The sequence below is a fragment of the Eggerthella sp. BIOML-A4 genome, from assembly GCF_009875575.1.
Taxonomy (GTDB): domain Bacteria; phylum Actinomycetota; class Coriobacteriia; order Coriobacteriales; family Eggerthellaceae; genus Eggerthella; species Eggerthella lenta.
Map to the genome: position 1 here is coordinate 1 of NZ_WWRX01000015.1, position 55,247 is coordinate 55,247.

The 55,247-nt window shown below is 66.7% G+C and carries 55 protein-coding genes and 2 tRNA genes; 45 read left to right on the plus strand and 12 right to left on the minus strand.

The features are described from left to right. The first annotated feature begins 6 nt into the window (after positions 1-6). Entirely contained in the window at positions 7-906 is a 900-nt protein-coding gene (locus tag GT613_RS13060) for a DmsC/YnfH family molybdoenzyme membrane anchor subunit (protein WP_009607960.1), read from the plus strand. A 450-nt stretch (positions 907-1,356) separates the two neighbouring features. Here the strand turns inward: GT613_RS13060 and GT613_RS13065 are convergent, their stop codons facing one another. Next, entirely contained in the window at positions 1,357-2,838 is a 1,482-nt protein-coding gene (locus GT613_RS13065) for a LuxR C-terminal-related transcriptional regulator (protein ID WP_021410105.1), read from the minus strand. A gap of 268 nt (positions 2,839-3,106) precedes the next feature. Here GT613_RS13065 and GT613_RS13070 point away from each other — a divergent pair, with 268 nt between their 5' ends. Both GT613_RS13070 and GT613_RS13075 read left to right on the plus strand, forming a co-directional pair. After that, complete coding sequence (locus GT613_RS13070) at positions 3,107-4,930, plus strand: FAD-binding protein (protein WP_021410108.1); 1,824 nt, start codon at positions 3,107-3,109, stop codon at positions 4,928-4,930. A 515-nt stretch (positions 4,931-5,445) separates the two neighbouring features. Continuing rightward, positions 5,446-6,423 (plus strand): hypothetical protein, encoded by a 978-nt coding sequence (locus tag GT613_RS13075; protein WP_021410111.1) that lies wholly within the window; start codon positions 5,446-5,448, stop codon positions 6,421-6,423. 11 nt (positions 6,424-6,434) lie between these two features. Here GT613_RS13075 and GT613_RS13080 read toward each other — a convergent pair whose 3' ends face one another. The 3 genes from GT613_RS13080 to GT613_RS13090 form a co-directional block, all read right to left on the minus strand. Then, entirely contained in the window at positions 6,435-7,217 is a 783-nt protein-coding gene (locus tag GT613_RS13080) for a 4Fe-4S-binding domain protein (RefSeq protein WP_021410110.1), read from the minus strand. Positions 7,218-7,367: 150 nt separating this feature from the next. Further along, positions 7,368-8,045 (minus strand): cytochrome c3 family protein, encoded by a 678-nt coding sequence (locus GT613_RS13085; protein WP_021410109.1) that lies wholly within the window; start codon positions 8,043-8,045, stop codon positions 7,368-7,370. 10 nt (positions 8,046-8,055) lie between these two features. Then, a complete protein-coding gene (locus GT613_RS13090) occupies positions 8,056-9,708 on the minus strand; it encodes an FAD-binding protein (RefSeq protein WP_009306139.1) in 1,653 nt (550 codons plus the stop codon). Positions 9,709-9,969: 261 nt separating this feature from the next. Here GT613_RS13090 and GT613_RS13095 point away from each other — a divergent pair, with 261 nt between their 5' ends. Together GT613_RS13095 and GT613_RS13100 are read left to right on the plus strand one after the other, a co-directional pair. Beyond that, positions 9,970-11,493: a helix-turn-helix transcriptional regulator gene (locus GT613_RS13095; protein ID WP_009306140.1), complete on the plus strand. Its 1,524-nt coding sequence runs from the start codon at positions 9,970-9,972 to the stop codon at positions 11,491-11,493. A 96-nt stretch (positions 11,494-11,589) separates the two neighbouring features. Then, the gene (locus tag GT613_RS13100; protein WP_021410112.1) at positions 11,590-12,285 is read left to right on the plus strand and encodes a peptidylprolyl isomerase; all 696 of its coding nucleotides are present in this window, start codon (positions 11,590-11,592) and stop codon (positions 12,283-12,285) included. Between the two features lie 36 nt (positions 12,286-12,321). Here the strand turns inward: GT613_RS13100 and GT613_RS13105 are convergent, their stop codons facing one another. Further along, complete coding sequence (locus tag GT613_RS13105; RefSeq protein WP_021410107.1) at positions 12,322-13,929, minus strand: LuxR C-terminal-related transcriptional regulator; 1,608 nt, start codon at positions 13,927-13,929, stop codon at positions 12,322-12,324. 367 nt (positions 13,930-14,296) lie between these two features. On the opposite strand from GT613_RS13105, the gene GT613_RS13110 reads away from it, so the two are divergent. The 3 genes from GT613_RS13110 to GT613_RS13120 all read left to right on the plus strand — a co-directional run bounded on the left by GT613_RS13110 (position 14,297) and on the right by GT613_RS13120 (position 17,715). Beyond that, positions 14,297-15,958, plus strand: a complete 1,662-nt coding sequence (locus tag GT613_RS13110) for an FAD-binding protein (protein ID WP_021410106.1) — start codon at positions 14,297-14,299, stop codon at positions 15,956-15,958. Between the two features lie 144 nt (positions 15,959-16,102). Continuing rightward, positions 16,103-16,771, plus strand: coding sequence for a cytochrome c3 family protein (locus tag GT613_RS13115; protein ID WP_139912573.1), 669 nt, complete (start codon positions 16,103-16,105; stop codon positions 16,769-16,771). A gap of 284 nt (positions 16,772-17,055) precedes the next feature. Continuing rightward, complete coding sequence (locus GT613_RS13120; protein WP_161172665.1) at positions 17,056-17,715, plus strand: DNA-3-methyladenine glycosylase; 660 nt, start codon at positions 17,056-17,058, stop codon at positions 17,713-17,715. A 142-nt stretch (positions 17,716-17,857) separates the two neighbouring features. On the opposite strand, the gene GT613_RS13125 is transcribed toward GT613_RS13120, so the two are convergent. Beyond that, positions 17,858-17,932, minus strand: a tRNA-Val gene (locus tag GT613_RS13125). A 287-nt stretch (positions 17,933-18,219) separates the two neighbouring features. Between GT613_RS13125 and cpaB (GT613_RS13130) the strand changes: the two genes are divergently transcribed. From cpaB (GT613_RS13130) to GT613_RS13255, 26 genes are all read left to right on the plus strand, one after another. Beyond that, positions 18,220-18,867 (plus strand): Flp pilus assembly protein CpaB, encoded by a 648-nt coding sequence (gene cpaB / locus GT613_RS13130; protein ID WP_009608013.1) that lies wholly within the window; start codon positions 18,220-18,222, stop codon positions 18,865-18,867. Next, positions 18,864-20,174: a P-loop NTPase gene (locus tag GT613_RS13135; protein ID WP_009306148.1), complete on the plus strand. Its 1,311-nt coding sequence runs from the start codon at positions 18,864-18,866 to the stop codon at positions 20,172-20,174. Before cpaB (GT613_RS13130) ends, GT613_RS13135 begins: the two co-directional genes overlap by 4 nt. Then, positions 20,165-21,487: a CpaF family protein gene (locus GT613_RS13140; RefSeq protein ID WP_009306149.1), complete on the plus strand. Its 1,323-nt coding sequence runs from the start codon at positions 20,165-20,167 to the stop codon at positions 21,485-21,487. Before GT613_RS13135 ends, GT613_RS13140 begins: the two co-directional genes overlap by 10 nt. After that, the gene (locus GT613_RS13145; RefSeq protein WP_161172666.1) at positions 21,457-22,425 is read left to right on the plus strand and encodes a type II secretion system F family protein; all 969 of its coding nucleotides are present in this window, start codon (positions 21,457-21,459) and stop codon (positions 22,423-22,425) included. Before GT613_RS13140 ends, GT613_RS13145 begins: the two co-directional genes overlap by 31 nt. Then, on the plus strand, positions 22,425-23,363 hold the full coding sequence (locus tag GT613_RS13150) for a type II secretion system F family protein (RefSeq protein ID WP_009607990.1): 939 nt from the start codon (positions 22,425-22,427) through the stop codon (positions 23,361-23,363). Before GT613_RS13145 ends, GT613_RS13150 begins: the two co-directional genes overlap by 1 nt. A gap of 18 nt (positions 23,364-23,381) precedes the next feature. Beyond that, positions 23,382-23,582, plus strand: coding sequence for a Flp family type IVb pilin (locus tag GT613_RS13155; protein WP_009608195.1), 201 nt, complete (start codon positions 23,382-23,384; stop codon positions 23,580-23,582). A gap of 17 nt (positions 23,583-23,599) precedes the next feature. Beyond that, positions 23,600-23,809, plus strand: coding sequence for a hypothetical protein (locus GT613_RS13160; RefSeq protein ID WP_009608145.1), 210 nt, complete (start codon positions 23,600-23,602; stop codon positions 23,807-23,809). 25 nt (positions 23,810-23,834) lie between these two features. Then, on the plus strand, positions 23,835-24,341 hold the full coding sequence (locus GT613_RS13165; protein ID WP_086414956.1) for a TadE/TadG family type IV pilus assembly protein: 507 nt from the start codon (positions 23,835-23,837) through the stop codon (positions 24,339-24,341). Beyond that, positions 24,338-26,458 (plus strand): pilus assembly protein TadG-related protein, encoded by a 2,121-nt coding sequence (locus GT613_RS13170; RefSeq protein ID WP_227110448.1) that lies wholly within the window; start codon positions 24,338-24,340, stop codon positions 26,456-26,458. The genes GT613_RS13165 and GT613_RS13170 overlap by 4 nt, the downstream gene beginning before the upstream one ends. Positions 26,459-26,484: 26 nt before the next feature. Further along, positions 26,485-26,886 (plus strand): hypothetical protein, encoded by a 402-nt coding sequence (locus tag GT613_RS13175; RefSeq protein ID WP_009607926.1) that lies wholly within the window; start codon positions 26,485-26,487, stop codon positions 26,884-26,886. Beyond that, positions 26,883-27,338 carry a hypothetical protein gene (locus GT613_RS13180; protein WP_227101177.1) on the plus strand — a complete coding sequence of 152 codons (456 nt, stop codon included), beginning with the start codon at positions 26,883-26,885 and terminating at the stop codon, positions 27,336-27,338. Before GT613_RS13175 ends, GT613_RS13180 begins: the two co-directional genes overlap by 4 nt. Before the next feature lie 4 nt (positions 27,339-27,342). Further along, positions 27,343-27,717 (plus strand): DUF192 domain-containing protein, encoded by a 375-nt coding sequence (locus GT613_RS13185; RefSeq protein WP_009608011.1) that lies wholly within the window; start codon positions 27,343-27,345, stop codon positions 27,715-27,717. Beyond that, positions 27,714-28,133 carry a hypothetical protein gene (locus tag GT613_RS13190; protein ID WP_009608056.1) on the plus strand — a complete coding sequence of 140 codons (420 nt, stop codon included), beginning with the start codon at positions 27,714-27,716 and terminating at the stop codon, positions 28,131-28,133. The genes GT613_RS13185 and GT613_RS13190 overlap by 4 nt, the downstream gene beginning before the upstream one ends. After that, entirely contained in the window at positions 28,130-29,032 is a 903-nt protein-coding gene (locus GT613_RS13195) for a prepilin peptidase (protein WP_009608153.1), read from the plus strand. The genes GT613_RS13190 and GT613_RS13195 overlap by 4 nt, the downstream gene beginning before the upstream one ends. A 21-nt stretch (positions 29,033-29,053) precedes the next feature. Then, positions 29,054-29,287 (plus strand): hypothetical protein, encoded by a 234-nt coding sequence (locus GT613_RS13200; RefSeq protein WP_009306161.1) that lies wholly within the window; start codon positions 29,054-29,056, stop codon positions 29,285-29,287. Between the two features lie 28 nt (positions 29,288-29,315). Then, the gene (locus GT613_RS13205; protein ID WP_009608061.1) at positions 29,316-29,789 is read left to right on the plus strand and encodes a TadE/TadG family type IV pilus assembly protein; all 474 of its coding nucleotides are present in this window, start codon (positions 29,316-29,318) and stop codon (positions 29,787-29,789) included. After that, positions 29,789-30,262, plus strand: a complete 474-nt coding sequence (locus GT613_RS13210; RefSeq protein ID WP_009608007.1) for a TadE/TadG family type IV pilus assembly protein — start codon at positions 29,789-29,791, stop codon at positions 30,260-30,262. Before GT613_RS13205 ends, GT613_RS13210 begins: the two co-directional genes overlap by 1 nt. Then, positions 30,259-30,864, plus strand: coding sequence for a hypothetical protein (locus tag GT613_RS13215; protein WP_009608064.1), 606 nt, complete (start codon positions 30,259-30,261; stop codon positions 30,862-30,864). Before GT613_RS13210 ends, GT613_RS13215 begins: the two co-directional genes overlap by 4 nt. A 166-nt stretch (positions 30,865-31,030) precedes the next feature. Then, positions 31,031-31,825 carry a Flp pilus assembly protein CpaB gene (gene cpaB / locus GT613_RS13220; RefSeq protein WP_227101181.1) on the plus strand — a complete coding sequence of 265 codons (795 nt, stop codon included), beginning with the start codon at positions 31,031-31,033 and terminating at the stop codon, positions 31,823-31,825. Continuing rightward, positions 31,809-33,128: a CpaF family protein gene (locus GT613_RS13225; RefSeq protein ID WP_009608003.1), complete on the plus strand. Its 1,320-nt coding sequence runs from the start codon at positions 31,809-31,811 to the stop codon at positions 33,126-33,128. Before cpaB (GT613_RS13220) ends, GT613_RS13225 begins: the two co-directional genes overlap by 17 nt. A gap of 13 nt (positions 33,129-33,141) precedes the next feature. Continuing rightward, positions 33,142-34,062, plus strand: a complete 921-nt coding sequence (locus GT613_RS13230; RefSeq protein WP_009306167.1) for a type II secretion system F family protein — start codon at positions 33,142-33,144, stop codon at positions 34,060-34,062. Beyond that, on the plus strand, positions 34,059-35,000 hold the full coding sequence (locus GT613_RS13235) for a type II secretion system F family protein (RefSeq protein ID WP_009608092.1): 942 nt from the start codon (positions 34,059-34,061) through the stop codon (positions 34,998-35,000). Before GT613_RS13230 ends, GT613_RS13235 begins: the two co-directional genes overlap by 4 nt. 10 nt (positions 35,001-35,010) lie before the next feature. After that, a complete protein-coding gene (locus GT613_RS13240; protein ID WP_226844565.1) occupies positions 35,011-35,586 on the plus strand; it encodes a hypothetical protein in 576 nt (191 codons plus the stop codon). After that, positions 35,576-37,456, plus strand: coding sequence for an InlB B-repeat-containing protein (locus GT613_RS13245; RefSeq protein ID WP_009608183.1), 1,881 nt, complete (start codon positions 35,576-35,578; stop codon positions 37,454-37,456). The genes GT613_RS13240 and GT613_RS13245 overlap by 11 nt, the downstream gene beginning before the upstream one ends. Before the next feature lie 56 nt (positions 37,457-37,512). After that, complete coding sequence (locus GT613_RS13250) at positions 37,513-37,698, plus strand: type II toxin-antitoxin system HicA family toxin (protein WP_009306170.1); 186 nt, start codon at positions 37,513-37,515, stop codon at positions 37,696-37,698. Between the two features lie 30 nt (positions 37,699-37,728). Further along, positions 37,729-38,193, plus strand: a complete 465-nt coding sequence (locus tag GT613_RS13255) for a helix-turn-helix domain-containing protein (protein ID WP_009306171.1) — start codon at positions 37,729-37,731, stop codon at positions 38,191-38,193. A gap of 106 nt (positions 38,194-38,299) precedes the next feature. On the opposite strand, the gene GT613_RS13260 is transcribed toward GT613_RS13255, so the two are convergent. Genes GT613_RS13260 through GT613_RS13270 form a run of 3 tightly spaced genes read right to left on the minus strand, consistent with a single transcriptional unit; the run spans position 38,300 to position 41,690 of the window. Then, positions 38,300-39,535: an ABC transporter permease gene (locus GT613_RS13260; protein WP_009306172.1), complete on the minus strand. Its 1,236-nt coding sequence runs from the start codon at positions 39,533-39,535 to the stop codon at positions 38,300-38,302. Then, positions 39,522-40,742, minus strand: a complete 1,221-nt coding sequence (locus GT613_RS13265; protein ID WP_009306173.1) for an ABC transporter permease — start codon at positions 40,740-40,742, stop codon at positions 39,522-39,524. The genes GT613_RS13260 and GT613_RS13265 overlap by 14 nt, the downstream gene beginning before the upstream one ends. A 12-nt stretch (positions 40,743-40,754) precedes the next feature. Further along, the gene (locus GT613_RS13270) at positions 40,755-41,690 is read right to left on the minus strand and encodes an ABC transporter ATP-binding protein (protein ID WP_009306174.1); all 936 of its coding nucleotides are present in this window, start codon (positions 41,688-41,690) and stop codon (positions 40,755-40,757) included. A gap of 195 nt (positions 41,691-41,885) precedes the next feature. Here GT613_RS13270 and GT613_RS13275 point away from each other — a divergent pair, with 195 nt between their 5' ends. Beyond that, complete coding sequence (locus GT613_RS13275) at positions 41,886-42,986, plus strand: sensor histidine kinase (RefSeq protein WP_009608067.1); 1,101 nt, start codon at positions 41,886-41,888, stop codon at positions 42,984-42,986. Then, positions 42,983-43,624, plus strand: a complete 642-nt coding sequence (locus tag GT613_RS13280; protein WP_009306176.1) for a response regulator transcription factor — start codon at positions 42,983-42,985, stop codon at positions 43,622-43,624. The genes GT613_RS13275 and GT613_RS13280 overlap by 4 nt, the downstream gene beginning before the upstream one ends. 33 nt (positions 43,625-43,657) lie before the next feature. On the opposite strand, the gene GT613_RS13285 is transcribed toward GT613_RS13280, so the two are convergent. Then, complete coding sequence (locus tag GT613_RS13285) at positions 43,658-44,002, minus strand: winged helix-turn-helix domain-containing protein (protein ID WP_009306177.1); 345 nt, start codon at positions 44,000-44,002, stop codon at positions 43,658-43,660. A 41-nt stretch (positions 44,003-44,043) separates the two neighbouring features. After that, a complete protein-coding gene (thrC, locus tag GT613_RS13290; RefSeq protein WP_240132893.1) occupies positions 44,044-45,597 on the minus strand; it encodes a threonine synthase in 1,554 nt (517 codons plus the stop codon). A 222-nt stretch (positions 45,598-45,819) separates the two neighbouring features. Here thrC and GT613_RS13295 point away from each other — a divergent pair, with 222 nt between their 5' ends. The 9 genes from GT613_RS13295 (at position 45,820) to GT613_RS13335 (ending at position 54,886) form a co-directional block, all read left to right on the plus strand. Continuing rightward, positions 45,820-47,907, plus strand: coding sequence for a heavy metal translocating P-type ATPase (locus GT613_RS13295; RefSeq protein WP_161172668.1), 2,088 nt, complete (start codon positions 45,820-45,822; stop codon positions 47,905-47,907). A 137-nt stretch (positions 47,908-48,044) separates the two neighbouring features. Then, entirely contained in the window at positions 48,045-48,350 is a 306-nt protein-coding gene (locus GT613_RS13300; protein WP_226844574.1) for a FeoA family protein, read from the plus strand. 124 nt (positions 48,351-48,474) lie between these two features. After that, positions 48,475-48,711: a FeoA family protein gene (locus tag GT613_RS13305; RefSeq protein ID WP_009306180.1), complete on the plus strand. Its 237-nt coding sequence runs from the start codon at positions 48,475-48,477 to the stop codon at positions 48,709-48,711. Positions 48,712-48,859: 148 nt separating this feature from the next. Next, positions 48,860-51,397, plus strand: a complete 2,538-nt coding sequence (locus GT613_RS13310) for a FeoB small GTPase domain-containing protein (protein WP_009306181.1) — start codon at positions 48,860-48,862, stop codon at positions 51,395-51,397. Between the two features lie 69 nt (positions 51,398-51,466). Next, entirely contained in the window at positions 51,467-51,697 is a 231-nt protein-coding gene (locus GT613_RS13315) for a FeoB-associated Cys-rich membrane protein (RefSeq protein ID WP_009306182.1), read from the plus strand. A 451-nt stretch (positions 51,698-52,148) separates the two neighbouring features. Beyond that, positions 52,149-52,529: a metal-dependent transcriptional regulator gene (locus tag GT613_RS13320; protein ID WP_009306183.1), complete on the plus strand. Its 381-nt coding sequence runs from the start codon at positions 52,149-52,151 to the stop codon at positions 52,527-52,529. Positions 52,530-52,713: 184 nt separating this feature from the next. Then, on the plus strand, positions 52,714-53,733 hold the full coding sequence (locus tag GT613_RS13325) for a septum formation initiator family protein (RefSeq protein ID WP_015760043.1): 1,020 nt from the start codon (positions 52,714-52,716) through the stop codon (positions 53,731-53,733). Between the two features lie 19 nt (positions 53,734-53,752). Beyond that, positions 53,753-54,736, plus strand: a complete 984-nt coding sequence (locus GT613_RS13330; RefSeq protein ID WP_009306185.1) for a Ppx/GppA phosphatase family protein — start codon at positions 53,753-53,755, stop codon at positions 54,734-54,736. Between the two features lie 65 nt (positions 54,737-54,801). Then, positions 54,802-54,886 (plus strand) — tRNA-Leu (locus GT613_RS13335). A gap of 116 nt (positions 54,887-55,002) precedes the next feature. On the opposite strand, the gene GT613_RS13340 is transcribed toward GT613_RS13335, so the two are convergent. Further along, the coding region (locus GT613_RS13340) for an SH3 domain-containing protein (RefSeq protein ID WP_161172669.1) at positions 55,003-55,247 on the minus strand (245 nt) is incomplete at its 5' end.

Below are 55,247 nucleotides of genomic sequence, written 5' to 3' on the forward strand. Positions count from 1 at the left end.
TGAATAATGGAGCTCCAGTGGCCTTTGATCGTGTTCACCACGCTGGTGGCGTGGAGCGCGGGGCTGTTCGGGACGCAGGCGCTGATGGCCGCGTTCGGCGTCGGGAAGAAGGCGCAGGTCCCGGCCTGGATCGCGAGCGCCGTCCTTCTGGCCGTCGGCGGGATCGCGGTGTTCTTCCACCTCGAGCACTGGGAGCGCATCTTCAACGGCTTCGGCCACCTGACGAGCGGCATCACCCAGGAGCTGATCGCCATCGTCGTGCTGGCGGCCGTCGCCGTGGCCTACCTGGTCATGCTGCGCAAGTCCGACGACGGCGCGAGCGTGCCGAAGTGGCTGGCGTGGCTGTCGGTCGCGCTGTCGGTCGCGCTGGTGGCCGTGATGGCGCACTCGTACACGATGGCCGCGAGGCCGGCGTGGGATAGCGTGCTGTGGATCCTCTACGTCCTGGGCAACGCCTGCGTGCTGGGACCGGCGACGTTCGCGTTCCTCATGGCCGCAGCGCCGCCCGCAGGTCAGCCCGCCGGGCGCGCGGCCGACGCCGGGGCTCCCGCAGGCCTCGCTGCCCTCGTAGGCGCCGCCGCGAACGCCCTGGCCGCCCTCGCCTTCGCGATCTTCCTCCAGCTCTCCGCCGGCTCCTTCGCCGACGTCGGCTACTACTTCGACCCGACGCATCCGACCGAGGCCATGGCCGACGCCGCGGCGACGGTCGGCGCGCAAGCGCCCCTGCTGTGGCTCGGCGCGGTCGCCGTCGGCGCTATCGTCCCGCTCGCGGCGGCCTTCATGGGCAGGCGCTCCGGCAACTGGAGGCTCTGGGCCCCGGTGGCTATCATCGCCGCCCTGGCGGGCGCCGTCTGCATGCGCGTGGCCTTCTACAACCTCGGCCTCAGCGTGTTCATGTTCTACTAGGATGGCTCCGCCGCGCCGCCGGTCCGGGCGGCGCGGCCTCCGGCCCGCCCCCCCGGGCGAATTGTTCCGCGTGAAACATCGGCAGCAAAAGAACGGATGTTTCACGTGAAGCATCCGGGTTCCGCCCCTTCCGCACCCCTCCGACCCCGAAGCCCCCTCCGAGCGCGGTTCGTCTCCCCAAACCCCCTTGCAAACGACGGATCGCCCTCGAAGGGGGCTTCGAGGTCCCGGGGTTCTTCGGCATAGGCGCAAATCGATACCCTATGACAATCCTCGCATCGTTCGAGATCGCACGTTGCCGAAGGTTCGAGACGCAACCAGGCCTAATGCGGGCGATCTGGCTTAGAAGCGCGTTCCAAGCGTGCGCAAGTTGTCATGGCTGCCCATTTGCGCCCACGTGGCGGAGGAGGAGCGGAGGCGAGCCGTCACACCGCCTCTTCGCCACGTCGATCAGCCCCGTCCCCTCGGCTCGTCCGCGCTGCTCTCGCGTTCCAGCAGATCGATCAGCTCTTGCTGCGAGTGGACGTCGGCCTTGCGGTAGATGCTCTTGATGTGGCTCTTCACTGTCTCGTCGCCGATGACCAGCTCCTCGCGGATGTAGGCGCGGTTGCGGCCCTTCGCCAGCAGGAAGAACACCTCGATCTCGCGCGGCGACAAGCGGCAGCGGCGGGCCAGGCGCGTGCCGGCCTTCTCGAAATCGGACGCGGCGTCGGCTTCCTCCATGGGCTTCACGAAGCCCCAGCCCGTGTTCGCCGAGCCGCTTCCCATGGCGAACAGCGCGATGATCAGGATCGCGAAGATCACCCCGGCCGACACCATGGCCAGCCCCAGGTCGCTCTGGACGAACGTGAGCGCGATGGCGGCGGCTACCGATCCCACGAACTGGCCCAGCTGGATGCACAGCAGCCCCCAGCCCACCACCCATCCCGTAGGCACGCTGCCGCGCGAAGCCAGCACGGGCCACAGCGCCCACAGCACGATGTAGAAGTACTGGTAGCCGAACTGGTGCACGGCGGTGCCGATGACGTTCCAAGGCTCGTGCATCGGCAGGAACAGGAACCCTGCCGCCATGAGCGGCAACGCGATCTGGTACGTCAGGTGGTCGAAGTCCATCTTGTACACGCTCATCGCGACGAACGCGGCCAGCGCCCCGCCCGCGATGGCGATGATGTTCAGCTGGTCGCGCACGCCGATCCATTCGTCGCCCACGGGTGCGATAAGCCCCTTCATGACGCCGAACGACACGCCGAAGAACACGGCGATCACCATCATGCGCATGGGTGGCACCGCGCGCACGCGCACGTTTCTCATGGCGCGCGGCGGCCGCGGCACGCTGCGCTTGAAGTGGACGAAGCACCCCATGCTGATCAGGGGGAGCAAGGCTACGATCATCTGCGCCGCGTCGATGGGCAGCAGGCTGATGACCAGGTACGCCACGGCTGCGAGCAGCAGCGCCGCCACGCTGTAGTTCACCGTGCGCTGCGACCCCAGCGAGGCCAAAAGCTCGGCCCACAGCACCACGACGATGCCGCTGCCCACGCCGGTGAGCAGCGAGCCGGCCAGGTAGACGGTCGAGGCACCGCCGCCCGTCATCACGAGCGACGGATGGGAGATGGCCAGCGTGCCCAGCGCGGTGAGCGCAGCGGCGAGCGCGGGGAGGCATCTTACGTCGGAAAGCGGGTTCCTCAAATACGAGAGCAGCAGCAGGAACGCGATGGTCACCACGTTCGCCAGCAGCGAGGTCACCCACAGCGGCTCCAACGCGATGGTCGAAAGCCCTGCGGCCGCGCCGGCAGATCCCGACGAGTTGAGCAGCGTCCCCTCGGCGTAGAACAGCGAACTCCAGAACACGCACCAGATCCAAGTCCAGTGCGCCGCAAACCCCAGCAAATCGGGCGTGCGCCACAGCTCTTTGCGCAACGATGGTGTCATCCGCATCCTCCCCTGCATGCATCGGCCGCCTCTGCCGCGCGATGCGCGGGCGGGCGGTTTCGGCAGCTTTCCCCGCCAGAGATTATACGCGCAGGCGTCACCCTTTCAGCATCGCTTGCGCGAAAAGGCATCCCCCAGGTAGGGGGAAATCGGGCGGGGGAGGCGAAGTTCCCCCGGCCAACGGGATGATGACCTGCAAGGTCGGGCGTACAGTCGGGGCAACGCGGCGACAAGGGGCCGCGGGTAGGCAACGGAGGAGGGAATACTCATGGAGGAAGAGAAGAAGCAGGGTCTTTCGCGTCGTGCGTTCTTGGGTCTGGGCGGCACCGCGCTCGCGGGCGCGGCGGTTGCCGGGCTGGCGGGGTGCGCTCCGCAAAGCGGCGGCGATGCGGCCAAGGCGACGACGGAGGGTGCGTCGGGCGGAACGACGGGCGGCATGCCGGTCGCCGAAAGCGGCGCCTCGGCCGGCCCCGACGTGGCCGGCATGCACAGCTGGGAGATCGCGCCCGAAGCCATCTCCGCCGACAAGATCGCGAACACCGAGGACTGCGACGTGCTCGTCATCGGCGCGGGTCTGGGCGGCTGCTGCGCCACCATCGCCGCGTTGGAAGAAGGCGCGAAGAAGGTCATCACCATCGACAAGAACCCCGAGACGGTGGTCGCGCGCGGCGTGCACATCGCCGGTTTCCACACCAAGGTGCAGCAGGGCCTGGTGGACCAGGGTCTGCTGGAGGAGCCGAACTACAACAACGTCGTGCGACGTTGGATCAACTGGGCGCAGGGCCGCGTGAAGGAGCCGCTGCTGTGGGAGTTCGCGCGCAAGAGCGGTGCGTGCTTCGACTGGCTGTACGACCTGGCCACCAAGAAAAACCTCGAAGCGCTTCTGTGGGACGGCTACTACAAGGGCCCCGATTACACCGAGTACCCGGTCACGCACATCTTCTACCAGGCCGACAAGTACGAGGAAACCATCAACTTCACGTTCTACCAGGGCTCGGGCGTGGGCGACGTGTACGGCAACGCGGTGCTCGTGCCGGCGCTGTACGAGACGATCGCCGATATGGGCGGCGAGATCCGCTGGAGCACGAAGAGCGAGCGTTTGGTTCGCGACGGCAACGGCCCGGTGACCGGCGCCATCGTTTCCACTGGCAAGGACGAGTACATGCAGATCAACGCGAAATCGGTTGTCATTGCTTCGGGCGACTACGCAGCCGACGACGAGATGTTCCAGTACTACTCGCCCATGACCGCCTACGCCATGGACGGGCGCTTCTACAATCCGCCCGACTGCGACACCGGCGACATGCACAAGCAGGCCATCTGGGCGGGTGCCGCCATGCAGAAGTCCGAGCCGCACGCGGCCGTCATGCACCTCGACTTCGGCGCGGCCAGCTACGGTTTCCTGCACGTGAACTGGGAAGGCAAGCGCTTCAAGAACGAGGACGTGAACACCCAGTCGAAGAGCGTCACGAAGGCGCTGCAGACGCAGAAGGACGCCTGGACCATCTACGACTCGCACGGCTTGGAGCAGGTGAAGACGCAGATGGACGCCGGCCTCGGCGGCGGCTTGCAGTGGGGCCAGCTCACGCAGCCCGTGGGCGGCGAGTACAACCTGGAAGCCCAGCAGATCGTGCTCGAAGGCGAGATCGAGAAGGGCCAGACCGTGAAGGCCGACTCGCTGAAAGAGCTCGCGCAGAAGATGGACGTGCCTCCCGAGAACCTCGAAGCCACGGTCGCCCGCTACAACGAGCTGTGCGATCTGGGCAAGGATCTCGACTTCGGCAAGCGCCCCGAAGTCATGGGCAAGGTGCAGGACCCGCCGTTTTACGCCGGCAAGCTGGTGGCCAGCCTGCTCACCATGTGCGGCGGCTTGCGCACCAACGTGGATGCCCAGGTGCTCGACGCCGAGGACCAGCCGATCGAGGGCCTGTACGTGTGCGGCTCGGCTGCCGGCGAGTTCTTCGGCGCGGGCGACTATCCCACGTACGTGCCGGGCATCGGCCACGGCCGCTGCGTGACCTTCGGCCGCATCGCCGGCATCAACGCTGCCGGTGGTGACGCCGAGGCCAAGATCCCCAGCCTCGACATCTAAGCGTTCCCCTCGCAGGTGCCGCCATCCCGCGGCGCCTGCATCCCCTGAAGCCGCCGCCCCTCCCTCCCGGAGCGGCGGCTTTTTCGCGTTCTGAGCTCTGGCGCGCGTTCTTCGACCCCCCCCCTCGCTCTTCGAAAGCGGAATCGGAAGGTGTTTCTGCATTTTTTTCGACTTCGTGGCAAGAGTGGTCTTGCGAGAGGCCTTCTCATCAGGTCTTTTGCTGCTGTCAGAAAGCGCGTTCGTGAAGGGCGATAGGCGGATGCGGCAAAGCCCCTGGTGGCGCTACGTCTGTTTTGCCACGAAGTCGAAAAAAATGCAGAAGCGCATGCAAGTTCTGCTCCGGAGGCCTTCTCCCTAAAACCGGTTTCTAGGTCGCAACGGTTGCGCAACGCGCGCGCGATGCGTGGTGCGCGCACGGCGGCATGGGCGACAATGCGCTGGTAGTGAACATTCCGCCGAAGCGCTTCGGCCGCCTCGGGCGCGCCGACGTTCGGCTTGCGTCGAAAGGAACCTCCATGTCCGCATCCATCCATCCTCCCGTGCAACTGCATATCGTCCTCGACGAGGACAGCTACCAGGGCGGCGACAGCGTCGAGATGGCGCGCCGCTTCACGGCCGTCGCTCCCACCGAGGTGGTGCGCGCCGCGAAGGGCTCGCAGCGCGCGAACGTGCTGCGGTTCGATTTGGGCGACGACACGGTCACCGCCGAGGCCGACGACGATCCGCTGTGGCGCGATGCGCTGGCCACGTGGCTCGACGAGGAGTTCGCCGAGACGTCTGCCCTGGTGGCGCGCGAGAACGATGCCAGGCAGAACAATGGCGAGCAGCCGGTGCCGTTCACCTGGGCCGAGGTGAAGTTCGGCGCGGGGCCGGTCATCGCCATCCGCATGAAGGATTCCTCCATCCCGCCCGAGGCTGCCGGCTTCGTCGCCCGTGCGCGCCAGCTGCTTGCGGGGGGTGCGTTCGGCGCGGATGCCATCGCCGCCATCCGCATTCCCGCGTGCGCGAGCATCGAGGCGCAGGTAGCCGACGCGCATCGTACCAACTATCTGGAATCGCAGCTGTACGAGGCGGCGCACCGTCCCGAAACGCAGGAAGTCGACCGATATTCCGAAGAGGTGGACCTTGCGACGGGCGAGGGGTGGACCGACGAGCTGCAGGGCTCGCAGTCGAAGCGCGATGCGCCCACGGACAGCGAGCTTGCCGAAGCCGTGGCCGAAGCGGAGGCTGCGCTGCGCCAGGGCGTTGATCCCTCGGACATCGCCGCCGAGGAGCGCGCGGCGGACGCCGATGCCGGCGATGTCGCAGCGAGCGTGACGGAGGTCGAGGCCGTTGGTCGTGCGAAGGGCGATGTCGATACGTCGGGCGAATCCTGCGCGCTCGAAGCGGGCGGCGTACCCGAGCATCTCGACTACCGCGTGTGGAACGTAGCCTACGCCGACGGTACGTCGGTGCGCTTCGACTCGGTTTTGGGCGAAGCGCTGCTGGACTAGCGCGGCGCGCCCTACCAGAACAGCTCCGGCTCCTTCCGCTCGAGGCATTTCGATTCCAGCATGGCTATCACCGCGTCGGTGGATTCGCTCGAGAAGTATTTCGCGTCTTCGGGGCAGCTTTTCACGCAGGCGCAGCAGTGGAGGCAGCCCTCGCCGATGAGCGCGGGATCGTCTTCGTCGATGATGCCGAGCGGGCAGCGCGCCGCGCAGATGCCGCAGCTCGTGCACGCGTCGGTGGTGATGGGGCGCACGTCGGCGCCGGGCTTGAGCTCTTTGTAGGGGCGGTTTCCCTTGATGGCGGGTTGGGGCAGACGGCTTCCGCGCGCCAGGCGCTCGCCCAGCTCTCGGCCGAAGCGCTGCGCTGCGGCTACGTCCGCGTCGTCGGGGCGGCCGGTTCCCACGCGGGCCGTCAACGAGTGCTCGCCGATGAACGCGCCCGCCGCCACCACGTCGAACCCGCGCTCGCCTAGCAGGTCGGCGGCTTCCAGCAGCGCGTCGTCGAAGTCGCGGTTGCCGTACAGCCCCACGATCACGGCGGGCGTATCTTGGCCGATCAGGTGTGCGAACTCGTCGCGCAGCAGCGCGGGCACGCGCCCGGCGTACACCGGGAAGCCGAACACCAGCACGTCGTCGGCGCCGCACGAGACGTCGGCCGGACGATGCCCCGGCAACGTGAGATCGACGATCTCGACGGAAGCGCCAAGCGGCGCAGCCAGCGCGCCGGCTACCTCTTCCGCGACGGTTTTGGTGGTATGCGTGGGGCTGAAATACGCGACGCGAACGATCGACGGCATAACGGTTCCTCTCTTCTCCGACAACCCCACGATGATACTCCTTTTCATGCCCGGGTGGCGTTCGCCGAACGACGAAGAGCCCGGCGGGAGGGGGTGCCGGGCTCTTCAAAGTGGGGGGGCGGGAGAAAGCCGCCCTGTGAACGGGATGTCCTACGTTGTCGCGCGTTCGCGAAGCTCGTGACAGGTGCCGCATTCGAAGGTTCCCCGATGATGGCACTGGGCGCAGTAGCGCATCGAGTCTTTGGGGAGATCCTTGGAGTGGTTGTTGTGGCAGTCGGTGCACGTGGCGGGGTTCTCCTCGTGCTTCTCGTTCGAGGGGACGTCGTGGGGGTTCACCGTGGTGCCCTTGTCGTCGGTGAGCGCCGTGGAGTCCGCGGTCTTGGCGGCCATCTCCTCCATCGTGCCGTGGCACGAGATGCAGGTCTCGGGGTCCACCGTGACCACGGTCGCCTTGGTGGCGGCCTTGTCGCCGAACTTCACGTCGGCGTGCTCGGTCGAGAGCGCGGCCTCGTCGGTGTGGCACTGGACGCAGGTCACGCCCTCGGCCTCGTGGGCCGAGGCCTGCGGGCAGGACGCGTCGGTCGCCGACGCGGCCTCGACGGTGTGGCACATCGAGCAGTCGGAGTCCATCGTCCAGTTCACCGGCTGGCCGTCCATGGCCGAAGAGCCGCCGTTCCCGTCCTTCTGCTCGGACGCCGCCGGAGCCGAGGGCTCCGCCTTCGGCGCGCAGCCCGCGAGCGTCCACATCGCGGCCGTGAGCGCGAGGACGACGCCGAGGACGGCGAGCACGACGAGGCGCCGGTCGGCGGTGTGTGCTTGCACGGTCATGCGCTTCTCCTTACTTCTTCTCGTCCCACGCGTCGAGCGACGCCGCGTGACGGGCGGATATGCGTCCCCAGATCATGTTCTCGGCCACGTTGCCGCCGGTGATGCCGTACGTATGCGAGTGGATGTTGCCGAAGCTGCCGGCGCCGTACAAACGCGGGATGGGTCGTTCTGCGAACACGTCCAGCACCTGGCCGTGTTCGTTCTTCATTGCGCCGCCGAGCGTGGAGCACGAGCCGGGATACACCGTGTAGGCGTAGAACGGCGGGTTGTTCAGCGGGTTCAGTGTGGCGGGCGAGCGGTGAAACTCGGGATCCTCGCCGTTTTCGCAGACCTGGTTCCAAGTGTCGATGGTGGCCTTGAGCGTGCCGACGTCCATCCACTTGTCGATCTCCTTCATCTTGGCGGCGAGCTCCTCGATGGTGTCGGCCTTGATGATCCAACCCTTGTCCACTTCGGCCTGGTTGTCGTCGGACCAGCCTTCCCAGTCGCGCAGTTCGTCGGGGAGCATGGTGGTGAAGTTGCCGCACTCGAACCAGTCGCCTTGGCGCGTGGACATCGGGCCGGCTTCGAACAGCGTCTGGTCGAACACGCACCAGCTGGGGCAGTGATCGTAGTCGCAGATCTCGTCGTTGAAGTGCGTGAACGCGTGCCATCCGTTGTGCGGGGAGCCGATGCGCATCTCGTCGACCCAGCGCTTCCCCAGGCGATCGGTGTAGATGAATGTCTGATCCGGCGGCATGATGAGGATGAGGAAGTCGTTCTCGGGATCGCGCGTCCACATGCCGTACATAGCGCCGGCCATGCCCATATGCCACAGCTTGCCGCCTACCTCCTCGACCATCTTGATGCCGTCTCCTGTGTTGTACTTCCAGCCCTCGAATTTGAAGGGGTAGCATTTGAGGTACTTGCGCTTCATATCCTCGTTGAACTCGAAACCGCCCGTGCAGAGGATGACGCCCTTGCGAGCCTTGACCGTCTTCTCCTCGGAGCCGATCATCGTGGTGCAGCCGACGATCTCCTTAGTGTCGGGGTTCTGGATAAGATGCTCGTCATGGCAGTCGAACAGCACCTCGATGCCTAGATCCTTGCGCTTCTGGTCGAGGATCTCGAACGAGGCCATGCCGAATCCCGGAGGGTCGGCGATGGACTGGCAGCCCGCACCGCCCGGCAGGAAGGAGTACTCGGGAATGGTGCCTGCGATGGCCTGCTCGTTGATGTCGTATTCAAGTTCGTACTTGTCGGCGTATTCGCAGTTTCGCAGGCCTTCTTCGATCCAGGCGTCGATGACGGCCGAGGGCGTGTCCACGTCTTGCGTCATCTCGTGCCAGTACTGGCGCATGCCCTCAGCGTCCTTGATGACGGCGAACTCGCCGTTGTTGATGGAGCTGTTGCCACCGCCGCGCACCGGAGCCTTCTCCAGCACGAGCACCTGCTGTCCGCACTCGTCGGCGCCGATGAGAGACGCCCACATGCCCGCGCCTCCGTAGCCGATGACCAAGAGGTCGCACTCGTAGTCCCAGCTCTTCGGCAGCCACTCCTGCGACGCGCCTGCGTCCGACGAGCAGCCGGCCAGCGCGGCGGAACCTGCCACAGCGGCGGCAGCGACGCCCGCTCCCTTCAGAAACGAGCGGCGCGACAGCCCTCCCTGTTCTTTCGTGCTCATTGCCTCTCCTTCTCCTTGCATTGTTTTGGTTTCGCCTTGAACGGTCGGCGACTTCGTTTACCGTACGCGGGATGCGTTCGCTTGCCATCGAGTTCGACGCCCTATTTTTTCCTTGTCGGGAGATCGGCAGGTGGGAAGCATCGGGGCGGAGCCATTAGGGCGCTCCATCCGATATGCGATGAAGAGGAGATTGCTATACTGGGCACAGGGGACGGTGCCGCACCGCGCAAGGGAAGCGGGATTCGATGAAAGAGGGGAGCAATGGGGACGTGTCTGCGGAACAAGCTCACGGCATTTTGCCCTGACTGGAAATCGTTGGATTTCTATATCGTGCTGCTCGGTCTTGCGTTCTGCCGAGCATGGATTGTATTGTGCCTTTCCGCAGCTGCAGTGACGACGCTCGTGACGAACTCGAACTGGGCGTTCCTGCTTGCCGGCTCCACCGCTGCCGCTGGCGTTGCCGTTGCAGCGCGACGCGCTGCAACGCAGGATCGATTCGAGGCGCGAATGCGCGGTCTGACGGGGGCGCTTACCGTGTCATGCGCTGTTGCGACACCGATAGCCCTGGCGTGCGGTCAGCCGATCGCCTTGGCGGCGCTCGTGGTCGTCGGAGGCGCTGCCTCGAGCTTCTTGCAGGTGCTGTGGGGAAACGAGTACGCTCGCCGCCCCGTGCCGTTCGCGCTTGCGTGCTATCCTGCCACGGCCGTCGTCATCGCGCTGCTCATTGCCCTCGTCATAGGCGAGCGAGGGTTTCTTGCGTTCTTCGTGTTTCCGATCATGTCGTTCGTGCTGTTGCTGGTGGAGACTTCGCGCATCGACAAAGAGCAGTCGCTCGACGGGGTCTCGGTCGAGCCGGCAAGGCAGCCCGAACGGGATCGGCCCGCCTTGTCGCGCAAATCCATCGCCCAGCTGATGGTGAGCATCGGGGTGTTCAGTTTCCTATGCCGCGTATTCGACTCGCTTCCCGGCGAAGGGGTGGTCGATCCTTTCGTCGTGTTCGGCGGCAGCTCGGTATTCGCTTTGGCGGTGGTGGGCGTCCTGTTTCTGCTGTTCGCGTTCTTGTGCGGGGATCGCTTCGAGCCCGTGTTTGCGTATCGCCTGTCGCTTCCGCTCATGGCGCTGGGCATGGCCATTGTCTCGCTGTTCTTCTATGACCATTGGGCGCTGTCCGTGCTGCTCATAGGCATCGGCTACGAGCTGTTCGATATCGTAACGTGGATACTGTTCGTCGATCTGGCGAAGCGGCGCGTGGATGCTTGCGGACGCTATCGGGTGTTCGGGTGGGGGGTGGCCGCAACATTGTGCGGCATGGGCTTGGGCTATCTCGCGGGAAGCGAGATTCACGCGCGTCTGCTGGTCGGAGACGTGCAGATGTCCACGGTTGGCATTCTATGCGTCACCGTGTTGGTGGTGACGGCGTTCCTCGTTATACCGGAAGGGACGATCGCTCAAGTAGTTGGCCGGCGAGGGCGCCTTCGAGGTGGCGAGCGCAACGAGGGCGCTACGGGGGAGCGCGCGGAGTCCTCATCGAAGATCTCGCCTGCTTCTTCATTGGAAAGGCGTTGCGAGGCGATAGCGGTCGAGCGGCGTCTGACGCCTCGCGAGAGTGAGGTACTCGTGCTGCTGGCGCGCGGGCGTACGTTGGCTATCGTCATGCGCGACTTGCAGATAGCTAAGGGCACGGCGCAGACGCACATCGAGAACGTATACGCGAAGCTTGGCGTGCACAAGCAACAGGAGCTCATCGATCTCGTCGAGGGCTTCGCTATCTCGGATGACGCCTGATCGGAGCAAAAATACGATGCTCCATCTGATGCAAGGGATCGGGGCGCGGGTATCATGGGGGATGCACAAGGTTCGACATACACAAGGAGGCATTTCATGGGACGCATCGTTCTGCCCGTATACACCCCGTACTATATTCCCAACGGCAACGAGGTTGCCGTCATCGAGACGTCGCGCGGCACGATCCGCGTACAACTGGCCGGCAAGGACGCGCCCGTGACCGCGGGCAACTTCATCGAGCTCGCCGCACGCGGGTTTTACGACAAGTTGAAGTTCCACGCGCACAAGCCGGGCTCCGTGGTGCTGGGCGGCTGTCCCACCACGCGCACGCTGGGGCCTGCGCAGGTGGACGCGGCGGCGCGCGGCATGATCCGCGGCATCCATCCCGGCACAGGCGACGCGCGCTACACCATCGTGGACGAGTGGGAGGCCAACCCGAACAACAAGCACGTGCTGGGAAGCCTCTGCATGGCGCACAAGTCCGAGCCGAACTCGGGTAGCTGCCAGTTCTACTTCTCGCTGTCCGAGCAGCCTGAGTTCGACGAGAAGTTCACCGTGTTCGGCCAGGTGATCGAAGGTATCGATACGGTGCAGGAGCTGGGGGTGGGCGACGCGATCAAAAGCATCGTCATCGAAGGCGCCGACGAGGAGGCGCTGGCCGAGGCGATCTCCCACGAGCTGCCGCGTCCGAAGTCGCCGAAGGAAGTGCTCGAGGATCTGGAGCGCGAGAAGGCCGAGCGCGAAGCGGCGGCCGAAGCCGAAGCGGCCGCGGCGGAAACGGCGGCCGAGTAGCTGGTTCCTATCGGGCGAGGGCGGCGTCGCCCTCGCCTATTCGTACGTCTCAACCAGATCGATCAGCTCTTGCTGCTTATGCACGTCGAGCTTGCGGTAGATGTTCTCGATGTGCGTGCGGGCGGTACCCTTTGCAATCTGCAAGTCGCGGGCGATGATGGACAGGGTGCGACCGTACGCCAGAAGCACGATGACCTCGCTCTCGCGCGGCGTCAGGCCGTAATCTCTCGCCACGCTCGCGCAGTGCTGCTCGAGCCGCCCCGCGCCCGCATCGGCAACCGCGACGGCGGGTGCTTCTTCGACGTCCTTTTCCTTGCGGCTTGTGCGCATGGTTTGCGACAGCTGCGCCACCACGCCTTCGGGCAGCACCATGAACGCCACCACCACCAGGCACAGCGTGGCCAACATGGCCACGGCGGAGATCTGCATGTCCCCGCTGGCGATCATCGCGTCGCACGCCCTGCCCGCCATGGTTCCCGCTCCCATTCCCGCGAACATGAAGGCCACGCCCAGCCCGAAGATATGCAGCGCGTTCTCGTTGCGTCGACGCGATACGTCTACGAACAGCACCCAGGTGAGGATGTCGAAGAACTCGTAGCCTGCGTTGATCAGCAGGATGGACATGGCGGCGTGCGTGTCGAAGAACAGCGCGATGGCGACGAATCCCGCCACCATGATGGGCAACGACAGCCGGTAGGTGAGTGCGGCGTTGAAGCGCTCGCGCAGCTTCGCCACGATGACGAGGAACACCACGCCCACTACGATGAGTCCGAATATTGCGCTTCCGCCGACAAACGCGAACGGGTCGTCGTAGGCGGGTATGGCATCGAACAAGCGGCACAGGAACGAAAACGTCATGATAGAGAACATGAGCTTGCCCACGCCGAACTTCGCACCCGGTTCTTCCTCGGCGTCCCTTTGAGACGTCGAGCGGGCCGAGGGGTCGTCGGCATTCGCGTTCTCGACCGCGAGTTCCTCTTTGGGCTTCTGCGTGAGGTCGCTCCACGACAGGCCGGTGCGGTTCGCTTCGAACAGCAGCAAGCCGAACGATAACAGGGGTATCACCGCGAAGCCGATGAAGCTCGTATGATCGTTCGACATGCCGGCGACGAGCGCGGTGACGATGGCCGCCGCGGGGGAAGCGACGGCGGCGAACAACGTGGCGTGGCGGGCGAAGCGGTCGCCCCACAGCACCTGCAAGGGCCCCGCTCCCAAGCCGCCGGCTACGAACCCGACGATCATGAGCGCCTCGCTGTTCAGGGCTAGCGCCACGGGGATGATGATGCCGCTTGCAGCAAGGGCTACCGGAGTTGCGCGGAACAGCGCGACGCGCACGACGCCCTCGCGCTTGCCGCTTCGATTTGCAACGAACGACACGGTCAGCGCGCTGAGCGCGCCGAACAAGAGGTAGGCCCAGGTGAAAGATGATGCTGCGCCTGCGATGAGCGGCGCGCCCAGGCAGAACACGATCCATGCGCGGCACAAGCCGAACCCTATGACGGTTATCAGGTAGTCGAGCGTGCGCGAGTCGCGTTCCGCGGAGGTCGTATCCGCCGCCGCCTCCGCCGCCTGGCCGCCCTCTCCTCCGTTCGGAAGGCCGCCGGTAGCGCCGTCCCGGCCTTCGCCCTTGGTTCCGTATTGCATGTGCATCTCTCTCCCCAGCGTTCATGCCACGGGCCGCGCCGAGCGACGCGGCTCCCTCCCGTTTGCAACAAAACTCATAAGTAGCATCATACGCAATTTCATACGTCGATCAAATCGGATGGAGCATCCGATAGGGGTCTGATCTGGAAAATCCTATTCAACGTCAGATGTCCTGCGAAAAATCCGACCGCCCATCAGATGTGCCGGAAACGTGCCGAGCGTAAGGTTCGAAAGGCAAGAACGGATGCTTCCAAGGAGGGGCATCTCTGCTGGGAGAGAGGCAGGGGCCGATGTTCGATGCTCGCGAGCTCGATAGCTGCGCGGTGCGGGAATCGGTTCGTTCATTCAAGTAGGAGGAAGGAACACTATGAGCAAAGGCATGGAAGGCGGAGTTTCCCGTCGTTCGTTCCTGAAGGGCGCGGGCGTCGCTGCCGCAGCCGTGGCGGGTTCCGCCGCGCTGGCCGGCTGCGCGTCGGGTTCGACGGGCGCGGCTTCGGGCGATTGGCTGCCGAAGAGCTGGGACTACGAGTGCGACCTCTTGGTCATCGGCTATGGCGGCGCGGGCATGTGGGCGTCGCTCATCGGCGCCGACGAGTGCGGCCAGGAAGTCATCGTGCTGGAGAAGGCTCCCCTCGAGGGCGGCGGCAACAGCCGCATCAACAACGGCGAGTGGACCATCGTCGAGGAAAGCGACAAAGAGCGCTTCAAGAAGTACATCAAGGCGTTCACGCACGGCAAGACCCCCGAGCCGATGATCGACGCCTGGGTCAACGAGTGCGTTCGCAACACCGAGTACGCCGACAAGTACGGTATGACCTACGAGGTGTCCGAGGTCGCGCTGGCCGGCGCCATCCCCGAGTACTACTTCCTGGACGACAACGCCTACGAGGGCTCCTGCAAGCTGTCCTCCGTCGACGGCTTCGGCATGCTGTCGTTCCGCGAGCTCGACGCGCAGCGCGAGAAGCTGGGCGTGCAGGTTCTGTTCGACTGCCACGACGAGCGTCTCATCCAGAACCCCGAGACCAAGGAGATCGTCGGCGCGTATACGATGATCGGCTCCGAGGAGAAGACGGTCAAGGCTCGCAAGGGCGTCATCATGACCACGGGCGGCTTCGAGTTCAACGAGGATCTCAAGAACGCCTACCTCAAGTGCTACCCCTTCAAGTTCGAGGGTTGGCAGTTCAACACGGGCGACGGCATCAAGATGGTCGAGGACGTGGGAGCGAAGCTGTGGCACATGGACATGGCGATCTCCATGTACTCCATGTGGACGCGCGATCCTGAGAACGACTTCTCCATCCTGTACTTCATGCCCGCCAACAGCTACTTCAACGTGAACCGTCTGGGCAAGCGCTACGTCAACGAGAACAACATGGGCTCGCCGCACAACGGCTGGCACACGCTGCTGTCGTTCGACGACTCCATCGACGACTTCGACCGCATCCCGTCGTGGGGCATCTTCGACCAGACCTGCTTCGACGCCGGCAAGCTGTCCACCAGCCAGGGCGATTTCTTCGAGTGCGGCAACTTCGCCAGCGACCTGCCCGACGAGATCCGCGCATGGAACGGCTGGAGCCAGGACAACAAGGCTGAGCTGGATAAGGGCTGGATCCTCAAGGGCGACACCATCGAGGAGCTTGGCAAGAAGATCAAGGAGTTCGACCACTGGATGGACGTCGACGCCTTGAAAGCCACGTTCGACGAGTACCAGGCATTCTGCGAGGCAAAGAAGGACGCGCGTTTCGACCGCTCCGAGAAGACGCTCGAGAAGCTGGACGACGGCCCGTACTACGCCATCTCCATCTACCCCGGCTCCTGCTCCACCTTGGGCGGCCCGATGAAGAACGAGCACGGCCAGGTGCTGGATCCCGCCGAGAACCCCATCCCGCGTCTGTACGCGGCGGGCTGCTTCGGCAACTTCCAGAGCCACAGCTACGGCATCACCGGCGGCAACAACGCCGAGAACCAGGTGTGGGGCCGCATTTCCGCCCGTCACGCCGCGGGTCTCGAGCCTTGGGACGCCAAGTAGCATCCTCCCTTCGCTGATCGGTTCGGCGCTGCGCTCCCCAGCGGCGCCGGATGCGACTCAACCCCCGCGCCCGCCGCTCCCTCGGCGGGCGCATCTGGCGGGAAACCGCCTTCCGAACTGCAATACGACTGATAGGAGAAGCGCATGACCGTGCAAGCACACACCGCCGACCGGCGCCTCGTCGTGCTCGCCGTCCTCGGCGTCGTCCTCGCGCTCACGGCCGCGATGTGGACGCTCGCGGGCTGCGCGCCGAAGGCGGAGCCCTCGGCTCCGGCGGCGTCCGAGCAGAAGGACGGGAACGGCGGCTCTTCGGCCATGGACGGCCAGCCGGTGAACTGGACGATGGACTCCGACTGCTCGATGTGCCACACCGTCGAGGCCGCGTCGGCGACCGACGCGTCCTGCCCGCAGGCCTCGGCCCACGAGGCCGAGGGCGTGACCTGCGTCCAGTGCCACACCGACGAGGCCGTGCTCTCGACCGAGCACGCCGACGTGAAGTTCGGCGACAAGGCCGCCACCAAGGCGACCGTGGTCACGGTGGACCCCGAGACCTGCATCTCGTGCCACGGCACGATGGAGGAGATGGCCGCCAAGACCGCGGACTCCACGGCGCTCACCGACGACAAGGGCACCACGGTGAACCCCCACGACGTCCCCTCGAACGAGAAGCACGACGCCAACCCGGCGACGTGCACGAGCTGCCACAACAACCACTCGAAGGACCAGGCCAAGGACGCGATGAAGTACTGCGCCCAGTGCCACCACCGCGGAACCTTCGAATGTGGCACCTGCCACGAGCTCCGCGAGCGCTAAGAAGCAACGAACAAGCATATCCGCCCGAGACGGAATCCCCTCCCTCCCTTTCCGTTTCGGGGTCATCGAAGACCCGGCCCCTCCCTCGGCCGGGTCTTTCGCGTTGGGATCTTCGCGACCTGGCCTTATGTCGGGCACCTGACAGCGTCAGCTCCTGACATTCGTTGGCGTTGTCGCCCGAAAGCCTCGTTTTCGAGCGCGATTCCGCGTTTTTCGGGCGACAACGTTCCCTGTGAGGCCTCTGCGTCTTCGCTATACTGGGTCGAACGACGGAAGGGGACGGCATGGAGCGGGAACCGCGCTACTTCGAATACGGCGAAGCGGAGGTCGCGTACCTTGCGGCGCGCGATCCGAGGCTGGGCGAGGCGATGGCGGTTATCGGACGCATCGAGCGCGAGGTGCACCCCGACTTGTTCGCTGCACTCGTGAACTGCATCGTGGGTCAGCAGATAGCGACGAAGGCGCAGACCACCATTTGGAACCGCATGCTGGAGCGGTTCGGCGAAGTGACGCCCGAGGCGATGGCGGCGTGCTCCGACGACGAGCTGCAGCAGGTGGGCATCTCGTTTCGCAAGGTGGGCTACATCAAGGGGGCAGCCGCGCGCGTGCTGTCCGGCGAGGTGGACCTCGAGGGGCTGGCCGAGCTATCCGATGACGAGGTGTGCCGCACGCTGTCGGCGCTGCCGGGTATCGGCGTGTGGACGGCCGAGATGCTCATGACGTTCTCGATGCAGCGACCCAATATTATGAGCTGGGGCGATCTGGCCATCCATCGCGGCTTGCGCATGGTGCACCACCACCGGCGCATCACGCCCGAGCTGTTCGCGAAGTACCGCCGCTGCTACACGCCTTACGGCTCGGTGGCCAGCCTCTATCTATGGGAGGTGGCCGGCGGCGCCATACCCGGCATGAAGGACTGGGCTCCGAAAAGCGAGAAGAGGTAGGGAGGGGCGCCGAACGCGGTGCGCGCGTTTCGCCGTATGTTTCACGTGAAACATCGGTTCGTCCGAGTTTTGCTTTCCGCAGTCGTTGTCAGCAATGAAAAAGAGACCCGTCGGATCATCCGACGGGTCTCTTCGTATCCCGTGGTGGGCGATGAGGGATTTGAACCCCCGACCTTGTCCTTGTAAGGGACCTGCGCTCCCGCTGCGCCAATCGCCCGGTTTTCGTCGCCTTGCGGCGAGCACCTATTCTCGCATAGAAGGCGCGTTCGCGCAACGAATCCCCAGGAAAGCCGCATCTAATCTGCCGCACGTTGGAGCGGCGTGGGATTTTGCGGTGCGGCGCATGGAATTCGCGCTGGAAACGGAGGTGCGAAATGTGTAATCGGCGTTGGAACGACGTCGCAAACGGGTAAGGTCCAGGCGGCTTTTCATGGTGAACTGTGCCATGAAAACGTGAGATGAGCTGGTCATACTGAAAGGAGGGAAAACGGCGGAGAGGACGAAATGAAACGGAGCAGAACAACCATCATCGGCATTGCCTGCGGGCTGGCATGCGCGGCATGCGTGTTCGCCTACGCCCAGGGCGTGCGGGGAGAGGCCGACGCGGCGCGCGCGGAAGCTCTGGCGCGCTACGGGGGCGAGCAGCTGGAAGTGTGCGTGGCTAAGCGCGACATCGCAGCGGGGGAGTCGGTGGACGCGAGCGCGGTGGAGACGCGGTTGTGGGTGGCCGACTTGCTGCCCGCGGAAGCATTCCGATCGTCCGACGACGTGGTGGGCAAGAAGGCGTCGTCGACGATCCTTGCGGGCGAGGTGCTGTCGGAGCGCCGCTTCCGCGATGCGGGCAGCCGCCTGGACGTGCCCGAGGGCCTGACGGCGCTCAGCGTGCCGGCGAAGGACGTGCAAGCGGTGGGCGGCGCCGTGGCGGCCGGCTCGCGGGTGGACGTTTACGCCACCGGCGGCACGTCGACCGATGTGCTGGCGAGCGGCGTGCTGGTGTTGGCGACCAGCGCAAGCGCGCAGGAGTCGACAACCGACGCGAAGGTGTCGTGGATCACTGTGGCCGTCGCGCCCGAGTCGGTGCAGGAGATCGTCGCGGCGGCGCAGAAGACGGAGCTGTACTTCACGTTGCCGGGAAGCGAGGGAGAGCGATGAGCGGATCTTTGGTGGCGCTGTGCGCCGATACGACGAGTTTGCAGCATCCGGAGTCTATAGGGTTGGCGGGAGAGAATCTGGCTGCACAGGATTGGCTGCGCATTTTCTCCTCGGCAGAGGAGGCGCGCAGGTTCCTGCGCACGGATCGCCTGGTTGACGAGGTGTGGGTGGCGTCGAGCGACGACGTCGCTCCCATCAACCTGGCGGCCACGCTCAAGCGCGACCGCAGCGATCGCTGCGTGTGCATGCTGTCGTTCGAAGACACGGGTTCGCTGAAGAGCCGCATGAGCGCCACGGGCATTGACGCCTCGCTCACGCGCCAAGCCTTGGCCGAGCGCTACGCGCGTCGCAAGCAGGCCTTCGCCTGCCCGTGGCCCATGGCGGCGCCTGCTGCCCCGCGGCAAGCGCCGATGCCGGCGGCGATGCCCGTCTCGGTTGCTCCGGCGACCGCGCCCCAGCCGGCGCGGTGCGACGAGCGCCGCCCGGGCGCGCGGGCCGGGTTCCTTTTCCCAGTGGTCAGCGGAAGCGGCGGCGCGGGCAAGAGCACGGTGTCCGTACTGTCGGCGCTCATCGCGCAGAGGATGGGCTACAACACCTTGCTGCTGGATTTCGACCTGCAGTTCGGCGACGCCCCGGCGCTCATGGGCGTGCAGAACCCGTTGGCCGTCGATGACGTGCTGGCGGTGCCGTCGCGCCTCGATCAGCTGCGGTCGGACGGTCGGATGCCGGCGCTGCTGGCCGCACCGCGCCATCTCGAAGACAGCGAAGCGGTGGTGGAGCGGGCGCCCCAGCTGCTCGACCAGCTGACGGCCCGGTTCGACGTCGTGGTGGCGAACACGGGAGCCGCCTGGGCCGAGCAGCATGCCCTGCTGCTGGAGCGCAGCTCGAAGGCGCTGTTCCTGATCGATCAGCGGCCGTCGTCGCTGCGCGCCTGCCAGCATGCGCTCGACCTGTGTGCGCGGTGCGGCATCGCGACCGGCCCTTTCCTGTACGCCGTCAACCGATGCTCCAAGAACGCCCTGTTCACGTCCATCGACGTGTCATGCTCGCTGCGCGGGGCTCACGTGTTCGAGCTCAAGGACGGCGGCGGCGAGGTGGAGGAGCTGCTGGGCGCGGGGCTTCCGTTCGATCTGCTGGCGTCGAGGAACGATTTGTGCGCGAGCCTCGAGCGCGTGCTGTCGGGCGTGCTGCCGGGCGATAGGCGCGCGGCAGCCCCGCCCGAGGAAGGCGCCTCTCGGGGACCCGGTTTCCGCTTGCCCGTCGGCAAGAAGCCGCGCCGTCGCCGGAAGGAGGCCCCATGTCTCTGATGAGCCGCGTGCGCGACATCGACGACGTGCCGACGCTCGCCGCGAGTGCGGACGACAACGCGCTGGAACGGCTCAAGGAGCACATCCAGCGGTTCGTGTCCACGGACGATATCGCCGCCATCATGGCCGAACAGCCCAGCCGCGCCCGCAACGAGTTGAAAAGCGCGTGCCGTCAGGCGTTCGAGGACGCTTCCTGGGCGGGCGTCTCCCAGCGCGAGCAGCAGCGGCTGACCGACGGGCTCATCGACATGGTGTTCGGGTTCGGGCCGCTCGAATCGCTGCTGGCCGACGATTCGGTCACCGAGATCATGGTGAACGGCCCTTCCGACGTGTTCTTCGAGCGCGACGGCCGGCTGCATCGCAGCGAGCAGCGGTTCGCCGACGAAGGCCAGCTGCGCGCGCTCATCGATCGCGTGCTGGGGCCGTTGGGGCGCCGCATCGACGAGGCGTCGCCCATGGTGAACGCGCGGCTTCCCGAAGGGCACCGCGTGCACGTGATCATCCCGCCGCTTGCGCTGGACGGGCCGGTGATGACCGTGCGCAAGTTCGCGAAGCGGGTCATGACGTTGGACGACATGGTGGCCACGGGGTCGTTCGACGAGGCGATGCGGACGTTTCTGGTGTGGGCGGTGCGCGCTCGCAAGAGCATCGCGGTGTCGGGCGGCACGGGAAGCGGCAAGACCACGCTGCTCAACGCGCTGTCGTGCGAGCTGCCGCCCTCGGAGCGCATCATCACCATCGAGGATTCGGCCGAGCTGAGGTTCTTGGAGCATCCGCACGTCGTGCGCCTGGAGGCGCGTCCCCGCAACGCGGAGGGCACGGGCGAGGTGACCATCCGCGACCTCGTGATCAACGCGTTGCGCATGCGCCCCGACCGCATCGTGGTGGGCGAATGCCGCGGCGCCGAGGCGCTGGACATGCTGCAGGCCATGAACACCGGCCACGACGGGTCGCTGACCACGCTACACGCGAACTCGCCCGCCGACGTGGTGTCGCGCCTCGCGACGATGGTGCGCTACGCGGTGGACCTGCCGGTTGACGTCATCGAGTCGAACGTGGCAAGCGCCTTCGAGGTGGTGGTGCAGACGGCTCGCGCGCTGGACGGGTCGCGGTTCGTGTCGGACGTGGCCGAGCTCGTGTACGACGGAGGAAAGCGCTGCTGCAGGGTGCGCCCGCTGTTCATGCGGGGGCTGGCTGAGCGTGTGGGACGCTGGGTGGCCCTTCCGGCCTGGATCGACGAGGTGGCGGACATCGGCGTTGCCGAGAGAGAGGAGGTGGAGCGATGGAAGCGCACGTCGTGCTTGGCGGCGTAGGCGTGCTCGCCGCGTTCGGATGCGGAGCGGCGGCAAGCGCGTCGGTGGCGGGTCGCGCTCGGCGTCGGACGGCCTCCCTGGTTGGCGAGGGGGACGTCGGATCGTCGCGCGTCGCCTGGCTGCTGCGCAACGGGGGCGGCTGGACGCGGCCGGTGACGCGTGCCCTGCTGGGCAATCGCGCGCTCGCGGCGCTCATGCGCGAGGCTGTCGGCGTGGTCGATGCGCGCGGGTTGATGACGACCGAGGAATCGCTCTTGTCGGTATGGATTGCGGCGATGGTTGGGGCGGGGATGTGCGCGGGCGCAGCGGCAGGCTCGGTCGTGTGCGGCATCGCCGTAGCCGTGTGCGCGTGCGCTTGCGCGGTCGTGTGGCTGCGCACGGTGCAGGACAAGCGCCGCGACGCCCTGCGCGAGGGCATCCCCGACGCCCTGCGCTCCATGGCCGTGTGCTTCCAGGCAGGCTTGTCGCTGCTGCAAACGTTCCAGCAGGTGGCAAGCGAGGTGCAAGGCCCGCTGGGCACGCTGTTCGCCCGCGCGGCCCACCAGCTGGAAACAGGGGAGGGCGCCGGGCGCGCCTTGGAGGTGCTGCGCAGGGGCTCGTCGGTGGCCGAGCTGGCGTTCGTCGCGGTGGCGCTGGACGTGCAGCATCAGGCGGGCGGCAGCATGAAGCAGGTGCTGGACGCGGCTCGCGACACGGTTCAGAGCGAGATCGAGCTGCGACGCGCGCTGCGCGTGCAAACGGCGCAGGCGAAGCTGTCGGCGCGCGTGGTGAGCGTCCTGCCCTTCGTGCTGATAGCGGTGTTCTCGCTGGTGAGCGAAGGCTTTCTGGATCCGTTCTTCGCCAGCCCGATGGGCATGGCGCTGCTGGCGATCGCGCTGGGCATGCAGGCCGCCGGCATCGTGGCGGTGCGCCGCATGCTGGCCGTGGAGGTGGGCTGATGGAGGCCGTGCAGGCGCCTTTCCTGATGGCTGCGGCTGTGGCCGCCGCCGGGATCGCCGGAGGGCTGGCGGGCTCAACGCTTCTTCGGAGGCGCGACGCGACGGCGCGACGCGAGCGGCTGCGCAAAGCCGCCGACGTGCGCGACGCGCAGGAGGGTTTCGACGCGGGCTCGCGGCTCGTGCGGTACGCGACGGCGCTCAGCCAGCGGATCGCCCTCGGAGCGACCGAGGCGCTTTCCCGTCGGCTGCGGCTTTCGCGGGCGCGAGCGTGGTTCTGCGCGCGGGCGAAGCGGGCGGGCTTGGAGCAGGCCGTGTCCCCGGAAGGGTTCTGCGAGGCCTCGATGAGGCTCGCATGCGCCGGAGGGCTGGCGGGCGCGCTCGTCGGCTCGGTGCTCTCCACGGAGCTTGCCGTACTCGGCGCCGTCGCAGGGGTTGCGGGCGGCGCGGCGGCGATGCCGCGAGCCGTCAAGCGGGCGCAGCGCGAGCGCGCCGACGGCTTGGAAAGCGACCTCTCGGAGATGCTCGAGGTGGTGGCGCTCGGTCTTCGCAGCGGGCTTTCGTTCGACCGCGGGTTCGCGCTGTACGGGTCTCACTTCGATTCGGACTTGGCGCGTGCGTGCGTCGGCGCCCAGCATGCCTGGTCGCTGGGCTTGACGAATCGCGAAGACGCGTTGCGCGACCTGGCGGCCTCGTACGACTCGCCGCTGTTCGCGCGCGTCGTGGAGAACATGGTGCGCTCGCTGCGCTTCGGCTCGTCGCTGGCCGAGGGGCTCGAATCGGCTGCGGCGGAGGCGCGCGCGGTGCATCGGGCGCAGGTGGAGGAGCGGGTGGCGAAGGCTCCGGTGAAGATGATGGTGCCCACGGGCACGCTCATCCTGCCGGCCATGCTGCTGCTCGTGCTGGGGCCGGTGCTGCTCGAACTGATGGAAGGAATGTAGGAATGAGGAGGTTCGCCCATGGAGACGTACTGGAGATGGATGGCGAAGGCGACGTGCCGGGTTCGGAGAGTGCTTGCTCGAGAGGATGGACAGGGCACGACGGAGTACGCCATCCTCGTCGGAGTGCTGGTGGTGATCGCCATCATCGCGATCACCGTGTTCCGACCGAAGCTGCAAGAGCTGTGGGACAGCATCGCCGACGGGATCAACGCGCTGTAGAGGAGAAGGGCGGCGCGGTGATCCGTGCGGGCTCGTTCAACGAATGCGGTCAGGGCACGGTCGAGTTCGCGCTGGTGACGGCCGCGTTCTTGGCAGCAGTCATCGCGCTGGGCGCCCTGTGGCGCGGTTTGGAGGCCGGCATGTTCGTCGATCATGCGCTGATGTCGGCTTCGCACCATATCCAGATGACGATGCCGGGATCGGTCGCCGATGTGTTTTTGTACTGACGGGTTCGGAAAGGAGGGAGCGGGTATGCGACGGACGTGCGAATCGGGCCAGGCCACGGTGGAGGCGGCGTTTCTGCTGCCGGTGCTGTTCGTCGGGCTCCTGCTGCTGATGCAGCCGGGCATCCTTTTGTACGATCGGCTGGTGATGCGGGCGGCCGCGTCGGAGGGATGCCGCCTGCTGGCGACCAAAACCGCTGCAGCGGGCGACATGGCCGAGAGCTGCGAGGCGTTCGTCCGCCATCGCCTGGGAGCGATCCCTCCCGTACCCTGCTTCCACGTGCACGAAGGCGCGTGCAGCTGGGACATCCGGTTCGAAGGCGACGAGCGCTCCGACGTCGTGCGCGTCACCATCGCGAACGAGGCTCGTCCGCTGCCGCTGCTGGATGCTGGCGGCGCTTTGCTCGGCATCGTGAACGGCAACGGCAACCTCGAAGTGCGGGTGACGGCGGAGGAGTCTGCGCAGCCGTCGTGGGCGCGCTCGTCCGATGCGGGCGGCGACCCGGCGGGATGGATCGGGGCGTGGGCGTCATGATGCTCGATGCGTTCCACGACGAAGAGGGCATGACGACGGTGGGCATGGTGCTGGCGCTGCTGGTGACGCTTGCGCTCGTATTCTCGGCGGGGCAGGCGTACCGGGTGGGCTCGGCCTCGTCGGAGGTGCAGAACGTGGCCGATGCGGCGGCTCTGGCCGCGCAGAACGAGGTGGGCGAGTTCATGATCGTCGTGCGGGTGTGCGATGCGGCGGTGCTGTCGCTTTCGCTGACGAGCCTCGTGGCGACGGGGCTGGGCGTGGCCGCGCTGTGCACGCCGGCCACCGCCTCCGCATCCGAGACCCTGCTGAAAGCGGGGCGCGACGTGGCCTATGCGCGCGACCGGTTCGCCGAGAAGGCGGCCGACGGGCTCGACCGCCTGCAACGGCTGCTGCCGTTCCTCGCCGCGGCGAACGCGGCATCGGTGGCGTCGGCGAACAACGGGGCTTCGTCGAGCTACGTGGCGCTCGCGCTTCTCGTGCCCGCTTCGGGGAAGAAGATCGCGGTGGACGGCGCGGCCGAGCTCGAAGACGTGGCCGAGGCGGTGGGCGACGAGGCCGACGAGGTGCGGCAGGCGGCCGACGAGGCCGAGCGCGCCGCCGAGCGGGCCAACGAAGCGAAGCGCCGTGCATTCGAGCACGACTGCGGCCTCGATCCGTCCTATTGCATGTACGAGCGCGCCTCTGCATTGGCAGGCATGAGCGGATCGGAGAACCCGCTGTTCAGAAGCGTTGACGCCTGGTCGTTCTCCGTGGCGCTCAAGCGCGCGCAAGCCTACTATCCGCGGCGACTCGCCGTGGAGGCCCCGGCGGACGGCTCGGTGGAGGAGCAGGCGCGCTCGGCGCTGCGCAAGCGGTTCTACGCCTTCGCCGCCGACGAGGTGGGGCGCGGATACGTCCATGAAGGCGCCGATTCCTTCGACGCGTGGTTTCCGCGCCTTCCGAAGAACACGGAGGAGATGAGGTCGACGGCGCTGTACACCGAGGCCGCGTACCCCTGCACGGTGGACGAGGAAGGGCGCGCCACGGCTCATGCATGGGCCGGATGCCCCGCTGCGGCCGGGTCGGGAAGCCTCGTGTCGATCGCCCAGACGGAGGCGGAGCCGTTCGCCGAGTGCGCGGAATGCGGCTTCTCGGCGGCCAGCATGGGCAAGGTGGCGGCCGCCTCGTCGTCCATCGACAACGGCTTCGAGTACCACTACGAAGCCGTGGCGAAGGCGGCCGGCGAGTACGAGGAGGCCCGGGCTGAGCTGGATCCGCTGGCAGACGAGGTGAAGCGGCGTGCGGGCGGCTTGTTCGACGAGGTGAAGGACGCGCTCGCCAAGGTGGCGGGCAAGCGCCTCTCTGCGCAGCCGCCGGGACGCTACGGCGTGGTCGCGCTGGTCGCGAACACGGCAAGCGTCGCCGCATCGAGCGGTTTCGACAGCTCGTTCGTGCGGGGAGGGGGCGCGCTTGGCGCGCGGGCGGCGGTTTCGGCCGCCACGCTCGTCGCCGACTCGTCCGACGAAGGCGCCACCGTGGTGTCGTCGCTGCTGGACGGCGTGAAGGGCCAGGGAGGGGCGGCCGTGGGCGCGCTGGGAACGGTGCTCGACTGCTGGTCCGGCTTGCTGGACGCGTACGCGCAGGGCCAAGAGGCGCTCGACGATTCTGTCTCGTCGGCGTTGGACGGGCTGCCTCTCGCGGGGGCCAGCGGGTTGGGCGCGTGGGCGGCAGGTGCCCTGCGCGAGGCCGTGCGGGCCGCGGGGCTCGCTCCGGCCGAACTCGACGCGCTCAAGCCGGTGTTGGTGAATTCGGCGCATGTCGCCGAGCGCGACGAGGGGGCGTTCGGCGCGCGGCTGCTCTCGCTCAAGGAGCAGGCGATCGAGCATCCGCTCGGGTCGAACGACGTGTTCGCCTCGATCGTGGGGACGGTGGAAGCCGAGGCTGTCGAAGGCATCCAGGGGTTCGACGGCACCATCGAGATCGCCGAGATCGAGCTATGGGACGGCGGCCCGTCGTTCCCGGTGAAGGTCGCGTTGCCTCAGGCGGCGAAGGACGCAGCTGCCGACCTGGTGCAACGGACGGCTGACGGATTGCGCGGCGTGTACGCGCAGGTAACGGGGGTGCGGGTATGGGAGTGATGCGAACGTGCGACGAACGGGGTCAGATGACGGTCGAGCTCGCGGCGGCGTTTCCGGTGCTGATCATCGTCGCGGTCATCGCGGTGAACGCGCTCGCGTTCTTCTCGGAATGCGCCGCGTTCGACAACGTCTTCCGCGACGCGGTGCGCGTGCATGTGACGTCGCCTGCCGCGGGCCAGGGTATCGAGCAGAGCAGCGCCCTGGTGCAGACGGCGCTGTCTGCCGCGTTCGATGCGGAGAACGAGGCGGTGCGCGTGTCGGCGGAGGCGGTTTCGGGGGGCCATACGCGCTTCACGGGCACCTTGGAGTACATGCCCACGCTGTTCGGCCTGGGGTTGCGCTCGACGGTGTTCGGGATCCCCCTGCCGCCGCTGACGCATGCGGTCAGCATCGCGGTCGACTGCTACAAGCCGGGGGTGCTGCTGTGAGCGGGTCGACGGTAGGCGCCCGTCGCCGCAGGCGTGCTTGGGCGGTCGTGGCTGCGCTCGTTGCGGGGTGCGCGCTGGCGCTCGCGTTCGCGCAAGCAGATCGGCCGAGCGTGCTGCACGAAGCGATGCGGACGACGGCCGAATCGAGCGGCGCCGGTCCTCCTGCGGGCTTCGAGGACGAAGCGTTGCGGCTCGAAGGACGACAGGACGTGCGGGTCGACGAGCGCAGCGGCGTGCTGGGCTTCACCCGCTCGGACGACGTTGCGGACGCGCTCGCTGCGATCGAGGGGGAGTTGCTCGCCAAAGGATGGAGTGGGGTGCGCAGCGGAAACGAAGGAAGCGAGTCGTTCGTGAAGGATGACGGCCGGTATCGATGGATGTTCGTCGCCTGCGTGGACGCAGGCGGATCGACCAGCGTCGTCGTGCGCTACACGACGGAGGAAGGAGCGTGACGTCATGGTGGAACCGAAAGATCCGTCGCTCGGTGCGTCTGGTCCCGAAGGGGACGCGCGCGTTGGGCGGCCGTTGCTGATAGCCGCACGCTTTCGCCGCAAGGCGAAGGGGCTGCTGTTCTCGCCCGAGCATGCCGGGGCGCTGCTGCTCGCGCCGTGCAACGACGTGCACACGGCGGGCATGCGCCATCGCCTCGACATCGCGTTCGTCGACGCGCAGGGGCTGGTGCTCGAAGCCCATCGCGACGTGGAGCCGTGCCGGAGGCTGCGCAACAAAAGCGCAGAGGCGGTTGTGGAGAGGTTCTCGTCCTGCGCGACCCCGTGGTTCACGGCGGGCGATCGCGTGGGAGTGGTTTGCATGAAAGGAGATCGGAAATGAAAACGTGTCCGACTTGCGGGGCTCGCGCGTTCGACGACGCCGAGGTGTGCTTCGGCTGCCTGCATCGCTACGGGGAGGAGCCCGTCCGTCCGAACGTCGCGATGCCGACGATGCCGTCGTCGCCTGGAACGGGGCACTGTCCGACGCTTCGTCCCAAGGCGGCTCCCGCTGAGCCGAAACCTCCTCAGGAAGCGCCGCCGCGCGACGGGGCGGGGTGGACCGTTCGGTTCGAGTTGCCGGGATATGCGCCCGTGATGGAAGCGGACGGTCGGGAAGGCGGAGTGGTCGTGCGGTTCCAGCCGAGCGACGAGGTGGGAGGGGCTGGCGACGGCGGGCGGCGGGTTCCGCGCGGCACCCATGCGCGCGATGCGCCGTCGGAGAACCGCGCGTCGGCGAGCGCGGCAGGCCGCTCGTGACGGCCCCGATCGCGCTCGTCCTCGCGGCCGGATGCGCGGGCGGGCTGATCGGCGCGTTCTTCGTGCCATGGTCGGCTTCCGTGCTTCTGGGACGCGCCTATCGCCGCGCTCGCTCGTGGTGGTGGGATTCGCTCGACGCCTATCGGGCGTTCAAGCAGGCGCATCCTCTCAGGGAGCCTTCGCCGCGCGCGGCAGGAGCCGAGGGGTCGCTGGGCCTGTGGCGGGCTCAGGCGCTGCGCGACGCCCAGGCGGGGAGCCTTCCCCGCGAGCGGCTGCAGGCGCTGAACGAGGCGGGATGCGCGGCTGGCGCGCCCGAGCCTTCGCGCAGCGAGGCCGATCAGGAAGCGCGCTGCTCGTTTCGAGCGAAACGATGGCATCGCTGCCTTGGCGCCCTCGTCGGAACGGTGTTCGGCTGCGCCGTCGCGTGGTGCGCAGGTTCGCCTCTGGTCGCGGCGGCGTTGGCGGTAGCGGCGACGGCCATGGCTGCGGCCGTGATATGCGATCTGCAGGCGAGGATCGTGCCGCTCGAGGCGTGCGCGGCCCTCGCGGCGGCGGGCGTCGTCTTCCAGGCGTCGACCGCGGGGCTTGAGGGCGTGCTGGCCGGGTGCGCCTTCGCCGTGTTCGCGGTGCTGTGCTGCCTCGCGCTGAACCGGCTGTTCGGAAGGACGGGGCGCGCGCCCGTGGGCTACGGCGACGTGCGCTGCATGGCGGCGCTTTCGCTGGCCAGCGGCGTCGCGACGCCGGTGGGGGCGGCGCTTTGCTACGGCGGCGCGGCGGCGTTCTCGCTGGCGGGCATCGCCGCGGGAAAGCTCTCGTGGAGAAGCGGTATCCCGATGGCGCCGTTTCTTGCGGCATGGCTGGTCGGAGGCGCGTGCGCGTGCCTGCACGGTATGGGATGAATCGATGAAAAGGAGTTGAGCATGAACATGATCAAGAAAAACACGGCATCGAGATTGGACAAGGTCAGGGCGTTGCTCGTCGTGGGCGAGGAGGACGGCGGTTCCGAGATCGTGCAGACGGTCATCGTGCTGGGGTTCGCGGTGGGTTTGGGGGCTGCGCTGCTGTTGCTGCAGGGCAACATCCAAACCGCCATCACGAAAGCGGGAACCTCGGTGACCGACATGTTCTCGAAGATCACGTCCGGTGCGGCGTAAAGGACGCTCGGAACGGGGCGGCAGCGTCGTGGCGTTCGTCATCGCGCTGCCCCTGCTGCTCCTGTTCCTGTTCGCAGTGGTCGATCTGGGGCGCTCTGTGTTCCTGTCCATGGCGCTCGACGACGCAGCGCATGCGGTATGCGAGGCGGCATCGGGTCATCCTGCGGGCGATGTCGCGGAATCACAGCTGCGCGAGGCGGCTTTCGCTGCGGCGCCGGCGCTCGACCGCGACGATCTGCATCTGGACGTCTCGGTTCGCTATGGCGAGTTCGAGGATCGCCCTTACGAGCATCGGTTCTACAACGAGAGGACGGATGCGTACGACGAACGAACGTCGTTCGCCCGATCGCGGCCGGTCGAGGTCGCGCTCGTGCTCGAGGGCGCGTACCTCACGCCGCTCGGCGCGGGGCTGTCGAGCGGAGGCGAGGGATCCGGTCGGTTCGCGTTCCGCGCCCAGGTTCGCGGCGCGGCCGACGCAACGGTGGAAGGAGGCGCGTGGTGATGAGGGGCGAGCGGGGAAGCGAAGTGGTCCAGTTCGTGATCGTGCTGCCGCTGCTGTTGGCGGTGGTGTTCTCGATCGTGCAGCTTGCGGGCATGACGCTTGCGGCCAGCCAGCTGTCGTCCGAGATCACGCGCGCGTGCCGCCAGCTCGATGCCACGGGGTTCGAGCTGGCGGCGAACAAGGAGCGGTTCGTCGAAGAGGGCATCCTGGGCGCGTCGACCCAGCTCGACCCCGCTCGCCTGCATGTGGAGCACGTCAGCTGGACGAGCGAGCGGACGAAGCGGGAGCAGCCCGTGCGCGACGGAGGAGCCATCGAAGAGCAGTCCACGGTGATCGAGGCATCGTACGACGTGAGCTATCTGCTGCCCGCCGTCGCCGATCTGCCCGGTCTGGCAGGCCGCGTGCTGAAGCGTCACGTGCGCTGCTCGTTCGTGGATGGGCGTGCGATAGAGATCAGGCAGGAGGGGCTATGAACGCAAGTGATCGTCGGGACGAGCGCGGATCCGCGCTGCCGCTCGTTCTTGTGGCGGCTCTCGCGCTGTTCGCCGTGTTGGCGTTCTCCGTCGATCAGGGCATCGCCTACGCGGCGAAGGCGCGCCAAGAGAACGCGCTCGATGCGGCGCGGGCAGCCTGCATGGACGCATCGTTCGCGCTCGTGGCGAAAAACGCGGACGATCCGGGCCGCATGGTGGCCGACCGCGTCGTCCGCACCGCGCGCGATGCGGGGTTCGAGGGGAAGGCGTCCGTGTGGTTCTACGAAACGCCGGAGGAGAGCGTCTCTTCGACGGAGCGCCACTGGGTCGTCGGGATGCAGTTCGAGGAGGAGTCGCCCACGGTGTTCGCGCGCGGGTACGGCATCGAAGGGCTGCCGGTGGCGTCGTACCGGGTGCTGACGGCGATGCCCTATGCCGGGGAAAAGGTGTGGCGGCCGGAAACGAGGCGCTGCGGACGATACGACTACCCGGCGGGAGCGACTGCGGACTCATGGACGTACGAGGCGCTGAACTCGCTCGACGCCTTTCCGGCGGAGCTTGCCGAAGCGGCGCGGGCGACGTTGGCCGAGAGCGGGAAATAGGCCGGTTCGATCCGGCGGAAACGAGAGAGAGGAACCGATTATGGTGATGGGCGGCAACGGCGGTGATGCGACGGCGTGGGGCGGAGGCTTCGCAGCGCGGGCTTCGCGGCGTGAAACGGACGAAGGCCCGGCGGCTGGAAGCGTCGGAGGAGGCCGAACGGGATACGTGACGCCTCGGGGAGGCGCGTCGGCTGCAGCGTCGATGCCGGCTGCAGCGGCGGATCGCGCGAAGCCTGCGATGCCCAAGCCGCGGAAAGGGGATACCGTCCGGGTCAAACGGCTGGCGACGATCGTCGCCGCCTCGGTAGCGTTGACGGCGGTGTCGGTTTCGTACGGCGTATGGTCCGCCGCCGCGTCGCGCGCAGCGGTGGAGCACGCCACGGCCGGCGCGCTCCCCACGCTGGTGGCTGCCGCGGACATCCGCGCGGGCGACGCTATCACGGCCGAGGCCGTTACCGTGCAGGACGTTCCCGCAACGTACCGGGCGGCTTCGGCGCTCGGCGGCGAGGCGCTCGATGCCGAGGGGCTCGCTGCGGGAGGGCGTGCGATCGTCGATATCCCGGCGGGAACGCAGCTGTCCTCGTCGTTCGTGACGGGGATGGGAGGCGATCGCCTCTCGGCCGAGCTGGGAGCGGGCTTGCAGGCGGTGACGCTCGCGGTGGACGTGGAAACCGGGCTCGCGGGCCACGTGCGGCCCTACGACACGGTGCGCATCGTGTCTGCGGAGGGCGCGTCGGCAGGCGAGGCGTTCCTCGAGACGGTGTGCGAGCGCGCCCGCGTCGTTGCGGTGGGCGACGATGCAACCAGCGTGCAGAGCGGTTCCGCCTCCGTCACGGTGGAAGTGTCGCCCGAGGAGGCTGACGCGGTGCGCGAAGCCCAGTTCGCAGGGAGGGTCAGCCTCGTTCTCGTGGCTGCCGACGATGCGTTCGAGGAGGTGGGCGCCGATGGACAGGACGACTGAGCGTGCGCTCAAGAGAGCCGTGCGCGACGAGGCGGCCGTGCGGTTGCGCGGCGATGCCGTCGGCCCTGACGCGGTCGAGGCGCTCATCCGCCGGCTCGTGGAGGAGATTGCGAGCGAGTCGGGCATTTCGCTACCCCCGTACGAGTTCGAGGGGCTTGCGAGTGCGATGATCGACGACTTTCTCCGCTACGGGCCGCTCCAGCGACTGCTGGAGGACGAATCCGTCACCGAGATCATGGTCAACGGCGGCGGCATCGATCTGGACGATCCGGCGCTGCCTTTTCGCGCCCCCATCGTGTACGTGGAGCGTGCCGGGCGCATCGAGTACCGTCCCGATGTGGAGTTCGACGATGCGGAGCACGTGCGTCGCATCATCAACAAGATCGCCGAACAGTCGGGCAAGCGATGCGACGACGCGCACGCCATGGGCTGCGCGATGCTGCCGGGAGGCCGGGCGCGCGCCACCTACGTGGTGCCGCCGATCGCGCCGGACGGGCCGGCGCTCAACGTGCGCACGTTCTCGTCGAGCATGCTGGGCATGGAGGATCTCGTGCGCATGGGTATGCTGACCGACGGGATGTCGCAGTTCCTTCGCGCGGCGGTGCAGGCGCGCTGCCCGCTTGTGATATCGGGAGGCACCGGATCGGGCAAGACCACCCTCTTGGGCGCTCTCTCTGGGTTCATCCCTCCCGACGAGCGGGTGATCACCATCGAGGACACGCCCGAGCTGCGCCTGCAAACGCCGCATGTGGAGCGGATGCAGACGCGCGAGGCGAACACGGAGGGCGAGGGATCGGTGAGCATGCGCGAGCTGGTGGCGTTGTCGCTGCGTCGTCGTCCCGATCGCATCATCGTCGGCGAGTGCCGCGGCGCGGAGGCGTACGACATGCTGCAGGCGATGCAGACCGATCATCCGGGCTCGATGACGACGGTGCATGCCAACGATCCGGGAAACGCCATCAGCCGTTTGCGTACGATGGTGGGCTACGCCGACGGCGACCTCAGCCGCGACGTCATCGTCCAGCAGATTGCCGAGTCGTTGCAGGGCGGCCTCGTCGTGCACGTCGAACGCATGCAAGACGGGGCCCGCCGAGTGACCAGCATCGTGGCGATCGATCCGCTTCCCGAAGGGAGCCTCGTCATCCCGCGTGCCGAGCTGTTCGTTTTCGACGTCGAGGGCGTCGATGCGTACGGCGCCGTCGCGGGCGAGTGGCGCGCGTGCGGCGTGCAGCCCCAGCGCATCAAGGAGCGCATGCGCGCATCGGGCGTATGGTACGACCCCGCTTGGTTTTTCGATCGATGAGGAGGGCTGAAGCATGATAGGACTCGTGTTGCCTTGGGCGCTGGTGGCGGCATGCGCTGCAGCAGGCGCTTGGGCGTACGCGCTCGTGCGGCAGGAGCGCGCGGCGTATCGCGGTCGGGTGCTGAGCGATCGCGGTCTCTACGAAGCGGGCGAAGCCGCCGCGACGGAACGGAAGAAGCCGAAGCTTCCGAGGCTCGCCCGCGCGCTGCATGAAGCGGGGGTCGAGACACCGGCTGCGAACTGGGCGGCGGGCGTCGCGGCTATCGCCTTCGTCTCGCTTTCGCTTGCCGCGGCGTTGACGGGAGATCCGGGGATCGGGGCGGTCGTCGGCGCTGCGGCCCTCGCGACGGCGGGCGTGCGGCTGCATGTGCGGCGCTTACGGCGCAGGGAGCTGCTCGACCGGCAGCTCGCCCGCGCGCTTCCCCAGATCGCGGCCAGCGTGCGCAGCTCGCTCACGCTCGAGCGCGCGCTGCGCACGGCCGCGTCGCACGTCGAGGACCCGCTTCGCGAAGAGCTCGCCCGCGTGCTGGCCGACACGGCGTACGGGACGACGCTCGCGATGGCGTTCGAGCGCATGGCGCGCCGAACCGACAGCCCCGACGTGCGCTCGCTCGCCGCAGCCGTCAGGATTCAGCAGCGGTTCGGCGGTGCGGTCGCGCCCGTGCTCGACCTGATCGCCGCGCATGCTGCAGCGCGGCTGCGCACGTCGCGCGAACTGAAGACCGAGCTTGCGGGCACGCGCTTGGCGAAATGGTTCGTCGCGCTCGCCATGCCGGCGATCTTTTTCATCATGTTCGCGACGAATGCCGACTTCTCGCAGTTCTATCGGGAACAGCCGCTTGGTTGGATCGTGCTGGGTGTCGCGGGGTGCTCGGAGGCGTTCGGGCTGTTCGCCTGCCAGCGCATCACGGCGATGGATCGGAGCCGAAGGTGATCGCGGGCGGAGCGGGCGCGGCGGTTTGCGCGATGCTCGTTCTGGGGGCGATAGGCGGGCTCGCCGCTTACGAAGCGTTCGTGCGCTACGCGGCTCCCGCGCGTCGCGACGTCGTCGCGCCATCGTCGGCGAGCGCCTCGAAGGATGGCCACCGTGCGGGCGGCGCGTCGCGGCGCCGTCGTGCAACCGAGGCTTTCGGTGCGTTCGCTGCGTTTCTCGATAAACGCGTTCCGCTCACGCGCGCCGACGTCGAATCGAGCCGCGATCGTTTGAGCAGGGCGGGCGTGGAGCTTGAACCGGAAACATGGAGGAGCATCCGTGTCGTGTCCGCGTTGGGATGCGCGGGGCTTGCAGGGGTCGCCGCCGCGGGCATGGGCTTCGAACCGCCCGCGTTCGCGGGCGCGGCAGCTTGCTGCGCGGCATGCGGCTGGATGGCTCCGTCCTGGGCGCTATCGCGAAGGGAGCGCAACCGAAGGAGGGCGATCGAACTCGCGTTGCCCGACGCGATGGAGCTGCTCGGCATCGCCATCGCGGCAGGCTCTCCGATCGAGCAATGCTTCCGCGAGGTCGCGGAAAGCATGGACGGCCCCCTGGCACGGGAATTCTCGCTCGTCGACAGGGAGGTGAACCTGCTGGGCCGTTCGCGCGAGGAGGCGCTTGAGCACCTGGGGCAGCGGTGCCGCAGCCAGGACGTCAGCGCATTCACCGCCCAGCTGATGCAGGCGGTCAGCCAGGGGTCGTCCTTGACGGAGGGTCTAGCTGTCCAAGCGGCGCTGGCGCGCGAGACGGCGCAAGCGGAGGCGATGGAGCGCATCCGCAAGATGCCGACGAAGCTCGATATCGTGCTGTCGCTGTGCTTTCTGCCGCCCACGGTCGCGCTCGTCGTGGTTCCGACGGTGGTCAATCTGCTGAACTTCTTGAACGATTCGATGGGATGAGGGGGCTTTCGTGAGACGAGCGAACAAAGGGATGGATCCTGAAAGGCGGGTCGTCTGCGGCATCGCGGCCGTCGTTGCGGTCGTGGTGGCGTCCGTCGCGTTCTTCGGCTGGAGGGCGTGCGGGCGCTCCGTCGATGCCGTAGGCGTCGACGGAGCTGCGATCGAACTGAAGGTTAACTTGCGATGCGACGGCTGGTCGTCCGAGAACACCGGGCTGGGAGTGTTCGTGTCGGGTACGCAGATCGACGGGGCGACCTGCGACGAGCAACTCGTGTTCGAGGGGTCGGGCGTGCAGACCGCCTACCTCGGCGCGGGTTCGTACGAGATCGTCCCGCAGCTCCCGTCGCTCATGTTGCGCGACGGCACCGTGCTCGCCGCAGGCGATGCGGTCGCGCGCGACTACGGCGAGGGCTCTTCCGCAGCCGACGATCTCGAGATCGCGTACGCGGCGATCGACGCGCGCGACCTGTCCGAGGACGAGTTGCGCGCCGTCGCCGATTGCAGCTTCGTCTTCGAGGACGATGCGAACGCGGCGTTCGAGCGCGCTTTGGAGCGGAAGAGCGGGGAGGCGGACCATGAAGCGTGAGGTGCATCGCGTGGTGCGCACGCTGTTGGCCGCCGCCGTGCTTTTGGGAGCCAGCTTCGGCCTCGCCGCCCTGGAGACGGGCGAGGCGTTCGCGTACTCGTATAGGACCACGGATACAAAGACCATCTACAATCGAGCTTGGATCAGAGCGGACGCATCAGCGAACTACCTCGAGCTCATCGGCTCCGATCCCATCGGACCGCGCTTCGACATGCCCAGTTGGAACGCCCCCGGCGGCATCCATTCTCGCATCGAGGCGTATCGGTTCGCCGTATGGAGCGCCGCGAACGGTCAGGACGACCTTGTCTGGTACACCGGCGACAACGGTCGCTGGACGCGAGCGGGCGCCGTGATGGGAAGCGGCAAGCTCGACGGCAGCGGCAACGGCAACGGGTTCGGGTGCATCGCCACCTACGGTTACGGATGGGGAGGCTCCGTCATATCGAAGCACGGCGGGTTCGATGCGCTCATGTACTGCCATGTATACCTTCTGAATACGGACTACGGCTTGAATTGCTACGGGTCCGTTGATTTCTGGCCGCGCGTCAAAATACAGTACGACGCGAACGGCGGAAGCGGCGCGCCGGCTGCGCACTACAAGTACATCGGCACCACGGCGAACATCTCGTCGCAGAAGCCCACAAGGACGGGTTACACGTTCGAGGGGTGGTCGACGACGAAAAACGGCGCGGTGAACATCGCACCCGGCCAGAAGATTGGATACGAAGACTGGAACCTTCTGCAGTGCAGCAACATCCCGCACGATTGGGCGGGAAGCAGCCCGACGGCGTTCTTCCGCGACGAGGCTGCTGGGCAGCCGTCGCCTTCGGGGTCGAACATCATCCCGCTGTACGCAGTGTGGAAGCCGATATCCTACACCGTGTCCTACAACGGCAACGGCGCGACGGGCGGCAGCACCGCGTCGTCGTCGCACGTGTACGACGCGGCGCGCTCTCTCACGGCGAACGGTTTCCGACGCAGCTACACGCTCACCTGCGACGCGCAGGGAGGCTCGGCAGGCGTGAAGCGGCTGGACTGCACTTGGGGCTGGAAGTCATGGAACGAGCGTGCCGACGGAACCGGCTCGTCGTACGGGAACAAGGCCTCCGTCAAGAACCTTCGCGCGACGACGGGAACGACGAACCTCTACGCGCAATGGGACGAGGGTTACGTCGAGCTTCCCGATCCGGGGACGAAATCCGATTGCACGTTCAAGGGGTGGTACGACGCTCCTTCGGGCGGGTCGTTGATCGGCAAGACGGGCGATCGGGTTTCCGTCGCGTCGAGCACGACCTACTATGCGCGATGGCAGCCGTATGCGCGCATCGCCTACTACGCCGACGGAGCCGACGGGGCGGTGTTCTCGGAGTCAGTCGAGGCGGGATGCGCGTATCGGTCGAACAGCCAGGCGACGGCCCAGGCGACGAAGGCCGATTGCGCGGGTTTCGACGGCTGGTACCTCGACGCCGCGTGCACCCGGCCCTTCGCCGAAGGCTCGATCGTGCCCGAGGCGGGTCTCTCGCTGTACGGACGCAACCGCGTGACGGTTTCGTACGCCCTGACCGATCGCACCGTCGCGTTGTTCGCCGACCGAGAGCTTTTCGCTGACGAGGCGCGGCTCGAGCCGCTCGCCCGCATAGAGCCGCCTCCGTCGCGCGAGCTGTTCTACGGCGATCGCCTTTCGTTCGATCGGGGGAGCAGCGTGTGGTTCCAGCAGCACGACCGCATGCGCGAGGCAACGTGCGAGGCGGGCGCCTACCCGACGGCCGCAGGCGAGGGCGCTCCCGCCCGATCGGCCCGCATCACCGGCAACACTGTTGCGTACCTGCAATGGTCGGTTCCCGTGTACGACGGCATCGCGCTTTCCTAAACCTTACGCTTGCGTAATACTAACGTTGGAGTTATAGTTCGAGAGGAGCAGATCGCATGCCGCCGAAACCGTTCGAGATATATCGTCGACTGCTCAGAGAGGGCTGGCAGGACGTCGGAGGAGGCAAAGGCTCTCATCGGAAGCTGAAGCGGGGAGACCGAACGATCATGCTGCCGCTTCGTCGGAAAGAGCTGCCGAAGGGATTATGGGAGAGCATCCGCAAAACCGCTCGGTGGCGCTGAGGTGTGAAAAAGCGCGAGAGAGGACGAACCATGCGTTACATGTATCCTGCGATTTTCACGGAGAACGAGTTGGACGGCTATAGCGTGCAGTTCGTCGATTTCGAGAACGGCTACACCTGCGGTGACGACATGGAAGATGCCGTCGCGATGGCTGCGGAAGTCCTCTGGCTCCTCATCGACGACTACCTGCAGCTCGACAAGCCTCTGCCGAAGCCGACGTACCCGATCGAGCACGAAGGCCTGCTGGTCGCTCTATCGGTCGACGTCGATACCGAGCGGGGCGTGCTGACCACGAAGATGGCGGCGCACCTGCTCGGCGTGAGCGATGCCCGCGTGCGCCAGATGATCTGCTCGGGCCAGCTTGCCGCCAAGAAGCAGGGCCGCGACAACTACGTGTACCTTTCCAGCGTGAAGGAGCGTCTGAACAACCCGCCGAAGCCGGGCCGCCCGCGCAAGAGCGACCGCCTCGAAAGCGTCGCGGAAACGGCTTCGTAGCGCGAGGGCTAGACTCCAGCAGTCAGGCAGGAACGTTCTCCCGGACCGATGGCGAGGGCGGGGCCCTCGCCATCGACCGACGCGGTTCCCGCCCTCGCTCGTGCGCCTACCCGTGCGTGGCGTGCGCCGCAGCGGCATTGCCCCCGGCTTCCGAGCTCTGCACGCGCAGCCGTCCCGCCACCAGCGCCACCGCGAATATCGCCGCCGTGAACAGCAGCATCACGCCCATGTTCTCCAGAATGGGTATCACCGCCTCCGGCGTGGCCGCGCCCATGTCGGCCGCTGCTTGCAGCGCGCCCGTGTACCAGTAGGCGGGCGAGAAGTGCGCCAGCATTTGCACGGACGGATCCAGCAGGTCGAACGATATCCAGGCGCCGCCCAGAAACGAGATCACCATGCCCAGGATGTTGCCCAAGGCGTTGCTGGCGAATTCTCCCACGCCCAGCTGACCCAGCAGGTAGCCCACCGAAAGCGGGATCGTGGCGAACACGAACGACGCCGCGACCATCAGCGCGAGCCCCGGACCGCTGATCATCGACGTAGCCTCATGGAACACGGTGAATCCCAAACAGATCGTCCACAGCCACACCGCCGTCATGACCAGCAGGCTGCTCGCCGCCAGCTGCAGCCCGTAGGACAGGGACGGCAGCGGCGACACGAGGTTGCGTCGGCGCAGATCGGTGCGGTTGAGCGTGGTCATCATCACGCCGACGCACACGATGATGGAGGCGAACAGGGTGTAGGTGCCCCATTGGAGGAAGAACACGAACCGCTGCGCCTCGGACGAGGTTCCGCCCACTTCCACGCTGTCCGTTTCCGCCGATTCGGCCATGGCCTCGGCTGCGTGCTGCACGATATCGCCCTGCGAAGCCGATCCTTCGAGGCCGGCGTACGCGCCCGCGATGCCCAGGTACGAATTCACCATCTGGTCCATCAGGCTGCCCTCGGTGGAGTAGAAGCTGTACACCGTCTCGAGCGTCGGCAGCTCGTCGCCGGTGCGCGCGGCTTCCACGAACGCGTCGCCGAACCCTTCCGGAACGATGAGGATGTACGAGCTCTGACCCTTGGCCACGGCGTCTTGCAACGCCATCTGGCTGTCTTCGATGGGAACTTCGATGCCCTGCTCCCGCAAGTAGGCCGCCAACCCGTCCGACAGCGCGCTTCCGTCGCGATCGATCACGGCGAACTTCGTCTCGTACGGCGAGAACTCGCTGTCGTTCGTGCCGCCGAACGTCAGGCCGCTTGCGATGAACACGCCCATCATGCTCAGGAAGCCGGCGTACACGATGAGGTACATCGGGTGCCGCAGCACCGTCTTGATCGCGGTTTTAAAGACTTGCATAGCGCTGCCTCCTTATGAACAGAGCCGACGCGGCGAACAGTACCGCAGCCATGGCCAGCAGGATCAGGATGTGCTCGATCGTGCGCTGGTAGGTGTCGTAGTACATGATGCTGTAGAACGCTTGGGATATCTGCACGGCCGGGTTGACCAGCTGCGCCGCGGGCACCGCCGCGTTCACGGTATCGGCCAGCTTCATCGTGGGCGAGCCGTACAGCCCGGCGAACAGCGAGGCGAAGCACACGATGCCGGACAGCATGCCGCCCTTCACGCTTTCGTCGATCTTCGGCAGCGAGCCCAGCAGCGTGCCGAACGCCGTCGCCGTCAAGGCCGCGGCGGCGATCACGGCGATGCATATCGCATCTCGTCCGCCGAAATCCACGCCGGCGACGAACCGGATGTACAGATACGCGATGGCGATGCAGGCGAACGTCAGCACCCAGCTGGCGGCCAGCGTCGCCGTCAGCGTCTTCGCGCGGCTGAGCGCTCCCACGGCGCGCCGCGCCCCCAGCGCGCTCAGGTTCGGCTGCGTGCGGCAGATAGCGATCATCCCGATCTGCCCACCGAACAGTGCCGCCATGCCCAGCAATGCGAAGAAGTAGCGCACGGATTCTTTGGGCGGGTTCTGCGTGACGTCGATCTTCTCGGTGAGATCGCCGGCGTCCAGCAGCTTTTCCACCGCCGCCATGTCGGCCAGCGCGGCGGGGTTCTCGGCGGCGACGTCTTCGATGAGCGCCGCGTTGCGCACGTATCCGTCGCCGATGGTCTTCAAGATGGACTGGTAGGCGCTGTCCAGCGAGTCGGGCGTGACCCCCGCCTTCACGTGCACGGTGGGCATGCCGTCGGCGTCAACCGTGAAATACCCGGCCGCTCCATCGCCCGAGATGTTGAAGTAGCCCGCTCCTGCGGCATCGTTTCCGCTCATGAGATCGCGCGCCTCCTGCTCGGTGGCTACGCGCGCCACGTCGAGCATCTGGTCGGCTCCCGGCTCCGCCAGCGTGTCGATCATCTCCGAGAACCCCGGCGCCGCGTCGTAGTTCTCGTCGGCCACCACCGCGGTGGGGATGGGCTCGAACTGCCCCGCCTCGTCCAGGTTCGCGAACATGAACACGAACATCGTGGACAGGATCAGGGGAAACGCCAGCGACCAGATGAACACGCTCTTCTCGCGCACCAGCGCGAGCAGTGCGCCTTTGAATACGTTGAACATGATGTCCGCCCCCTAATCGCGCAGCTCGGTGCCGGTGATCTCGAGGAACACGTCGTTCAGCGTCGGCGGCTCGGCGTAGATGCGCCCGAACTGCGCGCCGTCACGCTGCAGCACGGCCAGCACGTCGCTTACGTTGTGCGTGCCGTTCTGGCAAGCCAGTTCCAGCGTGCCTTCGCGGTAGAGCGTGCGGGTGACATGGGGCAACGCGTCCAGGCGCGCCAACGTGGCTTCGTCCAGCTCGGGCACGTCGATCTGGATCTTCTCGCCCGTGCCGATCATGGCCTTGAGCTCGGCGTTCGTGCCCGTGGCCAGCGCCTGGCCGTGGTCCATGATCATGATGCGCGTGCAGATCTCCTCGACTTCCTCCATGTAGTGGCTCGTGTACACCACGGTGGAGCCTTGGCGGTTCATATTCTGGATGCCTTCGAGGATGGCGTTGCGGCTTTGCGGGTCCACGGCCACGGTAGGCTCGTCGAAGAAGATGAGCTCGGGCTTGTGCGCGATGCCGCATGCGATGTTCAGGCGACGCAGCAGGCCGCCCGAGAGTTTCCGCGGGCGGAACTTCTCGTAGTCCTCCAGGCCGACGAACGCGATGGCCTCGTCAACAAGGTCGCGGCGCTTCGCGCGGTCGTTCACATACAGCGCGCAGAAGTAGTCGATGTTCTCGCGCACGGTCAGCTCCTCGAACACGGCCACGTTCTGCGGCACGATGCCGATCCTGCGCTTCAAATCGTAGCTGGACGGGCGCATGGTCTGGCCGAACAACTCGATAGTGCCCTTGTCGTAGGTCAGCAGCTGCAGGATGCAGTTGATGGCGGTGGTCTTGCCCGACCCGTTCGGTCCTAAAAGGCCGAACACTTCGCCCGATTCGATGTGCAGGCTGAAATGATCGAGCGCCAGCACCTCGTTGTAGCGCTTGACCAAGTTGTCGACAGCTACGATGTTCATGGTTCCTCCTCGTGGCGGTTCCGTTCCGCGATTTCGTTGTCGGCACCATCATGCCCCTGTAGCGGTTTCCACGTAAGTGTGCGGCGTCATCGGTCTCAACCGGAGCCATGACATTTGTCATGGACCTCGTCCGGTTCGTCATTTTGTCGCGTCCTCGTGCCGCGCTGCGCCTTGCCGCCCGCTATACTGATGGCCATGGATCGGGTTATCGACGAAATCATCCTCGTTGCGCTGTGCTTGCTGCTTTTGCCGTTCGCGGCGTTCTCCGGCGCGCATGTCGCGGCGCTCCTGTGCGCCATCGTGGTGGCGTGCTGCTTCGACGTGTACCCGCATGCGCGGCTTCGCTTCGCGGCGGCGGGCGCGTACGAGCTGGCGGCGCTGTTCGTCCCGGAGTTCTCCGCGTTGCTGCCGGTCGTCGCGTACGTGCTGTTCGGCGAGCGGTTCTGGCTCGTGCGGCTGTCCTGGATCATGCCGCTGGCGGCCGCGCTGCGCACCCAGGACGTTCTGCTCGTCCCCGCGGCCGTGCTGTGCGCGGCTGCCTGCCTCATGGCGTGGCGCACGAAACGCGCGGGCGAGGAGCGCGAGCGCTACCGCGCCCTGCGCGACGAGCAGCAGGAGGCGTCGCTGTCGCTTGCGAACAAGAACCGCGAGCTCATGGCCGCGCAGGACTACGAGGTGCGCTTGGCCACCCTGTCCGAGCGCAGCCGCATCGCCCGCGAGATACACGACAACGTGGGTCATCTGCTCACAAGATCGGTGCTGCAGGTGGAGGCGTTGCAAGTGGTGCACGCCGACGACGAGTGCGTTCGCGGCGGGCTGGCATCGGTGGGCGCGACGTTGCACGAGGCCATGGACACGGTGCGCAAAAGCGTGCACGACCTGCACGACGATGCGTTCGATCTACGCGCGCGTCTGGAAGGCGTCATCGGCGCCTGCGGCTTGGACGACGTGCGCCTCGTGTACGACGTCCAGGATGTGCCGCTTCCCGTCGCCTACGGCGTGGTGGCCGTCGTCCGCGAGGCGCTGTCGAACGTGGCGAAGCACAGCGACGCCACGCGCGTCGACGTGTCGGTCATCGAATACCCGGCTCTCTACCAGCTCATCGTGCAGGATAACGGTTCGCGCGACGGTGCACGTTCTACGGCGGTGGATGTCCCGACCGCGCAGGCCGGCATCGGTTTGCAGACGATGGAGGAGCGTGTGAGCTCGCTGGGCGGGCGCCTGCGCACCGGCTACCGCAAAGGCTTCCGCGTGTTCGCCACCGTGCCGAAAGAACCGTCGAAGGAGAAATCATGATCAGGACGCTTATCGTCGATGACGACCCGTTCGTTCGGATGTCGCTGCAGACCATCCTCGAAGCGCAGGACGACGTGGAGGTGTGCGCGCTCGGCGCCGACGGCGACGAGGCGGTCGAGCTGTTCGAGCGCGAACGGCCCGACGTGTTGCTCATGGACATCCAGATGCCGGGCTCCGATGGCCTCGGCGCGGCCGAGCGCATCCTGGGCGCGCACAAGCACGCGCGCATCGTGTTCCTCACCACGTTCTCCGACGATGAGTACATCGTGCGCGCCCTGCGCCTGGGGGCGAAGGGCTACCTCATCAAGCAGGAAGTGGCCACCATCGCGCCGGCCTTGCGCACGGTCATGGCCGGTCAGAGCGTGCTTGGCGGCGAGGTGCTTGATCGCATGGACGTCCTTATGAGTCGAGGACCCGCATGCGCGGAGAACGCGCCGGGCGGCGAGATGCGCAGCGGCCTCACCGAGCGCGAATCTGCCATCGTGGAGCTGGTGGCCGAGGGTCTCGATAACAAGGAGATCGCCGCCAGGCTGTACCTCAGCGAGGGCACGGTGCGCAACCACATCAGCGCCATCCTCCAGAAGCTCGATCTGAAGAATCGCACCCAGCTGGTCGTCCGCTACTACCGCGACCGCTGAATGAGACAGGGGAATGAGACAAAGGGACGGGGGCTACTTGAACGCCGCTTCGAACAGCTCCTCGGCTTCTTTCTGCAGCTTCTCTTCGATGGCGAGGTACGTATCCAAAAGCTTGTTGCCGGCTTCGGTCAGGTCGCTGCCGTGAGCGCCGTCGCGGTTCAGCAGCTGCAAGTCGAGCGCCGCCTCGGTGTCCTTGATGATGCGCCAGGCCTTGCTGTAGGCCATGCCCATGCCCTTGGCAGCGGCGTTGAGCGAGCCGGTTTCGCGCACGCCCAGGCACAGGCTGGCGATGCCGCGGCCGAACAGAGAGCCGCTTTCGGCATCCGGGTTCATGATGGAAAGCCTGATCGTCGGCTTCAGGTTCGCAAGGTCGCTCATGGGATTCCGTCCTTTGCTTGTTGCTTGCGCATGCATGCGCGTCAGTCGTCCAGGTGCTCGAGGAAACGCAGTGCCGCCGCCTCGATGTCGTTCGTGCCGCCGTCGATGATCTCGTCGAAGCGGATGGGAAGCGCGTCCAGCTCAGCCAGGCCGTGGGGGATGTCGTCGACGCCCGTCTCGCGCGCGATCAGCTCGTTCAGCTTGCAGCCCGACAGCGCGGCCACGTCGTCGGGCAGCGGCGCGCCAGGCTCGATGCCGTGCAGCGCGCGGTACACGTTGTCGCCGAACTTGGCCCAGTGCGCCGTGCTCGCGATGAGCACGGGGTTCTCGCCCCGAAGGTTCTCGGCGGTCTGGTAGGCCACGGCCGTGTGCGGGTCCAACAGGTAGCCGTGCTGCTCGAACACGCGCTTGATGGTGTCCAGGCACGTGGCGTTGTCGATGGAGTCCGACGCGAACAGCTCCCGCACGCGGGCGAAGGTCTCTTCGTCCACGCGGAAGCGGCGCTGCCCGCGCAGGTCGGCCATCCAGCCGGCTATGGCGGCGGCGTCGCGTCCCGTGAGCTCGAACAGCTGACGCTCCAGGTTCGACGAAACGAGGATGTCCATGGACGGCGAGGGCGTCAGCACGAAGGGGCGCTCGGATATGTCGTAGGTGCCCGTGTTGATGAAGTCGGTGAGCACGCGGTTCTCGTTGCTGGCGCAGTACAGCATGCCCAGCGGCACGCCCATGCGCTTGGCGTAGTAGGCGGCCAGGATGTTGCCGAAGTTGCCCGTGGGCACGCATACGTCCAGCTCGTCGCCCAGGTTCAGTTTGCCGTCGGCCGCCAGCTGCGCGTAGGCCGACACGTAGTACACGATCTGGGGCATGAGGCGCCCCCAGTTGATGGAGTTCGCGCTGGAAAGAGCGATGCGGTGCTCGTCCTGCAGCTTCTTCGCAAAGGCCTCGTCGCCGAACACGTTTTTCGCGCCCGTCTGGCAGTCGTCGAAGTTTCCGCGCACGCCCCATACCTGCACGTTGCGCCCGCGCTGCGTGGCCATCTGCTTGAACTGGATGTCGCTCACGCCGCCGTCGGGGTACATGACGCCGATGGACACGCCGTCCACGTCGCGGAAGCCCTCGAGCGCGGCTTTGCCCGTGTCTCCCGAGGTGGCTACCAGGATGAGGAAGTCGTGGTCGAGCTTGCCCTGCTCGCGCAGCTGGGCGGCGCTTGCGGAGAAGAAACGCGGCAGGCACTGCAGCGCCATGTCCTTGAACGCGCTCGTGGGGCCGTGCCATAGCTCCAGCACGTGGGTGTCGGCCGAAAGCGACGTGATGGGGCAGATGCGCTCGTCGTCGAAGTTGTCGCCGTAAGCCTGGGCCATAAGCGCTTCGACGGTTTCGGCGGGCAGATCCACGTCGAACGCCCGATAGATGCGCGCCGCGCGCTGGGCGTACGGCAGCTCGGCCAGCGCTCCGATCTCGTCGAGGGAAAGCTCGGGGATGCGTTCGGGCACGTACAAGCCGCCGCCCGCGGCCAGGCCGTCGATGACGGCTTCCGTAAAGGTGACGGGGCGCTCGCTTTGCCCGCGCGTGTCGGAGTAGAGGTTTTGAGCCATGTCCTGCACTTTCATCCGTGTTCCGCCGAACTGGTATCGCGTCTCAGTATACTATGCTGGGAATTGTCCCGGCGGCAGAATCGGCGGAGGATCTTCACGCAATTTGCAAGCGGCCGCGTTCCCGCCCTGCTTGCTCGACCTGGGTTTCCAGGCGCCTTCCGTTCCGTAACGAATCAACCTGCGCCCCGCTGCCGCGGCGAAGCCCGGTACGCTGAGCGTCGTATGCGTTACGGAAGCGAGGTGCAGACGATGGGCGAGCCCGCGAACAGAGGACGACGATCCTCCTCCGGCGGCATGATGATGCACGGAGTGAACCTCAAGCGGCGGTTCTTCGTGAGCCTCGTGCTGGCGGTTCCCATCCTGCTGCTGTCGTCGCCGATGGGGCTCGCGCTGCCCATCACGCTGTCGTTTCCCGGCTCGGACTGGCTCGTGGCCGCGCTGGCCACGGTGCTGTTCGTCTACGGCGGCTGGCCGTTTCTGCGCGGCGCGGCGGACGAGGTGCGCAACCGCAAGCCCGCCATGATGACGCTCGTGGCGCTCGGCATCACCACGGCCTACGTCTACAGCATGTACGCGTTCGCCATGGGCAGCGTCGCGCACGACGGCGGCATGCACATGGACTTCTTCTGGGAATTGGCCGCGCTCATCGTCATCATGCTGCTGGGCCATTGGATCGAGATGCGAGCCGTCATGGGCGCAGGGGACGCGCTCAAGGAGATGGCCGAACTGCTGCCGGCGCAGGCGCACGTGAAGCAGGCGGACGGCTCCTTCGCCGACGTGCCGCTCGACGAGGTGCAGGTGGGCCAAACCGTCATGGTGGAGGCGGGGGAGAAGGTGCCCGCCGACGGCGAGGTGACGGACGGCTCGTCGTCCGTCAACGAGGCGCTCGTCACGGGCGAGGCGCGCGCCGTGGAGGCGCATGAGGGCGACACGGTGTTCGGCGGCTCGCAGAACGGCGACGGCACGCTGTACGTGCGCGTCACCGGAACCGGCCAGTCGGGCTACCTCGCCCAGGTCATGCAGCTCGTCTCGCAGGCGCAGCAGGAGAAATCGCGCGCCGAGGTGCTGTCCGACAAGGTGGCGCGCTGGCTGTTCTACGCCGCCGTGAGCGTTGGTCTCGTCGCGTTCGTCGCGTGGCTCGCCGTCACCGGCAGCGTGTCGGACGCGCTCACGCGCATGGTCACCGTGTTCGTCATCGCGTGCCCGCACGCGCTGGGCCTGGCCATTCCGCTCGTGGCGGCGCGCTCGACCTCGCTCGGCGCGCGCAACGGCCTGCTCGTGCGCCGCCGACGCGCCCTCGAGGTGGCGCCGCGGGTGAACGTGGTGATGATGGACAAGACGGGCACGCTCACCGAGGGCGACTTCCGCGTGGCCGAGGTGCGCGCGGTGGGGAAGCGGAGCGCCCCCGCCGGTGACGCCTCCGACGCCCCCAACGTCCCCGGCGCCCCCGCCGACGATCGCGCGCTCGCGCTCATAGCGGGCCTCGAGCAGTCGTCGTCGCACCCGCTGGCCGCCAGCATCGTGGCCGCCGCGCAGCAGCGCGGCGTGCAGCCTGCGGCCGTGCGCGACGTGCAGGCCGTGGCGGGCGTCGGCGTGAAGGGCGTGCTTGAAAATGGCTCGCACGCCCTCATCGCGAACGCGCGCTATCTGGACGAGCAGCGCATCCCCTACGATCGTTCCGCCTTCGACCAGCTGGCAGGCCGTGGCCTCACCGTCAGCTACCTCGTGATCGACGGCGAGGTGCGCGGCGTGGTGGCGCAGGGCGACCAGATCAAGCCCACCGCCCGCGAGGCGGTGCGACAGCTCAAGGCGCGCGGCATCGCGCCCGTGATGCTCACCGGCGACAACGAGGCGGCGGCCCGCGCCGTGGCGCACACGCTCGGCATCGACGAGTTCCGCGCCGGCTTGCTGCCCCAGGACAAGGTGCAGCTCGTGCAGCAGCGCCGCGATGCGGGCGACGTGGTGATGATGGTGGGCGACGGCATCAACGACGCGCCGGCGCTGGCCCGCGCCGACGTGGGCGTGGCCATCGGCGCGGGCACCGACGTCGCCATCGACTCCGCCGACGTCGTGCTCGTGAAAAGCGACCCCGAGGACATCGTGCGCCTGCTCGACCTCGGCACGAACACCACGCGCAAGATCAAGCAGAACCTCTGGTGGGGCGCCGGCTACAACATCGTGGCCATCCCGCTGGCGGCCGGCGTCCTCGCGCCGGTGGGCATCCTGCTCAGCCCCGCCGTGGGCGCGGTCCTCATGAGCCTGTCCACCGTCATCGTCGCCGTCAACGCGATGACCCTCAAAAACAAATGAGGCGACCGCGCCCCGCGCCCTGCAGCGTCCTCGTTCCAGTCCAACAATATGCGGAAAATGTTAGCTAAGGCTTCCATTCCCCGAGAGTTTGCTATAAGATACTTTTGTTACATGAAGCTAACTCGATGGGAGTCACCATGGACAACGCAACGGTTGCGAGCATGCAGGGAACGGTCGGTCGTACGGACGCAGGGTCTGCGCAGGGCATCGCCTGCCAGCAGATGCCGCTTTCGTTCCTGAAGGGCGGCGAGACGGGCACCATCGCGAAGGTGCGCGGTCGCGGCGATCTGCATCATCATCTGGAGAACCTCGGCTTCGTCGAGGGCGCGCAGGTGACGGTGGTGTCCGAGGCTGCCGGCGACCTCATCGTCGAGGTCAAGGGCATCCAGGTCGCGCTCAACCGCCAGGTCGCGGCGCATATCATCACGAACGCCGCCGCGTAGCACCTCCGCAAGCCACGCACGAGCACGAACGGATGTTTCACGTGAAGCATCTGCCGTGCCGTTTGGCGTGCGCGCATCGAGTTGGCATCACCGCAAGGAACCTCAAGGAAAGGAAACGGGGCATATGGCAGAAGTTCAAGATCGAACGCTGCGCGACGTGGCCATCGGCGACACCGCCACCGTCCGTCGCCTGACGGGCGAGGGCGCGCTCAAGCGTCACATCATGGACATGGGCATCACCAAGGGGACGAGCGTGTTCGTTCGCAAAGTCGCGCCGCTGGGCGATCCGATCGAGGTCACGGTGCGCGGATACGAGCTGTCGCTGCGCAAGAGCGAGGCGGAGAGCATCCTCATCGGCTGACGTTGCCAGGCGTGAGCGCCAGGTGACGAGGATAGAGGCGCCGCGGCGCTTCTTTTTTGGGACTGAGTTAGTAGCAGCTAACTTAAAAACGAGCCAACGGGGGATTGCAGACCCCCGACCGGCTTCGAAGCAGATGGAAAGGCTGATCATGGGAATTCGCATAGCGCTTGCCGGCAACCCGAACTGCGGCAAGACGACGATGTTCAACGATCTGACCGGCGCCAGCCAATACGTTGGCAACTGGCCGGGCGTGACCGTTGAGAAAAAGGAAGGGAAGTACACCCGCGACAAAGACGTGATCATCACGGACTTGCCGGGCGTGTACTCGCTGTCGCCGTACTCTCCCGAGGAGATCGTGACGCGCGACTACCTGTTGGACGGCGGCCCCGACGTCGTCGTGAACCTCGTGGACGCGACGAACCTCGAGCGCAACCTGTACCTGACCACGCAGATCCTCGATCTGGGCGTGCCCGTCGTGGTGGCGCTCAACATGATGGACCTCGTGAAGAAGAGCGGCGACAAGATCGACGTGGCCGGCCTGTCGAAGCAGCTGGGCTGCCCCATCGTCGAGACGACGGCGCTCAAGGGGCACGGCATGGCCGAGCTCATGGAAACCGCCGTCAAGGCGGCGAAGGCCGGCAAGCCCGCCGAGCCGAAGATGCCCTTCGACGCGCAGGTGGAAGAAGCCATCACGAAGATCGAGGGCATTCTGGGCAACCGCGTGTCTCCGGCAACCGCGCGCTGGTTCGCCATCAAGCTGTTCGAGGGCGAGGAGCGCACCGTCGCCAACATGAAGCTCAGCGCCGCCGACCTCAAGGCGGTCGAGGCGATTCGCGAAGAGGTGGAGAACAAGCTCGACGACGATGCCGAGAGCATCATCACGTCCGAGCGCTACAACGCCATCACGCACGTCATCGACAAGACGATGAAGCGCTCGCACAAGGGCATGACCACCACGCAGAAGATCGACCGCGTGGTGACGAACCGTTGGCTGGGCCTGCCCATCTTCGTGGTGGTCATGGCGCTCGTGTACTACCTGGCCATCTCCGTGGGCACGGGCGTGGTCACCGACTGGGCCAACGACGGCATCTCCGGCGACGGCTTCCTGTACACCGGCGGCGCGGCCTACGAAGAGGCCGTGGGCGAATGGGAAGGCGAGCAGGCCAACATCGAAGCCTACCTCGCCGCTGCTGAGGAAGACGGCATCGACGTGGAGGGCGCGACCGCGGCCCTCGAAGCCGAAGAGCCCACCGCTGCCGACGAAAGCGCCCTCGCCGCATTCCAGGAGGATGCCGAGAAGGCCGGCGTCGTCGGCATCGTCGAGGACGAGGAGACCGGCGAATCCGCCGAGGTGGACGCCGCGGCCTTTGCAACCGCCCTCGAAGCTGAAGAGCCCGACGCTTCCGACGGCTCGTGGGGCCTGTGGATTCCCGGTTTGGGAGCGGTCATCGGCAACGCCCTCGAGGCGGTCGACGTCGCGCCGTGGCTGCAGAGCCTCGTGATGGACGGCATCGTCGCGGGCGTCGGCGCCGTGATCGGCTTCATTCCCCAGATGATCATCCTGTTCCTGCTGCTCGCGCTGCTCGAAGGGTGCGGCTACCTGGCGCGCGTCGCGTTCATCATGGACCGTGTCTTCCGCCGCTTCGGCCTGTCGGGCAAGAGCTTCATCCCGATGCTCGTCGCGTCCGGCTGCGGCGTGCCCGCCGTCACGGCCACGAAGACCATCGAGAACGAGAAAGACCGTCGCATGACCATCATGACGACGACGATGATCCCCTGCGGCGCGAAGATGCCCATCATCGCGCTCGTGTTCGGTGCCATCGCCGGCGGCAACACCGAGGCTACCTGGTGGATCGCCCCGCTGTTCTACTTCCTGGGCGTCATCGCCATCATCATCTCCGGCATCATGCTGAAGAAGACCAAGATGTTCGCCGGCCCCACCTCGCCGTTCGTCATGGAGCTTCCTTCCTACCACATGCCCACGGTGAAATCCATCCTGATGTCCACGTGGGACCGCATCAAGGGCTACATCGTCAAGGCAGGTACGATCATCTTCCTGTCCACCATCGTCATCTGGCTGCTCATGAACTTCGGTGACGCGGGCGAGGGCTTCGGCTTGCTCGATACCGAGATGGACGACTACATCCAGTACAGCCTCATGGCGGGCCTGGGCAACGGCATCGGCTGGATCTTCGCGCCGCTTGGCTTCGGAGACTGGCAGGCAACCGTCACGTCCATCACCGGCCTCGTGGCGAAGGAGAACGTCGTCGCCACCGTCGGCATCCTGACCAGCCTGGGCGATGTGGGCGAAGCCGATCCCACCATGTGGGCCGCGTTCGCCGCCCTCTTTGCGGGCTCGGTGCCGGCCATCCTCGCCTTCTGCGCCTTCAACCTGCTGTGCGCGCCGTGCTTCGCCGCCATCGGCACCATCTGGCGCGAGATGGGCACCGCGAAGTGGACCTGGTTCACCATCGGCTACATGACCATCTTCGCGTGGTGCGTGGGATTGATGTTCTACCAGTTCGGCGGCTTGCTTACCGGCGAGATCGGCTTCAACGTGTGGACGGTCGTGGCCATCGTGGTCCTGGCCGGCATGCTGTTCCAGATTTTCCGCCCCATGCCCACCTTCGACAAGAAGAAGGACAAGGTCGCGGGCGAGCTTGAAGCCGAGGGCAGCGTCGCGTAGGCGAAGCGGCTTCGGGCCCGAGGGAACCCCCTCGGGCCTGTGCCCCGATGTTCCGAGAAAGGACGCGCTATGTTTGGTTTGGAGTTCACGCCGTCTACGGTGGTCGTCGCGCTCATCGTGCTGGCGCTCGTGTTCCTCGCGGTTCGCCGCTTGGTGCGCAACGGCATGTGCGATTGCCATAAGGGAGACGACGCGCACGGCGGATGCGCCGGAGGATGCGGCGGCTGCTCGGGCTGCGGCGCTGCCAGCGCCATGGTGGCCGACATGCAGAAGCGAGCCGCTGCGGAGTCGCACCGCTAACCGCCCCATACGCAGAGCGTCGTAACGCGATCAACGAACGGATGTTTCACGTGAAACATCCGTTTCGTCGTTTACGGGGGCAGAGGGCACGGGGGCAGGGGAGCGGGGATGCCGTGGTCGCCCCCCCCCCCACTCTCTCTCCGTAGCCGCCCCTCCCTCCGATATGTGGAGGAATTGTAAACCATGGTAAACTTCTATTGCCCCGCAGCAAAAGTTATCGTAGACTAACAATTGTCAGCGGGGCCGAGGAAATCGAACCCGCAGGCACCTCCTCTTTTTGCTGACACGGTGGTGGGGACTCTCCTCTCGTCTGGTCGTCCACCACACAGCACGCCGGCGAGGGACCCCCTTCCCTCGCCGGCTCCTCCAACACCCCTTGCACCGCCATCCGGTTTCAACTGGTTCCGCCTGTCGTGTGGTACCATGGAACGACGAACAAAAGGAGGGTTCCGTGGAAAAAATGTCCATGTCGCACGAGGACTACCTTGAAGCCATCGTGATGCTGGGAGGCACGACGGAGGTGTCGGTCAGGTCGGTCGACATCGCGACGAAGCTCGACGTGTCGAAGGCCTCGGTCAACAAAGCGATCAGCTCGCTCAAGGAAAAGGGTCTTGCCGACCAGCCCTATTACGGCGACATCACGCTCACCGAAGAAGGGTACGCCTACGGCATGTCGGTCCTCGACCGCCATCACATGCTGTTCACGTTCCTCACGAAGGCGCTCGGCATCCCCGAGGAGCAGGCCGAGAAGGAAGCCTGCCTCATGGAGCACGCCATCAGCGACGAATCGTTCAAAAAATGGAGTTCTTATATTAACAAGCTCGACCTGTAAGCGGGTTTCGCCCCGCTTTCCCTGACCGTTTTCCTCGGTCACGCGAGCATTCAACAAGTTCTTAACGACGCGCCCGCCCGCCCCGCCCTCGGTGGCAGGGCGGGCGTCGGTGTGGTATGCTTTCCCCAGCTTCTGCATTAAACAAACCAAACACGAAACACGATGCACAGAGGAGCCCCTTTCCTTGGCAACGCAGCCTTATATTCTCTCGTTTGACGAGGCGAAACGCGACACCCGTGCGCGCCGCCCCTCTTCTGCTGCGCCCGAATCGCGTCCCGTGATCCATTCCGTCGATGCCATCCCCGCATTCGAGTCGCCCTTCCGCCAGGCAGGCGAGGGGCGGGGGAGCGCGCGAACGGCGGCGCACGCGCGCCCGTCGGGCGCTGCGCGGCGATCGTCCGCGGGAGCCGGCGACGGTTCGTTCGCCCGCATATCGACGTTCGATCGTCCCGCAGGCCGTCATGCGGCGCCGCGTCCGGCGTCGTCGAGCTCGCGCCGTGCATCGAGCTCGTACGGCACGGGCCGCTTCTCCTCGTTCGACGAGCGCATCGAGGAACAGCCCGAAGAGGAAGTCGAAGAGCGCCGCCTGACCCGCAAGGAGCAGCGCAAGAAGGCGCGCGCCAAGAGCAAGGCCGAGCGCGCGTTCACCAAGCAGTTCGGCGGCTCGAAGCCGTCCGATGCCTCGCAATCGGGCCCGCGCGCCGCGGTGTACAAGGGCGAGATGGGCGCGAAGCACCGTCAGGCCGCGCGCATGCAGAACGCGGAGAGCCCGCAGGCTTCGGCGAAGCGCGGCTTCTCGCTGGGATCGCTCGCATCGCTCAAGTCGTCGCCGAAGTTCATCGCGAGCGCGGCCGTCGCCGTCTGCCTCGTGCTCTCGTGCGCCTTCCTGTACCCGCCGGCGCAGCAGTACTACCATGCGCTGCGCGAGCGCGACCAGCTGGCCGCCGAGTATGCGGCGCTCGAGGAGCGCAACGGCGCCCTCGAAAGCGACGTCTCGTCGCTGCAGACCGACGCCGGCATCGAGGATCGCGCCCACGAGCAGTTCGGATGGGTGAAGAAGGGCGAGGAGACGGCGAACGTGCGCGGCCTCGACCTTGACGAGGACGAGGCATCCACGTTCCGCGCCAACATCACGCCGGGCAGCGTCGAGGCGCCGGAGACGTGGTACTCGCCGTTCCTGGACGCCCTGTTCGGCGTCGAGTAGACCGAGGGAAGGGGTCGCCATGAGCGCCATCGCGGAGCCCGAGAGTACCGAAAGCGGTTTCCAGGCGGGCCGATACGCGGCCATCGACATCGGCACCGTGACGTGCCGCATGCTCGTGGCCGACGTGGACGAGGCGGGGCGGCTCCATGAGCTCGACCGCGAGTACACCATCACGAACCTCGGCGAGGGCGTGGACGCGACGGGCGTGCTGAAGCCCGCGGCCATGCAGCGCGTGGCCGATGCCGTGGCGCGCTTCCTCGACGTGCTGCGCGGGTTCGCCACGCCGGAACATCCCGCCATCACGACGAGGGCCATGGCCACGTCGGCCGCGCGCGACGCGCGCAACGCCGACGAGTTCGAGGCGCTGATGGCGGGCTTGGGCGTCACGCTGTCCGTCATCCCCGGCGAGCGCGAGGCGGCCCTCTCCTTCGCGGGCGCGTCGTGCGACTTCCGGGGGGAGCGCCTGCTCGTGGTGGACATCGGCGGCGGCTCGACCGAGGTCATCGCCGGGCGCGCGGGCAGCCGGCCCGATCGCTCGCACTCCTTCAACATCGGATGCCGTCGCGTGACGGAGAAGTTCTTCGCGGCCGATCCTCCCGGCGCCGGCGAGCTCGAACGGGCCCGCGCGTGGGTGGAGGAGGGGATGCGCCCCTACTTCGACGAGCTGCGCGGGGCGGGCTTCGCACCCGAGCGGCTGGTGGCGGTGGCCGGCACGGCCACCACGGTGGTGTCGATCCACGAGCGCATGGAGGTGTACGACACCTCCCGCGTGCATAAGGCCGTCATCACGCGCCCCATGCTCGACGGGGTGGCCGACCAGCTGGAACGCGTCCCGCTCGCGCAGCGCGAGCGCATCGTCGGGCTCGATCCGGGCCGCGCGCCCGTCATCGTGGCCGGCATGGTGATCCTGCAGACGGTGCTCGACCTGGCCGGCGTCGATTCGTTCACGGTCAGCGAATCGGACATTCTCCACGGCATCATTTTGGACGAAGCGGCGCGCTGAGGTCCCGCCGTCCGATAAAGTTTGCTACCATAGGGCCTGCTCGTTTTCAGCGGGCCGTCGCACGCGGGGGCGTGGCGGAATTGGCATACGCAGGAGACTTAAAATCTTCCGGCTTCGGCCATGTGGGTTCGAATCCCACCGCTCCTACCAAGAACGATGAACAGGGGAAACGTTAAGGATATCGAAACGTTTCCCCTGTTGTTCAAGACGGCCTATTGTCCAAAATTGTCCGAAGTGCGCGCAAATCGTCGCCAATTGTCGGGAAATTACGCTAAAAACTCGCTGCGCACCCACCCTTCCGCTTTGTAGGAAACGCGGCACCATTCCCCGTCGCGCTCGAGCACGTCGCATTCGGCGCCGCGGGGCAGGACGTGGATCACGTTGCCGTTCTGCTCGTCGCGCATGTTCAGGCCGTGCGTCGCCGATACGACGGTTCGGTCGTGACCGATCTCCTCGGACTGCTCGCCATCGTCGGAACCGTCCCAGGCTTGCGGAGAGCCGTTCTCGGCTG

Coding starts and splice junctions, on each gene's coding strand:
- GT613_RS13060 (WP_009607960.1), top strand. CDS start 7: ATGGAGCTCCAGTGGCCTTTGATCGTGTTCACCACGCTGGTGGCGTGG.
- GT613_RS13065 (WP_021410105.1), bottom strand. CDS start 2,838: ATGACACCATCGTTGCGCAAAGAGCTGTGGCGCACGCCCGATTTGCTG.
- GT613_RS13070 (WP_021410108.1), top strand. CDS start 3,107: ATGGAGGAAGAGAAGAAGCAGGGTCTTTCGCGTCGTGCGTTCTTGGGT.
- GT613_RS13075 (WP_021410111.1), top strand. CDS start 5,446: ATGTCCGCATCCATCCATCCTCCCGTGCAACTGCATATCGTCCTCGAC.
- GT613_RS13080 (WP_021410110.1), bottom strand. CDS start 7,217: ATGCCGTCGATCGTTCGCGTCGCGTATTTCAGCCCCACGCATACCACC.
- GT613_RS13085 (WP_021410109.1), bottom strand. CDS start 8,045: ATGACCGTGCAAGCACACACCGCCGACCGGCGCCTCGTCGTGCTCGCC.
- GT613_RS13090 (WP_009306139.1), bottom strand. CDS start 9,708: ATGAGCACGAAAGAACAGGGAGGGCTGTCGCGCCGCTCGTTTCTGAAG.
- GT613_RS13095 (WP_009306140.1), top strand. CDS start 9,970: ATGGGGACGTGTCTGCGGAACAAGCTCACGGCATTTTGCCCTGACTGG.
- GT613_RS13100 (WP_021410112.1), top strand. CDS start 11,590: ATGGGACGCATCGTTCTGCCCGTATACACCCCGTACTATATTCCCAAC.
- GT613_RS13105 (WP_021410107.1), bottom strand. CDS start 13,929: ATGCAATACGGAACCAAGGGCGAAGGCCGGGACGGCGCTACCGGCGGC.
- GT613_RS13110 (WP_021410106.1), top strand. CDS start 14,297: ATGAGCAAAGGCATGGAAGGCGGAGTTTCCCGTCGTTCGTTCCTGAAG.
- GT613_RS13115 (WP_139912573.1), top strand. CDS start 16,103: ATGACCGTGCAAGCACACACCGCCGACCGGCGCCTCGTCGTGCTCGCC.
- GT613_RS13120 (WP_161172665.1), top strand. CDS start 17,056: ATGGAGCGGGAACCGCGCTACTTCGAATACGGCGAAGCGGAGGTCGCG.
- cpaB (WP_009608013.1), top strand. CDS start 18,220: ATGAAACGGAGCAGAACAACCATCATCGGCATTGCCTGCGGGCTGGCA.
- GT613_RS13135 (WP_009306148.1), top strand. CDS start 18,864: ATGAGCGGATCTTTGGTGGCGCTGTGCGCCGATACGACGAGTTTGCAG.
- GT613_RS13140 (WP_009306149.1), top strand. CDS start 20,165: ATGTCTCTGATGAGCCGCGTGCGCGACATCGACGACGTGCCGACGCTC.
- GT613_RS13145 (WP_161172666.1), top strand. CDS start 21,457: ATGGAAGCGCACGTCGTGCTTGGCGGCGTAGGCGTGCTCGCCGCGTTC.
- GT613_RS13150 (WP_009607990.1), top strand. CDS start 22,425: ATGGAGGCCGTGCAGGCGCCTTTCCTGATGGCTGCGGCTGTGGCCGCC.
- GT613_RS13155 (WP_009608195.1), top strand. CDS start 23,382: ATGGAGACGTACTGGAGATGGATGGCGAAGGCGACGTGCCGGGTTCGG.
- GT613_RS13165 (WP_086414956.1), top strand. CDS start 23,835: ATGCGACGGACGTGCGAATCGGGCCAGGCCACGGTGGAGGCGGCGTTT.
- GT613_RS13170 (WP_227110448.1), top strand. CDS start 24,338: ATGATGCTCGATGCGTTCCACGACGAAGAGGGCATGACGACGGTGGGC.
- GT613_RS13175 (WP_009607926.1), top strand. CDS start 26,485: ATGACGGTCGAGCTCGCGGCGGCGTTTCCGGTGCTGATCATCGTCGCG.
- GT613_RS13185 (WP_009608011.1), top strand. CDS start 27,343: ATGGTGGAACCGAAAGATCCGTCGCTCGGTGCGTCTGGTCCCGAAGGG.
- GT613_RS13190 (WP_009608056.1), top strand. CDS start 27,714: ATGAAAACGTGTCCGACTTGCGGGGCTCGCGCGTTCGACGACGCCGAG.
- GT613_RS13200 (WP_009306161.1), top strand. CDS start 29,054: ATGAACATGATCAAGAAAAACACGGCATCGAGATTGGACAAGGTCAGG.
- GT613_RS13210 (WP_009608007.1), top strand. CDS start 29,789: ATGAGGGGCGAGCGGGGAAGCGAAGTGGTCCAGTTCGTGATCGTGCTG.
- GT613_RS13215 (WP_009608064.1), top strand. CDS start 30,259: ATGAACGCAAGTGATCGTCGGGACGAGCGCGGATCCGCGCTGCCGCTC.
- GT613_RS13225 (WP_009608003.1), top strand. CDS start 31,809: ATGGACAGGACGACTGAGCGTGCGCTCAAGAGAGCCGTGCGCGACGAG.
- GT613_RS13230 (WP_009306167.1), top strand. CDS start 33,142: ATGATAGGACTCGTGTTGCCTTGGGCGCTGGTGGCGGCATGCGCTGCA.
- GT613_RS13245 (WP_009608183.1), top strand. CDS start 35,576: ATGAAGCGTGAGGTGCATCGCGTGGTGCGCACGCTGTTGGCCGCCGCC.
- GT613_RS13250 (WP_009306170.1), top strand. CDS start 37,513: ATGCCGCCGAAACCGTTCGAGATATATCGTCGACTGCTCAGAGAGGGC.
- GT613_RS13255 (WP_009306171.1), top strand. CDS start 37,729: ATGCGTTACATGTATCCTGCGATTTTCACGGAGAACGAGTTGGACGGC.
- GT613_RS13260 (WP_009306172.1), bottom strand. CDS start 39,535: ATGCAAGTCTTTAAAACCGCGATCAAGACGGTGCTGCGGCACCCGATG.
- GT613_RS13265 (WP_009306173.1), bottom strand. CDS start 40,742: ATGTTCAACGTATTCAAAGGCGCACTGCTCGCGCTGGTGCGCGAGAAG.
- GT613_RS13270 (WP_009306174.1), bottom strand. CDS start 41,690: ATGAACATCGTAGCTGTCGACAACTTGGTCAAGCGCTACAACGAGGTG.
- GT613_RS13275 (WP_009608067.1), top strand. CDS start 41,886: ATGGATCGGGTTATCGACGAAATCATCCTCGTTGCGCTGTGCTTGCTG.
- GT613_RS13280 (WP_009306176.1), top strand. CDS start 42,983: ATGATCAGGACGCTTATCGTCGATGACGACCCGTTCGTTCGGATGTCG.
- GT613_RS13285 (WP_009306177.1), bottom strand. CDS start 44,002: ATGAGCGACCTTGCGAACCTGAAGCCGACGATCAGGCTTTCCATCATG.
- thrC (WP_240132893.1), bottom strand. CDS start 45,597: ATGGCTCAAAACCTCTACTCCGACACGCGCGGGCAAAGCGAGCGCCCC.
- GT613_RS13295 (WP_161172668.1), top strand. CDS start 45,820: ATGCGTTACGGAAGCGAGGTGCAGACGATGGGCGAGCCCGCGAACAGA.
- GT613_RS13300 (WP_226844574.1), top strand. CDS start 48,045: ATGGACAACGCAACGGTTGCGAGCATGCAGGGAACGGTCGGTCGTACG.
- GT613_RS13305 (WP_009306180.1), top strand. CDS start 48,475: ATGGCAGAAGTTCAAGATCGAACGCTGCGCGACGTGGCCATCGGCGAC.
- GT613_RS13310 (WP_009306181.1), top strand. CDS start 48,860: ATGGGAATTCGCATAGCGCTTGCCGGCAACCCGAACTGCGGCAAGACG.
- GT613_RS13315 (WP_009306182.1), top strand. CDS start 51,467: ATGTTTGGTTTGGAGTTCACGCCGTCTACGGTGGTCGTCGCGCTCATC.
- GT613_RS13330 (WP_009306185.1), top strand. CDS start 53,753: ATGAGCGCCATCGCGGAGCCCGAGAGTACCGAAAGCGGTTTCCAGGCG.